The 57671-nt window shown below is 50.7% G+C and carries 53 protein-coding genes and 2 tRNA genes (1 of these 55 running past the window's edge); 31 read left to right on the top strand and 24 right to left on the bottom strand.

The genetic code is table 11. The features are described from left to right. A protein-coding gene (gene purH / locus FCL42_RS13955; protein WP_136864036.1) for a bifunctional phosphoribosylaminoimidazolecarboxamide formyltransferase/IMP cyclohydrolase crosses the window boundary here: on the bottom strand, positions 1–1459 show its 5' portion. It extends 134 nt beyond the left edge of the window; 1459 of the gene's 1593 nt are visible here — the first part of the coding sequence; the start codon lies at positions 1457–1459; its stop codon lies beyond the left edge, outside the window. Positions 1460–1774: 315 nt separating this feature from the next. Between purH and zntR the strand changes: the two genes are divergently transcribed. From zntR to FCL42_RS13940, 3 genes are all read left to right on the top strand, one after another. Then, on the top strand, positions 1775–2176 hold the full coding sequence (zntR, locus tag FCL42_RS13950) for a Zn(2+)-responsive transcriptional regulator (RefSeq protein ID WP_136864035.1): 402 nt from the start codon (positions 1775–1777) through the stop codon (positions 2174–2176). Positions 2177–2179: 3 nt separating this feature from the next. Further along, the gene (locus tag FCL42_RS13945; protein ID WP_136864109.1) at positions 2180–3493 is read left to right on the top strand and encodes an SO_0444 family Cu/Zn efflux transporter; all 1314 of its coding nucleotides are present in this window, start codon (positions 2180–2182) and stop codon (positions 3491–3493) included. A 115-nt stretch (positions 3494–3608) separates the two neighbouring features. Next, positions 3609–3893, top strand: coding sequence for a hypothetical protein (locus FCL42_RS13940; RefSeq protein ID WP_136864034.1), 285 nt, complete (start codon positions 3609–3611; stop codon positions 3891–3893). Between the two features lie 70 nt (positions 3894–3963). Here the strand turns inward: FCL42_RS13940 and FCL42_RS13935 are convergent, their stop codons facing one another. Next, entirely contained in the window at positions 3964–5001 is a 1038-nt protein-coding gene (locus FCL42_RS13935; protein ID WP_169308397.1) for a porin, read from the bottom strand. A 365-nt stretch (positions 5002–5366) separates the two neighbouring features. Here FCL42_RS13935 and tcdA point away from each other — a divergent pair, with 365 nt between their 5' ends. Continuing rightward, positions 5367–6164: a tRNA cyclic N6-threonylcarbamoyladenosine(37) synthase TcdA gene (gene tcdA, locus FCL42_RS13930; RefSeq protein WP_136864032.1), complete on the top strand. Its 798-nt coding sequence runs from the start codon at positions 5367–5369 to the stop codon at positions 6162–6164. 36 nt (positions 6165–6200) lie between these two features. Here tcdA and FCL42_RS13925 read toward each other — a convergent pair whose 3' ends face one another. Continuing rightward, complete coding sequence (locus FCL42_RS13925; protein ID WP_136864031.1) at positions 6201–6650, bottom strand: SufE family protein; 450 nt, start codon at positions 6648–6650, stop codon at positions 6201–6203. Further along, positions 6643–7842 carry an aminotransferase class V-fold PLP-dependent enzyme gene (locus FCL42_RS13920; RefSeq protein WP_229359868.1) on the bottom strand — a complete coding sequence of 400 codons (1200 nt, stop codon included), beginning with the start codon at positions 7840–7842 and terminating at the stop codon, positions 6643–6645. Before FCL42_RS13920 ends, FCL42_RS13925 begins: the two co-directional genes overlap by 8 nt. A 561-nt stretch (positions 7843–8403) precedes the next feature. Between FCL42_RS13920 and FCL42_RS13915 the strand changes: the two genes are divergently transcribed. The 4 genes from FCL42_RS13915 (at position 8404) to FCL42_RS13900 (ending at position 15202) form a co-directional block, all read left to right on the top strand. Beyond that, the gene (locus tag FCL42_RS13915) at positions 8404–9612 is read left to right on the top strand and encodes a cytochrome P450 (protein WP_136864030.1); all 1209 of its coding nucleotides are present in this window, start codon (positions 8404–8406) and stop codon (positions 9610–9612) included. After that, positions 9609–10697 carry a cytochrome P450 gene (locus FCL42_RS13910; RefSeq protein WP_136864029.1) on the top strand — a complete coding sequence of 363 codons (1089 nt, stop codon included), beginning with the start codon at positions 9609–9611 and terminating at the stop codon, positions 10695–10697. Before FCL42_RS13915 ends, FCL42_RS13910 begins: the two co-directional genes overlap by 4 nt. Beyond that, positions 10687–12480, top strand: a complete 1794-nt coding sequence (locus tag FCL42_RS13905) for an ABC transporter ATP-binding protein (protein ID WP_136864028.1) — start codon at positions 10687–10689, stop codon at positions 12478–12480. The genes FCL42_RS13910 and FCL42_RS13905 overlap by 11 nt, the downstream gene beginning before the upstream one ends. Before the next feature lie 148 nt (positions 12481–12628). Then, a complete protein-coding gene (locus FCL42_RS13900) occupies positions 12629–15202 on the top strand; it encodes an acylase (protein WP_407644376.1) in 2574 nt (857 codons plus the stop codon). Between the two features lie 70 nt (positions 15203–15272). Here FCL42_RS13900 and yjjX read toward each other — a convergent pair whose 3' ends face one another. Then, positions 15273–15818 carry an inosine/xanthosine triphosphatase gene (gene yjjX / locus FCL42_RS13895; protein ID WP_136864026.1) on the bottom strand — a complete coding sequence of 182 codons (546 nt, stop codon included), beginning with the start codon at positions 15816–15818 and terminating at the stop codon, positions 15273–15275. 66 nt (positions 15819–15884) lie between these two features. Here yjjX and FCL42_RS13890 point away from each other — a divergent pair, with 66 nt between their 5' ends. From FCL42_RS13890 to FCL42_RS13880, 3 genes are all read left to right on the top strand, one after another. Continuing rightward, the gene (locus FCL42_RS13890; RefSeq protein ID WP_136864025.1) at positions 15885–16673 is read left to right on the top strand and encodes a sulfite exporter TauE/SafE family protein; all 789 of its coding nucleotides are present in this window, start codon (positions 15885–15887) and stop codon (positions 16671–16673) included. A 303-nt stretch (positions 16674–16976) separates the two neighbouring features. Beyond that, the gene (locus tag FCL42_RS13885) at positions 16977–18287 is read left to right on the top strand and encodes an aromatic amino acid transport family protein (protein WP_136864024.1); all 1311 of its coding nucleotides are present in this window, start codon (positions 16977–16979) and stop codon (positions 18285–18287) included. A 71-nt stretch (positions 18288–18358) separates the two neighbouring features. Beyond that, a complete protein-coding gene (locus FCL42_RS13880; RefSeq protein WP_136864023.1) occupies positions 18359–19723 on the top strand; it encodes an L-serine ammonia-lyase in 1365 nt (454 codons plus the stop codon). Between the two features lie 124 nt (positions 19724–19847). Here the strand turns inward: FCL42_RS13880 and FCL42_RS13875 are convergent, their stop codons facing one another. Then, positions 19848–22298, bottom strand: a complete 2451-nt coding sequence (locus tag FCL42_RS13875; RefSeq protein ID WP_136864022.1) for a bifunctional diguanylate cyclase/phosphodiesterase — start codon at positions 22296–22298, stop codon at positions 19848–19850. A 518-nt stretch (positions 22299–22816) separates the two neighbouring features. Here FCL42_RS13875 and FCL42_RS13870 point away from each other — a divergent pair. Next, positions 22817–24094: a dicarboxylate/amino acid:cation symporter gene (locus tag FCL42_RS13870; RefSeq protein WP_136864021.1), complete on the top strand. Its 1278-nt coding sequence runs from the start codon at positions 22817–22819 to the stop codon at positions 24092–24094. Positions 24095–24167: 73 nt separating this feature from the next. Here the strand turns inward: FCL42_RS13870 and accC are convergent, their stop codons facing one another. The 5 genes from accC to FCL42_RS13845 all read right to left on the bottom strand — a co-directional run bounded on the left by accC (position 24168) and on the right by FCL42_RS13845 (position 27574). Beyond that, positions 24168–25508, bottom strand: a complete 1341-nt coding sequence (gene accC / locus FCL42_RS13865; protein WP_136864020.1) for an acetyl-CoA carboxylase biotin carboxylase subunit — start codon at positions 25506–25508, stop codon at positions 24168–24170. A gap of 10 nt (positions 25509–25518) precedes the next feature. After that, a complete protein-coding gene (gene accB / locus FCL42_RS13860) occupies positions 25519–25977 on the bottom strand; it encodes an acetyl-CoA carboxylase biotin carboxyl carrier protein (protein WP_136864019.1) in 459 nt (152 codons plus the stop codon). 30 nt (positions 25978–26007) lie between these two features. Next, positions 26008–26454, bottom strand: a complete 447-nt coding sequence (gene aroQ / locus FCL42_RS13855) for a type II 3-dehydroquinate dehydratase (protein WP_136864018.1) — start codon at positions 26452–26454, stop codon at positions 26008–26010. 195 nt (positions 26455–26649) lie between these two features. Then, the gene (arfB, locus tag FCL42_RS13850; RefSeq protein WP_136864017.1) at positions 26650–27069 is read right to left on the bottom strand and encodes an alternative ribosome rescue aminoacyl-tRNA hydrolase ArfB; all 420 of its coding nucleotides are present in this window, start codon (positions 27067–27069) and stop codon (positions 26650–26652) included. An 82-nt stretch (positions 27070–27151) separates the two neighbouring features. Continuing rightward, complete coding sequence (locus FCL42_RS13845) at positions 27152–27574, bottom strand: DUF2057 family protein (RefSeq protein WP_136864016.1); 423 nt, start codon at positions 27572–27574, stop codon at positions 27152–27154. A 386-nt stretch (positions 27575–27960) separates the two neighbouring features. Between FCL42_RS13845 and FCL42_RS13840 the strand changes: the two genes are divergently transcribed. The 4 genes from FCL42_RS13840 to FCL42_RS13825 all read left to right on the top strand — a co-directional run bounded on the left by FCL42_RS13840 (position 27961) and on the right by FCL42_RS13825 (position 30444). Further along, positions 27961–28998, top strand: coding sequence for an alpha/beta hydrolase (locus FCL42_RS13840; protein WP_136864015.1), 1038 nt, complete (start codon positions 27961–27963; stop codon positions 28996–28998). An 80-nt stretch (positions 28999–29078) separates the two neighbouring features. Next, positions 29079–29270, top strand: a complete 192-nt coding sequence (locus FCL42_RS13835; protein ID WP_136864014.1) for a DUF2061 domain-containing protein — start codon at positions 29079–29081, stop codon at positions 29268–29270. 91 nt (positions 29271–29361) lie between these two features. Then, entirely contained in the window at positions 29362–29946 is a 585-nt protein-coding gene (locus tag FCL42_RS13830; protein WP_136864013.1) for an LON peptidase substrate-binding domain-containing protein, read from the top strand. Positions 29947–30057: 111 nt separating this feature from the next. Beyond that, positions 30058–30444: a hypothetical protein gene (locus FCL42_RS13825; RefSeq protein WP_136864012.1), complete on the top strand. Its 387-nt coding sequence runs from the start codon at positions 30058–30060 to the stop codon at positions 30442–30444. Positions 30445–30616: 172 nt separating this feature from the next. Here the strand turns inward: FCL42_RS13825 and FCL42_RS13820 are convergent, their stop codons facing one another. Further along, positions 30617–32374: a protein-disulfide reductase DsbD gene (locus tag FCL42_RS13820; protein WP_136864107.1), complete on the bottom strand. Its 1758-nt coding sequence runs from the start codon at positions 32372–32374 to the stop codon at positions 30617–30619. A gap of 204 nt (positions 32375–32578) precedes the next feature. Here FCL42_RS13820 and FCL42_RS13815 point away from each other — a divergent pair, with 204 nt between their 5' ends. Continuing rightward, on the top strand, positions 32579–33103 hold the full coding sequence (locus FCL42_RS13815) for an FxsA family protein (RefSeq protein WP_136864011.1): 525 nt from the start codon (positions 32579–32581) through the stop codon (positions 33101–33103). Between the two features lie 120 nt (positions 33104–33223). Here the strand turns inward: FCL42_RS13815 and FCL42_RS13810 are convergent, their stop codons facing one another. Further along, a complete protein-coding gene (locus FCL42_RS13810) occupies positions 33224–34561 on the bottom strand; it encodes an MATE family efflux transporter (protein WP_136864010.1) in 1338 nt (445 codons plus the stop codon). A gap of 263 nt (positions 34562–34824) precedes the next feature. Here FCL42_RS13810 and FCL42_RS13805 point away from each other — a divergent pair, with 263 nt between their 5' ends. From FCL42_RS13805 to FCL42_RS13785, 5 genes are all read left to right on the top strand, one after another. Next, positions 34825–35115, top strand: coding sequence for a co-chaperone GroES (locus FCL42_RS13805; protein WP_136864009.1), 291 nt, complete (start codon positions 34825–34827; stop codon positions 35113–35115). 39 nt (positions 35116–35154) lie between these two features. Beyond that, positions 35155–36798: a chaperonin GroEL gene (gene groL, locus FCL42_RS13800; protein WP_136864008.1), complete on the top strand. Its 1644-nt coding sequence runs from the start codon at positions 35155–35157 to the stop codon at positions 36796–36798. Positions 36799–37006: 208 nt separating this feature from the next. Beyond that, positions 37007–37972, top strand: a complete 966-nt coding sequence (locus tag FCL42_RS13795; RefSeq protein ID WP_136864007.1) for an aldo/keto reductase — start codon at positions 37007–37009, stop codon at positions 37970–37972. Positions 37973–38236: 264 nt separating this feature from the next. After that, positions 38237–38779, top strand: coding sequence for a DUF3016 domain-containing protein (locus FCL42_RS13790; RefSeq protein ID WP_136864006.1), 543 nt, complete (start codon positions 38237–38239; stop codon positions 38777–38779). 139 nt (positions 38780–38918) lie between these two features. Further along, positions 38919–39758, top strand: coding sequence for a VOC family protein (locus FCL42_RS13785; protein WP_169308396.1), 840 nt, complete (start codon positions 38919–38921; stop codon positions 39756–39758). Here FCL42_RS13785 and FCL42_RS13780 read toward each other — a convergent pair. Then, positions 39736–40044 carry a prephenate dehydrogenase gene (locus tag FCL42_RS13780; protein WP_136864004.1) on the bottom strand — a complete coding sequence of 103 codons (309 nt, stop codon included), beginning with the start codon at positions 40042–40044 and terminating at the stop codon, positions 39736–39738. The genes FCL42_RS13785 and FCL42_RS13780 overlap by 23 nt on opposite strands. Before the next feature lie 91 nt (positions 40045–40135). On the opposite strand from FCL42_RS13780, the gene FCL42_RS13775 reads away from it, so the two are divergent. After that, positions 40136–40975 (top strand): TraB/GumN family protein, encoded by an 840-nt coding sequence (locus tag FCL42_RS13775; protein ID WP_136864003.1) that lies wholly within the window; start codon positions 40136–40138, stop codon positions 40973–40975. Here the strand turns inward: FCL42_RS13775 and FCL42_RS13770 are convergent. Both FCL42_RS13770 and epmB read right to left on the bottom strand, forming a co-directional pair. Continuing rightward, the gene (locus FCL42_RS13770) at positions 40959–41507 is read right to left on the bottom strand and encodes a dienelactone hydrolase family protein (RefSeq protein ID WP_136864002.1); all 549 of its coding nucleotides are present in this window, start codon (positions 41505–41507) and stop codon (positions 40959–40961) included. The two genes, FCL42_RS13775 and FCL42_RS13770, sit on opposite strands and share 17 nt — an antisense overlap. A 51-nt stretch (positions 41508–41558) precedes the next feature. Beyond that, positions 41559–42572 (bottom strand): EF-P beta-lysylation protein EpmB, encoded by a 1014-nt coding sequence (gene epmB, locus FCL42_RS13765; RefSeq protein ID WP_136864001.1) that lies wholly within the window; start codon positions 42570–42572, stop codon positions 41559–41561. Positions 42573–42614: 42 nt separating this feature from the next. Between epmB and efp the strand changes: the two genes are divergently transcribed. From efp to FCL42_RS13735, 5 genes are all read left to right on the top strand, one after another. Continuing rightward, complete coding sequence (efp, locus tag FCL42_RS13760) at positions 42615–43184, top strand: elongation factor P (RefSeq protein WP_136864000.1); 570 nt, start codon at positions 42615–42617, stop codon at positions 43182–43184. 98 nt (positions 43185–43282) lie between these two features. Further along, positions 43283–44248, top strand: a complete 966-nt coding sequence (gene epmA / locus FCL42_RS13755; RefSeq protein ID WP_136863999.1) for an elongation factor P--(R)-beta-lysine ligase — start codon at positions 43283–43285, stop codon at positions 44246–44248. A 463-nt stretch (positions 44249–44711) separates the two neighbouring features. Beyond that, positions 44712–45923: a hypothetical protein gene (locus tag FCL42_RS13745; RefSeq protein WP_136863997.1), complete on the top strand. Its 1212-nt coding sequence runs from the start codon at positions 44712–44714 to the stop codon at positions 45921–45923. Then, positions 45907–46809, top strand: a complete 903-nt coding sequence (locus FCL42_RS13740; protein WP_456071351.1) for a metal ABC transporter solute-binding protein, Zn/Mn family — start codon at positions 45907–45909, stop codon at positions 46807–46809. Before FCL42_RS13745 ends, FCL42_RS13740 begins: the two co-directional genes overlap by 17 nt. Next, the gene (locus FCL42_RS13735) at positions 46809–47585 is read left to right on the top strand and encodes a metal ABC transporter permease (RefSeq protein ID WP_136863996.1); all 777 of its coding nucleotides are present in this window, start codon (positions 46809–46811) and stop codon (positions 47583–47585) included. The genes FCL42_RS13740 and FCL42_RS13735 overlap by 1 nt, the downstream gene beginning before the upstream one ends. 75 nt (positions 47586–47660) lie before the next feature. On the opposite strand, the gene bfr is transcribed toward FCL42_RS13735, so the two are convergent. The 8 genes from bfr to rsgA all read right to left on the bottom strand — a co-directional run bounded on the left by bfr (position 47661) and on the right by rsgA (position 56531). Next, positions 47661–48140 carry a bacterioferritin gene (gene bfr, locus FCL42_RS13730; RefSeq protein WP_136863995.1) on the bottom strand — a complete coding sequence of 160 codons (480 nt, stop codon included), beginning with the start codon at positions 48138–48140 and terminating at the stop codon, positions 47661–47663. Positions 48141–48261: 121 nt separating this feature from the next. Next, positions 48262–48453: a (2Fe-2S)-binding protein gene (locus tag FCL42_RS13725; RefSeq protein WP_136863994.1), complete on the bottom strand. Its 192-nt coding sequence runs from the start codon at positions 48451–48453 to the stop codon at positions 48262–48264. A gap of 136 nt (positions 48454–48589) precedes the next feature. Then, a complete protein-coding gene (locus tag FCL42_RS13720) occupies positions 48590–49501 on the bottom strand; it encodes a D-2-hydroxyacid dehydrogenase (protein WP_136863993.1) in 912 nt (303 codons plus the stop codon). Positions 49502–49504: 3 nt separating this feature from the next. Continuing rightward, positions 49505–50227, bottom strand: coding sequence for a glycerophosphodiester phosphodiesterase (locus FCL42_RS13715; protein ID WP_136863992.1), 723 nt, complete (start codon positions 50225–50227; stop codon positions 49505–49507). Between the two features lie 29 nt (positions 50228–50256). Continuing rightward, positions 50257–53406 (bottom strand): mechanosensitive ion channel domain-containing protein, encoded by a 3150-nt coding sequence (locus FCL42_RS13710; protein WP_136863991.1) that lies wholly within the window; start codon positions 53404–53406, stop codon positions 50257–50259. A gap of 158 nt (positions 53407–53564) precedes the next feature. Continuing rightward, positions 53565–54464, bottom strand: coding sequence for a DMT family transporter (locus FCL42_RS13705; RefSeq protein WP_229359869.1), 900 nt, complete (start codon positions 54462–54464; stop codon positions 53565–53567). Between the two features lie 135 nt (positions 54465–54599). Further along, complete coding sequence (gene asd, locus FCL42_RS13700; RefSeq protein WP_136864104.1) at positions 54600–55460, bottom strand: archaetidylserine decarboxylase; 861 nt, start codon at positions 55458–55460, stop codon at positions 54600–54602. Between the two features lie 21 nt (positions 55461–55481). Beyond that, positions 55482–56531, bottom strand: coding sequence for a small ribosomal subunit biogenesis GTPase RsgA (rsgA, locus tag FCL42_RS13695; protein ID WP_136863990.1), 1050 nt, complete (start codon positions 56529–56531; stop codon positions 55482–55484). Positions 56532–56645: 114 nt separating this feature from the next. Here rsgA and orn point away from each other — a divergent pair, with 114 nt between their 5' ends. From orn to FCL42_RS13680, 3 genes are all read left to right on the top strand, one after another. Next, positions 56646–57191 carry an oligoribonuclease gene (orn, locus tag FCL42_RS13690; RefSeq protein WP_136863989.1) on the top strand — a complete coding sequence of 182 codons (546 nt, stop codon included), beginning with the start codon at positions 56646–56648 and terminating at the stop codon, positions 57189–57191. A 183-nt stretch (positions 57192–57374) separates the two neighbouring features. Then, a tRNA-Gly gene (locus FCL42_RS13685) sits at positions 57375–57450 on the top strand. A gap of 123 nt (positions 57451–57573) precedes the next feature. Beyond that, positions 57574–57649: transfer RNA gene (locus tag FCL42_RS13680), tRNA-Gly, on the top strand. The last annotated feature ends 22 nt before the right edge of the window (positions 57650–57671 follow it).

Below are 57671 nucleotides of genomic sequence, written 5' to 3'. Positions count from 1 at the left end.
CAATACCATCGCGGAATGGGAAGAAAGCGTCGGAGGCCATCACTGAGCCCGGTACTTCCAGACCTTCGTCGGCAGCCTTGATGCCGGCGATTTTAGCGGAGTAAACGCGGCTCATCTGGCCAGCACCGACGCCGATGGTCATGCCACCTTTGGCGTACACGATGGCGTTGGATTTAACGAATTTGGCCACCTTCCAGCAGAACAGCGCGTCCTTTAGCTGTTCGGCATTTGGCTGGGCGTTAGACACCACTTTGAGGTCATCCAAGGTCACCATGCCTTGGTCACGATCCTGAACCAAAATGCCGCCGTTAACTCGCTTGAGGTCAAACTCGGTGGTTTGGTTTTGCCACTGGCCGCACTCGAGCAGACGGACATTCTTTTTATCGGCAACGATGGCCTTGGCATCGGCGCTGATGCTTGGGGCGATGATCACCTCGACAAACTGACGATCGACGATCGCCTTGGCGGTATCGCCGTCCAGTTCACGGTTGAAGGCGATGATGCCGCCGAAAGCGGAGGTTGGATCGGTCTTAAAGGCGCGGTCGTAAGCTTCTAGCAGGGTATCGCCCAGAGCCACACCACAAGGGTTGGCGTGCTTAACGATCACGCAGGCGGGCTGATCAAACTCTTTGACGCATTCCAGCGCCGCATCGGTATCGGCGATGTTGTTGTAGGACAGCGCTTTACCCTGCAACTGAACCGCACTGGCAACCGAGGCCTCTTGCAGCTGTTTCTCCACGTAGAAGGCCGCGGCTTGGTGGCTGTTCTCGCCGTAGCGCATGTCCTGCTTCTTCTCAAACTGCATGTTGAAGGTGCGGGGGAATTTGGACTCGGCATCGCCCTCTTTGTTGTCGCCATGGCTTGGAACTAGGGTACCGAAGTGGTTGGCGATCATGCCGTCGTAAGCGGCAGTGTGTTCGAAAGCGGCGATGGCCAAATCAAAGCGGGTGGCGTGAGTCAGGCCACCTTCGTTGGCGTCCAGTTCGGTAATCACGCGATCGTAGTCATGGGCGTTGACCACAATGGTGACGTCTTTGTGGTTTTTGGCTGCTGAGCGAACCATGGTTGGGCCACCGATGTCGATGTTTTCAACGGCGTCTTCTAGGGTGCAATCAGGCTTAGCGACGGTCGCAGCAAAGGGATACAGGTTAACCACCACCATGTCGATGGCGTCGATGCCATGCTCGGCCATGATGGCTTGGTCACGATCGCGGCGACCGAGGATGCCACCGTGAACTTTCGGGTGCAGGGTTTTTACCCGGCCATCCATCATCTCAGGGAAGCCAGTGTAATCAGACACTTCGGTAACGGGCAGGCCAGATTCAGCCAGAAGGCGTGCGGTGCCGCCGGTGGAGAGCAGTGCCACACCACGCTGATGCAGGGCAGAGGCAAATTCAACCACACCGGTCTTATCGGACACGCTCAGTAGGGCGCGACGAATTGGACGTGCAGATTCCATAGGGTCAGATCCTTTTTGTAGGGTTAGCTCGCCAACTCTTGGATGGCGTTATTATGGGAAGATATTTCGCCAACCTCCCGATGGGGATGTTGGCGAAATACCCTCTTAAGGGTCTGATATGGCCTGCTAAGTTGGCGCGCATTGTACGTTAAAACGGAGTAAAAATCAGGCCAAATCCGCAAGTATCGTTCGGTGACAAAGAAAGAGTGTTCTTAGCTTGGGTTGAGATAGGGCAAATAGTTGCAAAAAAAGGTTTGACCTTGGATACAACTCCAAGCTTTATACTGTGGGTATTGTAATTTTGGAGTCGTATCGATGCAGCGAATTGGTGAGTTAGCCGGTGCCTGTGGCATCAAACCCGATACCCTAAGGTTTTATGAGAAGAATGGCCTGTTGAATCCGGTCAATCGCTCCCCGAAAGGGTACCGCCTTTACAGTGAAGAGGATGCTCAGCAATTGAGGTTTATCCTGCGAGCCAAAGCCATGGGTTTTAGCTTGTCGGACATTCGTGAATTGCTCAACATAGAGGCCAGCCGCTCCGATTGGGTATGTGCCGATGTAAAGGGGATGGTGGAAGCCAAGGTGGATGAGTTGCAAACCAAAATCGACGAAATGATTCGCCTGCGTGACTCACTGCAAACTCTGGCCGATGCCTGTTGTGGCGGTGCGGAAAGTGCGATTCACTGCTCCATTCTAGACACTCTGGAGACCAAATAGATGCTGTTGCTAGAGAACTTCCTTGACCTATTTTTGGACTCAGCGCCCTGGCTGCTGCTGGGTCTGTTTTTAGCTGGCATGCTAAAGATGTTCGTTCCCATGGAGTGGATGAACAAGCAGTTGGGTGGCCATGGCTTTAAGACCACCTTAAAAGCCGCCATTTTTGGTGCGCCCCTGCCGCTGTGCTCCTGCGGTGTGATTCCGGCGGCGGTTGGGCTACGTCGTAGCGGCGCGTCTAAAAGTGCCACTACCTCATTTTTGGTGTCGACCCCTGAAACAGGTGTTGATTCGGTGTCGGTGTCTTACGTGCTGCTTGGCCCTTTTATGGCGGTAGTGCGCCCCATTGCTGCCATCACTTCGGCGATAGTGGCGGGGTTGTTGGTCGGCAGAGATGACGACAAGGATCCAAAATCTACGGGGGAAGCGCCCAAGAGCTGTTGTGGCAGCGATAAGGCTGAGACAAAGGCCGAAGCAACTGCATCCAGCTGCTGTAGCTCGAAGCCGGAGCAAAAGACTAAGCCAGCCTCCAACTGCTGCAGTAGCAAAGCCGAGACGCCAAAATTTGCGCCAGTGGCTAAAGAGGCCAGCTTCTCCGCCATCAAGCCTGTATCTAATACCAGCTCTAGTTGCTGCGCTTCCAAGCAGGAACAGGTTGAAGCTAAACCGGCTACAAGCTGTTGCAGTACAGAAGTGAAGCCAAAAACAGAAGCTGGCGGCTGTTGCAGCAGCAAAAAAGCCGAACCTAAGGCTTCGGTGGTGAGCAAGTTATGGCAAGGCTTGGTGTACGCCAGTAACGATCTAGTGAAAGACACCACGGTGTGGTTGCTGATCGGCCTGTTCTTTGCGGCCTTGGTCAACACCTTTGTGCCGTCTCAATATCTGGCTCAGTGGGGCGATGGTATTGTGGCCATGGGCGTGATGGTATTGGTGTCGATTCCAATGTACATCTGTGCCACGGCTTCTACGCCTATTGCGGCGGGGCTGCTGCTGGCGGGGGTCTCTCCTGGTGCGGTGCTGGTGTTTATGATGGCGGGGCCTGCGACCAACATCGCAACTTTAGGTGTGGTACGTAAAGAGCTGGGTGCTCGTGCGCTTTGGGGGTATCTGGGCGGCGTAATTGGCACTGCGGTGGTGTTTGGCTATCTGGTGAACTTCCTAGTGGCCCAATATGGGTTTGAAGTGACGCCTCTGGTGGGAGAGGAGCACCGTATGCTACCCCATTGGTTAGTTTACGGTTCGGGCGCGTTGTTGGCGGTGCTGATGCTTAAGGCGCTAATCAAATCTTTGCAGAATCGCAAGCTTGCTCTAAGCCATTGAACTAAATCAACTAATGATTAGATAACGGGAGCGCTATGGCGCTCCCTTTTTATTATGATGCTATGATGCTGTCGAAAACCAATGGAGATCCTTGGTTCGATCAAAGGAGAGTGCGATGAACGCGTGGTTTGTGTTGGTGACTGCACTGGCCAATCAGCCCGGGCTTGAAGGGGTTGAGCGAGGCAGTGAATACATCTGTACCAATGGCGATAAAGAGCGTCGGGTGCAGGTGATCTATCCACAAGGTGCGCCATTACCTTGTGAGGTGCACTACATCAAAGCAACGGAAAATCAGGTGCTGTGGTCAGCGAACAATGAGGCTGGCTACTGTGAGGCGAAAGCCCAAGCGTTTTCTGAGAAGCTTAAGACCATGTGGTGGTCTTGCACTAAAAACGATTAATCGCTGAAGCGAGGCGTTTGTGGCAGCAAAAAGGCGACCCTAGGGTCGCCTTTGTCGTAATTACTGAGGTTTAGAACTTGTAGTTCAGACCAACAGTGAATACGTCATCGTTGATGTCGCCGCCTTCAACGAAATCACCGGTGTAGTTTGAGTAGTAGCCGTAAACGTAGGCGGCTTTGCTCAGTGGGTAGTCAGCGCCCACAGTCCATACGGTGGTCTCATCGATGGTACCTGGCAGCTTGTTGCCGTCAGCATCTTTGGTCTTTGCGTGCTGAGTAGCGAATTTACCCATGCCGCCGTCATCGTAGCCGAACTGGCCTTTAACGATGAAGTTACCCACTGGGTACTTAGCAGACAGCAGGTAGCCTTTGGCATCTACTTCAGTGTTGGAGGTCTTTTCAGAGTCCTGGTAGATGGCACCCAGAGACAGGTCAGCAATCTTCAACTGACCGATCAAACGGTAAGCAGTCAGATCTTTGATGCCGTCAACGTAACCAACACCTACGTAGTAGTTGGCTTTTTTCAGCTTCTTGTCACCGTAACCGATGGTTGCTGCAAAGTTGTTGCCGTCATCGCTGGTTGCGCCTTCGTTGTCGTCTTCCAGGATGTAGGTAGCAACACCGGTCAGCATGCCCATTTTAGGCAGGCTGTAGGTGATGCCGTCAGCAACGCGGTCAGAACCAGGCATTACGTTGGCGAAGTCTGCGTTGTGGTTACCAAACAGGTCCACGCCGCCTTCAGATTTCTTGAATGCGGTATCGTTACGACCGAAAACCACTTCACCAAAACCGCCCGCTAGACCCATGTAGGTGTTACGAGAAGAGAAGGTGTCAGCATCGTTGTCGGTGCCGTTAACGCCGAATTCAGCTTTATAAACCAGCTTCAGGGCGCTGTTCAGGTCAAAAGTACCTTTCAGGCCGATGTTGGAGTTGTTGTTTTCCAGAACGGTGCCAACGTCGTTGCTGGTGTTCACTACGGTGTAACCAGTATCAGAATCGGTCACAGACAGATCCATAGTACCGTAGATGGTTGGCATTTCAGCCAGAGCACCGAAAGAGGTGGCGGCTAGGATGGAAGCGACTGACAGTGCTAGAGTCCGCTTTTGCATGATCATGTTCTCCTGACGATCAATTTGTGCCTGACAACGAATAATCGAATTGCAACATGAATGTGTTGTGCGCAACATTTAGCTCTGCATTGCAATGATTAGTCAGGCTTTTCTTGTGTGATGCGTAATAGATGATGGCAGGATAAATGTGACATGCAACGGTTAGACGATGCGAAGTTTGATCCATGTCTTATTTTTACAGTAATTAGTTTTTATGATTGCGCAAAATCAATAAATGACCAATTAACGAATTGAGTTACTGTTAGTTTGCGAGTACTGTGATCCGTTTTTTATTGAAGAAAGTTCTGGCTTCGTTTCGGGTTGTCGCTGGTATAATCCACAGGGTCAAATTTCGGAGTTGGTAAATGAATCAAGACTACCTGCAACGCTTTGGTGGAATTGGCCGCCTCTATGGCCAAAATGCCCTAGCATACTTCTGTCAAGCCCATGTGTGTGTTGTTGGCATCGGTGGCGTTGGCACCTGGGTGGCAGAGGCACTGGCGCGCAGTGGCATCGGCCAAATCACTCTTATTGATCTTGATGATATTTGCATTACCAACACCAACCGCCAAAGCCATGCGCTCAAACAGACCATCGGTCAGTCGAAGGTGGCAGTAATGGCACAACGCTTACGGGACATTAATCCAGAGATTCAGGTGAATGAGGTCGAAGACTTCGTTGATAGCGATAACTTGTTTGAGTTGATCGATGACAATCTGGATTATTTGGTGGACTGCATCGATAGCGTCAAAGCCAAAGCTGCCCTGATTGCCCACTGCAAGCGCCGGAAGATTAAGGTAGTGACTGTGGGCGGTGCTGGCGGTCAACTGGATCCATCCCGAGTTCAGGTTGCCGATCTCGCCAAAACCTACCAAGACCCGCTGGCGGCGAAAGTTCGCAGCCTTTTGCGCCGTGAATACCACTTTACCTCGAACCCTAAGCGCCGTTTTCAGGTGGAGTGTGTGTTCTCTGATGAACAGCTGAAATACCCAGGAAGCGATGGGGAAGTGTGTTTGGCCAAAGCCGGTGCTGAGGGTCCAAAAGCCATGGACTGTGCCAGTGGCTTCGGTGCCTTTACCGGCGTTACCGGTACCTTTGGATTTGTGGCTGTAAGCCGGGTTTTACTTAAGCTATCAGAGAAGGCCAAACGCGACGCAAGTTAGTGCTTACTAATTGTGGTGTTGCCAATTGGCCTAGCCTCAGCCTTCGCTGAGGCTTTTTATTGTCTGAATGAGCGCGGCTACGCCGTTGGCTCTCGAAGGGCTTAAATGGGCGCTCAAACCCAGCTCTGTAAACCAGCTTTCTAGGTCAAGTTCAGCTAGGGCGCTGCTGTGTTTGTGGTTGCAGGCACTAAGAATCAGTACCAGCAATCCTTTAATGATGCGTGACTCACTGTCGGCTAAAAAGTGGTGTTTGCCGTCGTCGCTTTGATGATGGTAAAGCCACGCTTTGCTTTCACATCCTGAGACCTCTGCATGAGGTTGCTGCCATTCAGTATCTAGAGCCGGCATACGGCTGCCAAGCTTCATGATGATCCGATAACGGCCTTGCCATTGGGTGTGTGCCATCAGTTCGTGGTGTAGGTCCTCTTGGGTCAATTCGCTGCCGATGGTGGACGCCAAGAATTGATGGATTGCAGGTTTAGTCATCGAGAAACTCCACAATGTCAGCTAAGGCAGATACAAAGGCATCGACCTCCTCTTCGGTGTTATATAAAGCAAAGGAGACTCGGCAGCTGCCTTTGAGTCCTAAAGATTGCATCAGAGGTTGGCAACAGTGGTGACCACAGCGAACCGCAATTCCCTCCTGGTCGAGTAGAATGCCAATGTCTTGATGATGTTCCCCTGTCACGTTAAATGATAGTGCGCCGTGATTGCTTCCTTTGGCGGCCAACAGCGTCAGCTTACCTATTTTTGCGAGCTCGTTTTTGGCTTTGGCCATCAACGCTGCTTCGTGGGCGGCGATACGGTCGATCCCTAGCTCTTGAATGAACTCTAAGGCTCGTCCCAAACCGATGGCTTCGGCAATGGCTGGGGTACCGGCTTCAAACTTGTAGGGCAGGGTATTAAATTGGGTGCCCTCGAAGCTGACGGTGTCGATCATCTCGCCCCCGTATTGATAGGGAGGCATCTGCTCTAGCAGCGCCCGCTTGCCCCAAAGCACGCCGATGCCGGTGGGGCCGTAGCATTTATGCCCGGAAAAAGCGTAGAAATCGCAGCCCAGCGCCTGTACGTCGACCGCTTCATGAGCCACCGCTTGTGCCCCATCAATCACCACGTAAGCACCCTGAGCCTTTGCCTTAGGAATCATGCGCTCGATTGGAGCCCGTTTACCTAAGGCATTACTGATGTGAGTCAGGCTGACCACTTTGGTTTTCTCTGAAAGTAGAGATTGATACGCGCTTTGATCCAGCTCTCCATCGTTCAGCAATGGAATCGGTACTAGCTTGGCACCGGTTTTGGCGGCGATCTGTTGCCAAGGCACGATGCAGGCGTGATGGGCCCAGGTATCGATGAGAATTTCGTCCCCTGGCTGCAATAGATGTTGTCCTAGGCTTTGAGCCAGTAAGTTCATCGATTCCGTGGTGCCTCGGGTAAACAGAACCTCTTCTCTTGCTGGGGCATTGATGAAGGCTTGCACCTTATCCCTAGCGCCTTCGAAGGCGCGAGTTGCCAGATCCGATAAGCGATGAGCACCACGGTGCACATTGGCATTACTGGTTTTGTAGAAGTCATCCATCGCCTTAAGTACCACGTCTGGCTTTTGAGTGGTGGCGGCGTTGTCTAGGTATATGAGTTCGTTCTCATGTAAACCGGGAAATTGATCTCTTACTTGGTGCAAAGCGGCTTCCGAAGGTATAGCTGAAGAGGGTGAGCGCAAGGATGGCTAAAGATGATAGGCCATGCAAGGAGTTTACCCAGATGAACTATGGTGTAGGTCATTAGCTTGCGCACTCTTCAGAGATGTCTGTATTGGTTGGTGGATTATAGCTATTGATAAAATAAAGTTGAAATAAATGATGATAAAAATTCAAACATAAATGTAGGTTTTCTTTGAATAGTTCTTCTCTATCGGGGGAAGCCAGTGAAGCTATTGTCTATTAATGGTGTTGTTTTTTATTTTTTTTACCTTTATGTGTCTGCTCGAAAGCAGAGTGTATCGTTTGCATGGCCTATTGATTAAGGCTAGTTCTTTTAATAGTTTCGTACGGGAAGGGATTTCCTTCTGACAAACATATAAGGATATATTATGAAAAATTTGAAAGATGCATTTAAGCGCGCAATTGGCATGAAAGAAGTTAGCAAAGATCCGCTATGGACTTGGGTTATGTACAACAACCTATAAGTGTGATCGAAAAGGGAAAGGGTAACCTTTCCCTTATTATTTTAATTCGGGGGGATTATGAGATTAGAGCCTGAAGCTATGACTTCATTAAAAAAAAGGTCTCGACAAGGTGAAGAGGTTTTTGAAGTCGCTCCAGGGCGTTTTTTCTTCGCAACTCCTGAGAGCGCGGCGTTAGCCAATCGAATAAATAGTAAAGAGCTGAGTTTACCCGATACCCTAGTTGATACGTTCTTGAAGAAGAGAAGTTGCCCTTTCTCGTGGAAAACACTACGTAAAGATTGGATTCAAGATTTGAGAGAAGATACTTATGCAATAAATATATTCAACTCTATGGATAAAACTCTTATTCGTAACGTAGATTCTCTTAGTGATATGAAAAGGTTAACTCATGAGCTTATCATGGCACCATTAATTGAAGTTATTTTTGGTGATCTTGATGAAACTACTAAGCTAAAAATACTAAACTTTCAAAAAAGTAACATCGAAACTTTATCTGATAAAAAAACAAGTACGAATAGTCTCAAATTTAAAGTTTCTAGTTTCTTAAAAAATTTTCGCATGACAATGGTGCTACGAAAAGAGATTAAGCGCCGCTCCCGACGTATTTCTGTGCCCCATCATGGACTGATTGATGTTGTGTGCCGTTACCTACCGTCATTGAAGATGGAGCGAGCCGTTGACGCCGTTAGCACTCTGCTAACGGCGACGGCAGGGCCACCTGGGGCTGCAGCAACTGGGTTACTGTATGAACTAGTTCGACATCCTGATCTCTGCCAGCGTGTTGAGAGAGAGATGGCTCAAGTCGACCCGCGGTCACTTATCGACGGTAATTATGATGATGTACCCTTTGCCCACGCATTTTTGAAAGAATCACTAAGGCTGTGGACGGTTCCTTTTGTGTTTAGAAATGTTCGCTCTGACATGGCAGTTTGTGGACAATCCTTGAATGAAAAGGAGTCCTTTGCGGCAAGCCCCTATTTTATCCATACCGATCCTAAATATTGGTCTGATCCAGAGGTTTTTGATCCGAACCGTTGGATGAATGGCAACTCGATAAACAAGGATGCTTATGTGCCATATGGTTGGGCGCCAAGATTATGTGTTGGTGCTGCTTTAGGAGAGCGACAATTGCTGTTGATGCTGTGGTTGTTTACAAATCGATACTCGTTGGAAGATGTTAGGACATCAGAAGAAATTGAATTTAGTGCTTTTCAACAGCCAGTAAGCTTTACTGCGATAATTAAGAAGCGAGACCAAACAGAGTGAAAGATTTTAACCTAAATCCTTTTCAATATATTGACTCATACCTTGAAAAGGGGATTAGTAATTTTAGAGTTCCTTCCGGTGCTTTATATCTATCTCAGTCAAAATTAGTATCTGATATGTTTAATGATACGAGTTTGTTTCAAGAGTCATCGGATTTTTATACGGTTGATGTTAGGAAGGGAATGCTTCATGAAGAAACGCAAAAGTTTCTAAATAAAACCGTGATGAACCATTTGAAAAGATCTTTAGGAGAATGCAAATCAAAAGCGATAGTGGAAATTGGCCTAATTTCTAGCAAAGAGCTAGTTTGGCCAGCTTCTGGAGTTAGACTGATGAGTGAAATTTATCGGGAAGCAATAATAGGTCGAAATCCATCAGATAATCTCTCTAAACTATATTTTCGTATTGTTGAAACGTCCATAATAAATAAAGATAGGAAAAGAAAGTTTTTATCTCATACACTGTACTCTTGGAATGTAAATCGAGTAATAAAAAGAGAGCTACATAAGTCAGATTCTAATGAAAAATCGATATTGTCAATAGTTGCATCCGCGCCGAAGATTACAATAGATGAGAAAGTGTCATTATTTATATCATTTCTTTTTTCAATCGTTGCAACTCAAGCTTTCACTTTAAGTTGGGTTTTTTATCTAATGGAGCAGAATGATAGCTATCAAGCATCGGCATCATCTCTGTTAATGGAATCGATGAGGGTTTGGCCTGTGGCCTGGAACTCGGGTAGGGTTGCCAAAAAAGAGATTGAACTGGAAGAAACAAAAATTAAAGAAGGTGAACAGGTGGTTGCCTGCACTTATGCTTTGCATCGAAACAAAGAGCTCTGGTCTTGCCCACATCAATTCTTACCGGATAGGTGGGAGGCTAAGCCTAAACCTTCTACCTATGCACCTTTTGGTATGGGAAAACACAAGTGCGTTGCTGAGCATTATTCTATTGATTGGCTAACCTTCTTGATCGATAGCATAAAAGATAAAGTAGATGTCATTGTTCAAGATATCAATACACCAATACCATCACCGATGCTTGCGCCACCTGAATTTAAGATGAAATTTAGAAATGAAAGTTAATATTAAAAAATACTTGACCACTTTTTATTTGTCTATTCATTTAGTTTGGCAAAGTAGTGCATATATTGCCATCGCTCTTACTTTTATTTCAATTGCTTCAGGTGTATTGCCTCTAGCAATGGTATATGTAGGTAAAGAAATTATTGATGTGGTCACTTATGGTGAAGTGATTCAGGCACAAAAAGAAAGCCTCTACATCTTAGTTTTAATTGAAGGGGTATTGGCAATTCTAACTGCGGGACTTATTCGAGTAGACACTTATGTTAAGTCTATACTGAAAGCACTGTTGTCACGAGATGTAAATGTTAGAATTTTGAATAAGTCAATTAGTTTGTCATTACTTCAAATCGAAGACTCTGAAGTAAAAAATAGTATGAATAGGGCCCGAAGTGAAGCCTCTTTGAGACCTATTGGACTAGTTGAGAAATCCTTTGAGACGATAAAGGTATTCATTACTATCTTAGGTTCTTTAATTTTGTTTTTGCCTTACTCTTTATGGATCCCAGGCTTTATTATTCTATCAACAATACCAAGTTTTATTATTGACTCAAAATTTTCGAGTGAAGGTTTTCGAATTTTTAACTGGCGCAGTGAAGAGAATCGTCTGCAGATGTATCTTGAGTCACTGTTGTCCACGGAGCAAAGTGTTAAAGAGGTTAAGGCGACAGGCGTAGGAAAGTCACTAATTCAGAAGTATGTGGATGTTTTTAATAGCCTATTTGTAGAAGATAAAAAACTGCTTGAGCGACAAGTTCGTTGGGGCTTAGCAATGACCCTACTCTCTTCAGTATGTCTTTATGGTGCTTACATCATAATTTGTCTAGATGGTGTTGAACAGGCTATCACGGTGGGCAGTTTGATGATGTACCTAGTGTTAATAAAGCAACTGGTTGGAGCTATGTCTCAGTTCTTGAGTCATCTAGGTGGTTTATATGAGGATACGTTATATCTTTCTAATTTATTTGACTTTTTGTCTATAAAGAGCGCAATGGATGGTGGCAAGGTTAAAGAGGGGGCAGTAGCTGGAGAGGGGGTGAGGTTCGAGAATGTTACTTTTCAGTATCCTAATGCAAAGACGCCTGCTGTTGAAAATGTTTCATTTCAATTAGAGCCTGGTAAAAGCTTAGCAATTATTGGCGATAATGGAGCAGGAAAATCAACTTTGATAAAGTTAGCGCTAGGACTATATAAACCAACATCTGGTACTATTTATTTTGACGGGACCAACCTTAATGACTGGGATTTTGATGCTCTTATATTAAAGTTCGGGGTCGTCTTTCAAGATTTTATTCGTTACCAGCTCACAGTCGGTGAAAACATCAGTTTTGGAGACATAAATCAGAAATCAAATAAAAAGCACTGGGAAAATTCTGCGTTAGTAACCAAGGCTAATCAATTCATCGATAATTTGCCAGATCGTTATGATACTCGACTAGGGAAGTTATTCTCTGATGGTGTTGATATATCTGGAGGTGAGTGGCAGAAGATTGCACTGAGCCGAGCACTGGTGAATCAAGATAAATCTATTTATATTTTGGATGAGCCCACAGCATCATTGGACGCGTATTCTGAATATGAAATGTTTACGACACTAAAGCACACTTTGGCCGATAAGATGATTATTATTATTTCTCACCGAATGTCGACAGCCAGATCCGCTGATTCCATATTAGTAATGTCCTCAGGAAAGGTAATTGAGTGTGGTAGCCATTCAGAGTTAATGAAAAATAGAGGGCGTTATCGTGACCTATTTGAGCTGCAAGCCAATAGCTACGCTAGTTAACATAGATGGAGCAATGAAACGCATTCGGCAGTGGAACAGAGTCTTGGTTAAGTTACCGTTAAACTTGTTGCAACTATGGATCATTGTGGTCAGTCCTGTTTAAATGACCTACGGGCTCACTGGGGAGGTGAGCAGGATTACAAGGATGATAACAATGAAAAAAACCGCTTTATGGACCGCCATGTCCTGCGCAGTATTGCTGGTGGGTTGTGGTAATGATGATAATCGTGACGCAGTGGTTGAGCCTGAACCAACCCCTGAAGTAACGTTGTTTGCCGAAAATGGCATGCCAACAGCCCGCCTGCGCCGAACCACCTTTGGGGTACCTCATATTGAGGCCGACAGTGTCGAGGGGCTGGCATTTGGTTCGGGTTATGCTCAAGCACAGGATCATCTGTGTTTGTTGGCTGATGGCTTCATTAAGGCCAACAGTGAGCGTTCCAAGTATTTTGGCCCTCATAAATCCATCGATTTCAGCACCGGCATGCCCGTGGTGGAAGACAATCAAAACTTGATCAGTGATTTTGGTTACAAAGCCCTAGGCGTGCGTAGCTCAGCGGCCTCGTTACTCGGGGAGATGCCGGATCGGTCAAAGGCGATGATTTCAGGTTTCACTAAGGGATATAACCTCTACCTGTCGCAATTGGCTGATGGCAGCGTGACAACGCCGAACCTTCCTTGCGCGGGCCAGCCTTGGGTTAAACCGATTACCGATGTTGATGTGTTGACCTATCTATTCTCCATCGCACTGTTGCCAGGCGCCGCGAATTTCCTCGATCTTATCTTCTTTGCCAATCCAGGTGACGGGGACGAGTATCTGCCTCGGATGGCGGCAACCTCCAGCGTGACTGAACAAGCCAATGAGATGTACGCCGACATTCGAACCAAAGCGCGACATCAAAAATCGTCATTGACCACCCCAGAGATGAATCCGCTTGATATGGGCTCTAACGGTTGGGGCTTGGGCAGCGAAGTGACCGAGAACGGCAAGGGCATTGTCTTGGGTAACCCGCATTTCCCTCATACTGGCCAACTGCGCTTCTGGCAGTCCCATTTGACCATTCCAGGTCATCTGGATGTGATGGGCGGATCTTTAGTGGGGATGCCAGGTGCGGTGAACATTGGCTTTAACAAAAATTTGGCTTGGACCCACACCTTCTCCACTGCCGAGCACTTCATCTTATATAACTTGGCCCTGAAAGAGGGCGATCGCATGACCTATCTGTTTGATGGGGAGGAGATGCCGATCACCAAGCAAACGGTCACCATCGACGTTAACATCGGCGGTGGTACCACCATTCCGTTCGACAAGGACATCTATCTGACGGCGAAAGGGCCAATGGTGGAAGCGCCGCCAACGGCCGCGTCATTCCCATGGGATGACGCTCAGGCGTTTTATGTTCAAGATGTAAACATGAACAACGTGGATGTGTTGGAGCACTGGTCGGCGATGAACTTTGCCACCAACTTGGAGGAGTTCCAGCAGGCGTTTAAGGACTACGACGGCGTTATTTTCAATAACACCATGTACGCCGATGACCAAGGTAATGCTTTCTATATTGATGATTCGACCGTGCCTCACATCAGTGAAGACGCGCAAAATGCGTTACGAATCAGCCCTGAACTGATGGCTGCCCGAGAAGCGGCCGGTTTCACCATTTTGCCTGGTAACGAAACCCGATTTGCTTTCGATGGTGCGGTTCCATACGAGCAAGCGCCTAAGTTACTGCGTCAGGATTTCGTGCAAAACTCCAACAACTCCTATTGGGTGACCAACCCGGCGGCGCCGATTGAGAACGTCTCTCCATTGTATGGGGATCGCCGTGTTGAGCAGAGTCTGCGTACCCGTATGGCACTGACCTTGATGATGGACGCCCGTGGCGATGATGGTAAGTTCAGCCCAGCGGAGGTTGAAACCGCACTGGTCTCCAACCGCGCCTATCTGCCTGAATTGGTGATGGACGAACTGCTGGCTCAGTGTGAGGCTCAAGGGGATACCCCAGTGGTGGTGAGTGACAGTCTGAGTGTGGATATCACCCCTGCCTGTGCGGCTCTGGCGAAGTGGAATGGTGCTCAAAATAAAGATGCCATTGCCGGTGCACTAGTGCGGGAGTTTGGTTATCGCTTCGACACCGAGGCTCACCTAACCACGCCTTTTGTCTATACCGATCCGGTGAATACGCCAAGCAGCTTGATTGATGATGGTTCGGCTTTGGTGGCGCTGGCAGCGGCAGCGGCAACCTTGACACAAAACGGCTTCGATCTTGAAGCCACACTGGGCGAGATGCAATTTGTGGAGAAGTCGCTACCTGATGGCACGGCTTCCGGCGCTCGTTTCCCATGGGGCGGTGCCAACAACTTCGAAGGTGGCTTTAACGTATTTGCTTACTCTAACGAAGCGAATGACGACACCATGCTGCCTCAGCATGCCTACCCAGCGGCCATCGATGCGGTGACTGAGCAGGCGACTCGCTCTGAACTTACCACTGAGGGTTACCATATCCGTTACGGCTCCAGCTGGATGATGGTGGTTGGTTTTGGTGACAATGGTCCAGAAGGTCGCGGCCTACTTACCTACTCTGAGTCCAATAATTTCCAGTCTCCTCACTGGAATGATCAGACCAAGTACTACAGCGACAACAACAGCTTGCGTCCACTTCTGTTTACTGAAGAGGCGATCGCGGCTGAAACCTTAACTGACGTGACCTTAAGTCTGCAGTAATAGGCCTTAAAAAACGCAACGGCCCCGTCGCAACTTCGGCGGGGCCGTTTTTATTGCAGTTAACGCCGAATTAGCGAGACTCGCCAAAGATCTCTGGGTGCAGCCATGGTGCCAGTAATAGGCATAAGGTATCGGCATAGATACTGGTGCGAGAGACCAGATCATTGGTGAAGATGCCAATGGCTCCGCCTTTTTGCTTGATGTTATGGTCGTTAAACACCCTATCCATGACCGGCCCTAGCTCGCCGCCGGCTTCCAGTTGCTGGCAAACCGATTCTGGTAAGGGCAGGGTACCGCTGCGGCCAACTTGGGTGCGAACACCATCGCTTACCGCAACATAAGCAAAGGTAAATCCTTGGCCATGAAAGCGATCGTAGCCCCCTTCGAATGCAACGTAAAAATCTGCAGACTGTTGGCGAATGGCTTCGACTCGATTCACAGCGCCAAGGCGAGTTTCAGCGTCAGTCATTGGCTGCTCGGCGACGCCGCTGGGAGCTTTTACGCCCTGTACTTGCCATTCAATGTTAGGAAATGCCGCGCACAGAGCCTGTTTGGCAGCATTAACTTTGACGGGGTTGGTTGAGGCTACCAGTAGGGTTTTTATTGTCTTGGTCATGATCGTGTGGAAAGCGGTGGAATGTGAGACAATGTTCGTTAATTCATCGAACGACTTCAAGACCCTATGATCTATTTGCTCTATCTGTTGTTGGGCGCATTTGCGGGTGTCCTTTCCGGGCTTTTCGGGATTGGCGGTGGCCTAGTCATCGTGCCAGTGCTGCTGACGACCTTTAAAGTGTTAAATTTTCCTGCGGAACTGAGCATCCACATGGCGCTGGGTACCTCTTTGGCGACCATCATCTTCACTTCGATGAATTCAGTGTGGGCCCATCACAAGCATAAAGGGGTGCCTTGGTCTGTGGTACGTACCATGGTGCCAGCAGTCGTGATTGGCAGCTACTTAGGCGGCTTTGTGGCCCACAGTTTGGATGCAACCCTGCTCTCCTACCTGTTCTCTGGGTTTATATTCTTGGTGGCGCTAAAGATGTGGTTTGGGGTAAAAGTCAGCAGCCAGCAGCCATTACCCGGCACGTTAGGGCTAAGTTTTGCAGGCAGTGGTATCGGTTTTATCTCCGCCATTTTTGGCATTGGTGGTGGCGTTATCAGCGTGCCGCTGCTATCTCGATTTGGCCTGCCGATGCGTAACGCCGTCGGTGCCTCTGCGGCGCTGGGTATGCCGATTGCGTTCACTGGCGCGCTGAGTTACGTCATCAGTGGCTGGGACGTTGCCGATCTGCCCGAGATGAGCTTGGGCTACGTATATCTGCCAGCGTTTTTAGGGATTGTCTTGGCAAGCTCTCTGTTTTCCAGGGTCGGCGCCAATTTGAGTCAGAAGCTTGAGCACCGAAAGTTGCAGCGCTGTTTTGCCATCCTGCTGATTGTTGTCTGCCTTAAGACCTTGTTAACCGCTTGATCATTTGTTGTAAAATTACAACAAAAACATAATTCACCTTTCTGAAATAGTTACCGATATTTGTTCCGAAAATTCGCAACAAAAGCTCATAAATGATTGAGATCGAATCTTTTAACCTCCTGAGAGCCCCGTCACAGCAGCGTTTAGCCAGTCGCATTAACTAAATTTATCTGAGCATATAAAAGATCAATGTTGTGACTGCTATCACATCACAAAATCATGTTTGTGATCGTCATCGCGTTTTGTCTGTAATAAATCTATATATTTGCCCTCGCTAACTCGAACATTCATAGGTGAATTCAAATGCAGAATCAAACTACTGCAACTGCTGCTGTTGAAAACAGCAAAGCCACCGGCTTCTCTAAGCAAGACTTGGTGTGGTCTCTTTCCATGTTCGGTACCGCTGTGGGTGCCGGCGTACTATTCCTGCCAATTCGTGCTGGCCTGGAAGGCTTCTGGCCACTCATTCTGATCGCGGTTCTGGTTGGTCCTATGACCTACCTGTCTCACCGTGCATTGGCCCGTTTTGTGTTGTCTTCGGATAACCCTAAAGCGGATTTGGCTGACGTGGTTGTAGAGCACTTTGGTAAGAGCGCTGGTGTTATCATCTCTTTCCTATACTTCTTCGCTATCTACCCAATCGTACTGATTTACGGTAACGCCATCACCAACACCATCGATTCTTTCGTGGCTAACCAGTTGGGCATGGCCATCCTAAATGCCGACGGTGACGTGGTATCAAGCATCTTCCCTCGCTGGATTCTGTCTGGTGTGCTGGTTGCGATGATGATGTCCGTTATGATCTTGGGTCAAAAGCTGATGCTGAAAGCGACTGAGTTGCTGGTTTACCCTCTGGTTGCGATTCTGCTGGGTATGTCTGTATACCTGATTCCTGAGTGGTCCATGGAAGCGATGGCGTTCGATAAGATGCCTGCTTTTGATGACATGATGCTGGTGGTTTACTTGACCATCCCTATGCTGATCTTCTCGTTCAACCACAGCCCTGCAGTATCTTCTATGGCTCAAGCGCAGCGTGACACCTACGGTAAAGGTGCTGCTGACAAGTCTGATGCCATTCTGAAGCGTGCTTCTTTCATGCTGCTTGGCTTCGTAATGTTCTTCGTATTCTCTTGTGTACTGGCTCTGTCTCCGGCGCAATTGGCTGAAGCCAAAGCACAGAACCTGCCTGTACTGAGCTACTTGGCGAACGAATTTGAATCTCCAGTAATCTCTCTGTTGGGTCCACTGGTTGCGTTCCTAGCCATCTTCTCCTCTTTCTTCGGCCACTACTTGGGCGCCAAAGAGGGTCTGGCTGGTATCGTTCGCAAAGGTGCTCCGAAGATTGTTGAGAGCATGGGCGAGAAGAACTTCGATAAAGCGCTGGTTGCCTTCTTCTTCTTCACCACTTGGGGTGTTGCAGTACTCAACCCATCAGTACTGGGCATGATTGAATCTCTGGGTGCTCCGTTCATCGCGGCCATCCTGTTCCTGATGCCGATGTACGCCATCAAGAAAGTACCTGCAATGAAGAAGTACGACGGCAAGCTGTCCAACATCTTCGTAACTGTTATGGGTATTGTGGCTATCTCCGCAATCGTTAAAGACCTTATCTAATCGGTCTTCCCTGACTCTGTAAGCCGGAGTCATCGACTCCGGCTTGTTATTTTCTACTGAGGTTTCTCTTCATGTTCAGTGTATTCGATATCTTCAAGATTGGTGTCGGTCCATCCAGCTCTCACACTGTTGGCCCAATGAAAGCAGCCAAGCAGTTCATCGATGACCTGCGTGCGATGGGCAAGCTGCGTGACATTACACGCATCAGCGTCGACATCTACGGTTCGTTGTCGTTGACCGGTAAGGGTCACCATACGGATATCGCCATCATCATGGGTCTGGGTGGCAACAGCCCAGAAACGGTAGACATCGACGGCATCCCTGAATTTATGCAGCGTGTTGAGCAAACTGGGCGTCTGCCTGTGGGCATGCACTGTCACGTTGTGGATTTTCCAAATGATGCGGTCAAGTTCCACAACCATGCATTGGATCTGCACGAAAACGGCATGAGCATTCATGCGTTTATCGGCGAAGAGACGGCCTTATCTAAAACCTATTACTCCATCGGCGGCGGCTTTGTTGTCGACGAAGAGAGCTTTGGTAAGCCTGCTTCTAACTTAAAGCCTGTGCCTTACTCCTTCACTGACGCCGAAGAGTTGTTGGCGAAGTGTCGTGAGACCGGCATGAGTATCTCCGCATTGATGATGGAGAACGAGAAGGCTTACCACAGTGAGTCTGAAATCCGTGAAGGATTTGGACGAGTATGGAACGTGATGCGCGAAGGCATCGAACGCGGCTGTGCCACCGAAGGCTTGCTGGCTGGCCCACTGAAGGTGCCTCGTCGTGCGGCGGCGCTGCATCGTCAATTGATCGCTAACGAGCGCAACAGCAACGATCCAATGAGCATCATCGATTGGGTAAACATGTTTGCTTTGGCGGCGTCTGAAGAGAACGCTGCGGGCGGACGAGTTGTGACAGCACCGACCAATGGTGCAGCGGGCATCATCCCTGCGGTACTGGCTTACTACGATAAGTTTATTGAGCGTGTTGATGCTCAGCAGTACACCAAATTCTATCTGGCTGCAGGTGCCATCGGTGCCTTGTATCAGATGAACGCATCGATCTCCGGCGCCGAAGTTGGTTGTCAGGGTGAGGTGGGCGTAGCCTGTTCTATGGCGGCAGCGGGCCTAGCTGAACTGATGGGGGCGAGCCCATCTCAGGTGTGTGTTGCTGCGGAAATCGGCATGGAGCACAACCTCGGTTTGACCTGTGACCCGGTTGCTGGTCAGGTTCAGGTGCCTTGCATCGAGCGTAATGCCATCGCTGCGGTTAAAGCGGTGAACGCCACTCGCATGGCCATGCGCCGTAACTCCGAACCTTGTGTGTCTCTGGATAAGGTGATCGCCACCATGTACGAGACCGGTAAGGACATGCACCCGAAATACCGCGAAACCTCCCAAGGTGGTTTGGCAATCAAAGTTTTGAACGTTTGCTAGTGCAATCGCCTCTCTCTTGAGAGGCAAGCTTTTACGTTCTTCGGCCGGCATCTTGCCGGCCTTTTTGCGTTTTGTGGGAGGAAAAAGCGGTTATTTGACGGCGTAGCGCACGTAGACGCGAGTACTAAACGGCGTCGGCAGCGGCGGTCTTACCGGAGACAAATTGAGGTACGCGTTCACTTGGCATCGGCTTGCCAAGTTGGAAGCCTTGGCCGAAATCACACCCCATCTCACGTAGAATCTCAATTTGTTGGATGTTATCGATGCCTTCGGCGTTGACCTTCATATTCAAAGCAGAAGCTAGGTGCACAATGGCTTGAACCACATCTTTGGCGCGCTGTTCTACGTGGATTTGGCTGGTGAAGCTGCGATCGATCTTGACGATGTCCAGTGGCAGGCGGTGTAGGTAGTTTAGCGACGAGTAGCCGGTGCCAAAATCGTCCATAGCCAGTCGAACGCCGAGGCGACGAATCTGATGCAAGATGATGGTGGCTTGTTCATGTTGACCCAGCAGCGAGCGTTCGGTGATCTCCAGTCGCAGAGATTTGGCAGGCAGACCAGATTGCTTCAGCGTGGTGTTGATGATGTCTAAGCTGTTCTGGCGGGAGAACCACTCAGAGCTTAAGTTCACGCTGATGCTGATCTCAGACATTCTGGGGTATTTCTTTTGCCAGTGGGCAAATTGCCGACACGCGTGCTGCATCACCCAACGATCCAGCTCCAAGATCTGCTTGGTCTCCTCCATCACTTCGATGAATTGCACCGGCATCAGCAGGCCCCGCTCGGGGTGATTCCAGCGAACCAAGGCTTCGAAACCCACCAACTGCTTGCTGTCTAAACGCCAAACGGGCTGGTAGTGCACCACAAACTGCTGCTGTTCGATGGCTCGGGTGAGTTCGGTTTCCAGTCGCAGACGTCGCTGCGCCTCTTTACGCATGGCGGCACTGAACACAATCGGCTGGCCACCTCGGGCTTTAGATTGATACATGGCCACGTCGGCATCGCGAAGAATAGCCTGAGGACTTTCATAGTTTTCGTCGCAGTAGGCAATGCCGATACTGGCGCCGCTGTAGATCTCTTCTTTATTGATAAGAAACGGCTGCGACAACATCTTATGGATGCGATTGGCGGTGGTTTTGGCATCGTCGTTGGTGTGGACGTTATCCAAAATGATGGCGAACTCATCTCCACCTAAGCGGGCTACGGTGTCGGTGCCACGCAGGCAGCGTTTTAGCCGTGCCGAGACCTGAGTAAGCAGGTTGTCACCGGTGAGGTGACCCAGACTGTCGTTGACCATCTTGAAACGGTCGAGATCCAGATACAGCAGCGCGTATTGATAGCTGGGATCGCGCTTCTGTCGTGCAAATAGTTGTTCCAGTCGCTGCAGCAGCAGCGCTCGGTTTGGCAGACCAGTGAGATGATCGTGCAGGTTATCGTGGCGCAGCTGGCTCTCGATGCGACGACGTTCGGCAATCTCATGTTGCAGTGCTAAGGTGCGCTCGTTAACCGCTCCTTCTAGCGCTTGCTGGTTGTCCGACAGGGCTTTGTGAGCTTGGCGGATGATCAAGACATTGGCAATGTGGTGAGCCAAGTAGGAGAGCATCTTGAGATCTTGTTCTGAATAGCGCTGCTCTTGCTGGTAATCCTGAATCACTACCGCCCCGATGACGTTGTCGTCACTGAACAGCGGTGCTCCCATCCACGATTTGGCTGGGTGACCCATTTGAGTGGCTTCGCCGTTGTCTACCAACGCCTGACGTTGTTGCTGGTTTAGCAGCAGAGGCTTTTGGGTTCGCAGCAGGTATTCGGTAATGCCATCTCCCAGTTGCCGCCGCTTAGTCAGCAGAGGCTGGTACTGATCGATGATGTAGGGAAACTCGATCCACTTATCGTCCTGACTCAGCAGAGCCACATAGAAGTTGTGACAAGGCAGCAGTGCTTTAAATTGCTCGTGGAATTGACGACACAACTCATTGAGAGGCAGTGGGTTGCCGCTCAATAGGGCAATTTGGTGCTGAACGCTGAGCAGGTTTTGCTGCTGTTGAAGCTGCTGATTTACCTGTTGCTGCTGCTGTTTGAGTTTCAGCAGTTCTTGGCGGGCGTGGCGGCTGCTAAAGGCCTGTTCCAATGCGTCGGCAACGGTTTCCATTAGGGAGAACTGCTCCGGTGGGAACTTGGTGGTGCGATCGCTAAATACCATGATGGCACCGCGATCCAGACGCACGCCGCCCCAAGGCAGAGCCAGCCAGGAGTTTGGGGTCGGGTGGTCAAGATCCAGCTGACGATTGACGATGCGTTCCATCATCTGGGCTTGGCCGAAGTTGATTCCGCTTTGGCCTTTACTTAAATAGCGGTGAAGTCCACCAGCGGCAAAAATCTGCGCCTCGGAGTAGATGGAGGCGTTGTAGACCACACGGTCTTGGTCACCATTGGTGATCACCAGCTCGATCTTGCCAAGGGTGTCGGCTAACCACAGATGCAGGTGCCCAAGCGCGGCTTTGAGGTCGCGTTCAGGATCGGTGATCTGTGCTATGACCGCAAAAAGGTCATTGGTGTTAGCGGCAATTGGCGGCATCGAATCGGGGCTAGGTTAAGTATTGTTCTAATTTGTCAGAAATCAGGGCATTTTGTTGACAGTGTCATTAGTTTGTCAAGTCTTGAGATAGTAAGGCAGTGATTTGAACTGCATTTGCATTCAATTTGGATTAAGTCACTATTGCTGGTTGGTTTCGCAGAGAGATATCCAAAAGCGTCAATGGCGAAATTGCATTCAAAATGGGTGATTGATGAGTACAAATACTGTATTGCATTGATCACGTTTACGCCGCTGCGGCGGTGTTTGAACGTGGTTTTGTTGGTAGACTGTCTGGTAGATCACACTCTGCTTATTTTTAAGCAAGGACAACAACAAGCGTCTCACCTACCTAATGTAGCTAGAGGCAAAGGGAATTTTCGCGCCAACTCGCAGCGATGAGCTCTGTCTTCTGTACTGAGGAAGTCGAATCAGACCTTCCTATTTGGTATTGAGCAGTGGCGTCTGCGGTTAGGTAGGCAGAGTGGGACCATCCCTTTGTACATCTAGACAGGTAAACTATGTCCTCTGCTTCCAACCCTATCTCCGCAGCGTGGCGTCGATGGAACGCCGTGCCGTTGTGGCTACAAATTCTCACCGGAATGCTGATCGGTATTTTGACCGGCATCGGCATGGGTGAATCCGCGGTTTTCTTCAAGCCTCTGGGTTCACTGTTCGTCAACACCATCAAGATGTTGATTGTACCTCTGGTGTTTTGCTCCCTGATTGTTGGTATTACTTCGATGCAAGATACCTCCAAAATGGGGCGCATCGGACTGAAATCTTTTGTGTTTTACCTTGGTACAACGTCCATTGCCATCACCATTGGCTTGGCTCTGGGTTACCTGTTCCAGCCGGGTGCTGGAGTGGACATGGGCGATGCCATGAATGTCAGCGCCACGGTGGCAAAAGACACGCCGACCATCGCTCAGACCATCGTTAACATGATTCCGACCAACCCGATTGCGGCGTTGGCTCAGGGCAAAATTTTGCAAGTGATCGTGTTCGCCGTTGCCCTTGGGGTGGCACTGGTGCTTATTGGTGAGCGTGGTACGCCAGCGGTTAAGGTGTTTGAATCCTTAGCAGAAGCGATGTACAAGCTGACCGACATGGTCATGAAACTGGCTCCTTACGGGGTGTTCGCCCTGATGGCTTGGGTCGCCGGTAAGTTCGGTCTGGATGTATTGCTGCCACTGCTTAAAGTCATTATGGCGGTGTATATCGGTTGTGCTTTGCACATCTTCGGCTTCTATAGTCTGTTGCTGGTTGGCATCGCTCGCATGAACCCGCTGCATTTCTTCCGCCATATCTCGGAAGCGATGGCAGTGGCTTACACCATGTCTAGTTCTGCCGGTACGCTGCCTGCGTCGATGAAGTGCGCCAAACGACTGGGAGTCAATAAGAGCATTTCCAGCTTCGTATTGCCTTTGGGAACCACCATCAACATGGATGGTACTGCTCTTTACCAAGGTGTATGTGCACTGTTTGTGGCGCAGCTGTTTGGCATCGATTTAACTTGGGTTCAGTACCTGACCATTATTGCCACCGCGACATTGGCCTCCATTGGTACCGCGGGTGTTCCTGGCGCGGGTCTAGTGATGTTGACGCTGGTATTGACCACCGTTGGCCTGCCTCTGGAAGGGGTTGCTCTGGTTGCGGGGATTGATCGAGTGCTCGATATGGCTCGCACCGTGGTTAACGTATCCGGCGACCTAGTGGCCACCACCATCGTGGCTCACACCGAAGATGAGATTGATACCGAGGTGCAAACTCAGGTGCAAACCGAGACCACCGTTTGATCATTTTTCACCGTTAGCGAAGCAATAAAAAACCGGAGCCTAGGCTCCGGTTTTTTGTATTGTGAAACCCGTCTTACAGACCCAGCTTCTTCTCCAGATAGTGGATGTTGGTACCACCGTGCTGGAAGTTTTCATCGGCCATGATCTTCTGCTGCAGCGGCACGTTGGTTTTGATGCCCTCTACAACAAGCTCGCGCAATGCGTTTTTCATGCGAGCGATGGCGATGTCGCGATTCTCACCGTAAGTAATCAGCTTACCGATCATGGAATCGTAGTGAGCCGGTACGCGGTAGCCAGAATAGATGTGGGAATCCCAGCGGATGCCCATGCCACCTGGTGGGTGGAAGCGATCAATCAGACCTGGTGATGGCAGGAAGGTTTCCGCGTCCTCGGCGTTGATTCGGCACTCGATGGCGTGGCCACGAACCGTTACCTGCTCCTGAGAGATAGACAGTGGCTGACCGGCAGCGATGCGAAGCTGCTCTTTGATCAGGTCCACACCGGTTACCATCTCGGTCACTGGGTGCTCTACCTGAATACGGGTGTTCATCTCGATAAAGTAGAACTCACCGTTTTCATATAGGAATTCAAAGGTACCGGCACCGCGATAGCCAATGTCGATACAGGCTTTGGCACAGCGATCACCAATGAACTTACGCATATCTTCGGTGATGCCCGGGGCTGGCGCTTCTTCTACAACCTTTTGGTGGCGTCGCTGCATGGAGCAGTCACGCTCGGCTAGGTGGATGGCACCGCCTTGGCCGTCAGCCAGAACTTGAACTTCGATGTGGCGCGGGTTTTCTAGGAATTTCTCCATGTAAACCATGCTGTTGCCAAAGAAATTGCCCGCTTCGGTTTGAGTAATGGCGATGGCTTCCAGCAGCTCGCTCTCTTGGCGAACCACGCGCATACCACGACCACCGCCGCCGCCGGCAGCCTTGATGATCACTGGGTAACCGATGCGCTTGGCGATCTGAAGGTTGGTCTTTTCATCGTCGCCCAGAGGGCCGTCAGAGCCAGGTACACAAGGTACACCAGCCTGCTTCATAGCGGTAATGGCCGACACTTTGTCACCCATCATGCGGATAGTGTCAGGCTTTGGACCAATGAAGATGTAGCCGCTTTTCTCTACCTGCTCAGCAAAATCTGCGTTTTCCGCTAGGAAGCCATACCCAGGGTGGATGGCGATGGCGTCAGTCACCTCTGCCGCAGAGATGATCGCAGGAATATTCAGGTAGCTCTCGGTTGCTGGGGCCTTACCAATACAGATGGTTTCGTCGGCCAGCAATACGTGCTTTAAATCGCGATCGGCGGTGGAGTGAACTGCCACTGTCTTAATACCGAGTTCTCGGCAAGCGCGTAGGATGCGAAGGGCGATCTCGCCTCGGTTCGCAATAACCACTTTGTCCAACATAGGTGCTTCCTTACTCGATGATGAACAGTGGCTCGTCAAACTCTACGGAGTCGCCGTTGTCGACCAGAATCTCTTTAACCACGCCAGACTTATCAGCTTCGATCTGATTCATCATCTTCATCGCTTCGATGATGCACAGGGTGTCGCCAGCGCTGACGGTATCGCCCACTTCAACAAATGGCTTAGCCGCAGGGCTTGGAGAGCGATAGAAAGTGCCTACCATTGGTGATTTAACCTGATGACCGGAAGCCACAGGTGCGGCAGCTGGAGCCGCGGCTTGGGTTGCAGGTGCTGGTGCGGCAGCTGGGGCGACCATTGGGGCTGCATCGGCAACGGCATAGGTGGTCGCAACTGGAGCTGTGCCAGTACGGCTGATGCGTACGGACTCTTCGCCCTCAGAGATCTCCAGTTCAGCAATACCGGACTCTTGGACTAGCTCAATCAGTTTCTTAATTTTACGAATATCCATAATGGCTCTCTTATTCTGTGTTTTGCCGTACTAGCTGGCACGATTCAAATAGTTAACCGCACTTTGCAGTGCAAATTGGTATCCATCCGCGCCCAAACCGCAGATAACGCCTACTGCTACATCGGAGAAGTAGGAGTGATGTCGAAACGGCTCACGGGCGTGGACGTTAGAAAGATGAACTTCGATAAATGGGGTCGCTACCGACAAAATGGCATCACGCAGTGCCACACTGGTGTGGGTAAAGGCTGCGGGATTGATAATGATGAAATCGACGCTGGTTTGATGAATTGCTTCGATCAGCTCCGCTTCGGCATTACTTTGGATATGAGTCAATTCAATATCAAGAAGTTCCGCCGCGTGGGTCAATTCTGAGACAATTTGCGGCAGCGTGCGCTGACCGTAATGACCCGGCTCCCGTTTTCCTAGCATATTTAGGTTGGGGCCATTGACTAGCAAGATGCGGTTTTTTTTCGCCATTTTGTCTCCATCCTCTGAGATATGGCGGTCATCTTCGACTAAATGCTCAGTTTGCGATTTTAGCCGGCCATTTCACGCCCAATATCGTGGTTGGCAGTCATTATAACGACATCAACGAAAATGGCAGCATTTTACTGGTCTAATCACGTGAGTTTGCCCCAGTCTTGTCAAAAAATGACCAAGGGGTGCAGTGGGTCAGTCTTTGGGAGGAGTTCGGCGAAGTTGTTTGGTTTTGCTGTGCTTAGACTTGGTGTCTAGGCGCTTTCGCACACTGCTGCGGGTGGGTTTGGTGGCATGGCGAGTTTTGGGGCGCACATTGGCTTGAAGCAACAAGCTTTGCAGACGATTTAGGGCATCTTGACGATTCATCTCTTGGCTGCGGTGTTGCTGGGCCTTGATAATGATCTTACCTCCCGCAGTGATATTGGCGTTGGCCATTTTGTCCAGCCCCTGCTTGTAGCTGTCGGGCAAGGTTGGAGAGCGGCGATAATCGAAGATTAGGGTGATGGCGGTCGAGGTTTTGTTGACGTGTTGGCCACCGGGGCCTGAGGCTCGAATGGCCTGAAATTCCAATTCATTACTGGGAATGGTGAGGCGATTGGAGATGACAAGCATGACGAACCCTAATAGATGAAGAGGTTTGCCAGTATACCAAGAAAAAACGGCACCGAAGTGCCGTTGTATTTACCAAGTTCAGTTATTCAGCGAGCAGCGCCTCAATGGCGTTATCGCCGATGTAAGCTTGGTAGGCGATCTGCTGACCGTCTTGTTCTAGGGTGAATTGAGGCTGCTTGGCGTAGGCTTTGGCCTCGGGAATGTTAGTAGGAATGTCTGCTTTTAAGGAAAAATTGGATTGACCGTTGCCATCGAAAACCAAGTAAATGGGTTGGGATACCACTACCTGGTAAAACTCCTGAGGGCCAACTATGTGAGGATTGGCATATCTTAAGGTTACAACTTGTTTGCCTTGATTTAGGGTCAGGTTGTCAGCAAATACCGACACCGATTCTCCATTTACGTTAGTGGCGTAGTAGCCTTTTGGCAGTTGTAGACTGGTGGCGCTGGCGGTTGCTGAAATTAGCAGTGTGGATGCCGCTAGGGCGGATGCGAGCTTGTGCATATCGATACTCCTTCCTTCAATACGTCTGTTGGGGTTGCTCCTAGGCTGGAGTAACCGAAAGCTTCGCCATGTTTTTTGTCCATTTTTGGCGAGAAGTCTTAAAACAGACCTCTGAAGCTAACGCCTTAAGTTTTACCACCGTGTTGCAAAAAAGTGAACTCTTGCGTGACTTTGTTTCATTTTTATGGCGGCAAACCGTGATAACTATCTGGTTAGGCCGCTGTTACTAATGATAAATGTCATATTTGATTGCCTGTTTGGAAGGGGATTGAGTGTTGAGTGTCAAAAAAGTGATAATGTTCCAAATTTTAACATTCGTTGATATTTTGTTCGTTAAATAAACATAAGTTTGGCGCAAGCTGCCGACTAACGATATTGGGGATAGCGTGAAGGCTCTACGGATTATTGCCGGCCATGAAGCTCGGCAGCAGTTGCAACAAAGTGGATGGAAACCGGAGCTGTTTCAAAAGTTTATTGCTGCCTCTGGTGGGCCTAAGTGGCTGCCGATGGCGGCGCTGGATAGAGCCATATTGGTCGACTGGATTCCCAAGGAGCAGCCAATACAATTGCTGGGCACCTCATCAGGTGCGTGGCGCTGCGCAGCCTTATCCCATCCAGACCCAAAAGCGGCCCACATGCGTCTGTTAACTGCTTATATAGAACAGCGATATGAAACCAAGCCTAGTCCTAGTGAAGTTCAGGCTCAATGTCAGGGAATTTTGGAATCGATGTTGGGGGATGCTCAGTGGGATCAGTTGGCACAGGCGCCTAATCGGAGCTTGAATGTCATTGCTTGTCGCTGGCGAGGCGTAATGTTGGGTCAGAAAGGCAAGCAGATGTTGAGTTTGGCGGCCACTGCGGCGGTGAATCTGGCTTCAAGAACCAACCTAAATCTCCTTTGGGAGCGTTGGGTATTTGGCGGGCAGGGATTTCTGCCTCTGGATGATCTGGATACACATCATGCTCAGTTAACCGCAGATAACCTGCTCAAAGTGCTGTTGGCTAGCGGTAGCATTCCTCTGTTGTCACCTGGAGAGGTGAATATCTCTGGTGCCAAAAGCGGCCTGTATATGGATGGCGGCTTGACCGACTACCACTTAGATCTCCCTTCTCTTCGTCAAGGAGGGCTGACGCTCTACCCTCATTTTCATTCCTATGTGGTGCCAGGTTGGTTTGATAAACCACTGAGCAGCCGTCGTGGCGGAGCCAATCTGAATAAAGTGGTGATGTTGGCGCCCACTGAAGCATTCATCCGTTCGCTGCCAGGAGCAAAGCTGCCCACTCGAGATGACTTTAGCAAACTGAGTAGTGACCAGCGCATTGAGCGTTGGCATCAGATTCAGCAGATGGGGCAACAATTGGCAATGGAGTTTTCGGCACTGGTTCGAGGTGATTCGGTTATTGAAATCGAGAAATTAGATTAAAAAAAAGCCGGTTTTTAACTTGATTTGCAAATGATAACTATTATCATTAAATCCATATTCACAGTTAACGGAGACATCCCATGTTGAAAACCATCACTTTCGGAATCATGCACTTTTCCATCGCTTTCGGTTTGGTGTATATGCTGACCGGTAGCATCGCTTTGGGCGGTGCCGTGGCGGTTATCGAACCTCTAGTTAACACCGTTGCGTTCTATTTTCATGATCGTATCTGGAAACGCATTGAAGCGAAAAATGCTGTAATTACCGCTTAGTTGAAATACAAGCTGCTGTTTAACGGTCTACACTGGTGGAATGCCTTAGTGGGATGGGGCATGACTAAAACCCTGTGGCTGGGAGTGTGGTATGCACCGAATGACAGTAGCCTTGTTGCCAATAGACAGTCCGGTATTACCTGAGGGGCGCAAAGAGCTTCGCATGGTAACGCCGGGTCAAAGCCGTGTGGTGGCAGAACATTTTCGTGAACGTTTACCTCTGGCCGTCTGCGTTCAGCGAGACGACCAACAAGATCTCCCCTGTTATCCCTTCGGCAGTCTGATTAATATTCTTGATTTCCATCAGTTAGATGATGGCTGTTTAAGCCTAGTCATCGAAGGTGTCCATCGATTTAAGGTGTCAAAAGCATGGGCGGCAGCCGATGGCGTATGGATGGGAGAGGGGATCATTAAGAGTAATTGGCCAGCGTTGCCTATGCCTGGGCAATTCGAACTGCTCAGTGAGGCGCTGGTGAAGTTGTTTGAGGTGCGTCCTGAGCTGGGTGAACTCTATGCCAACCCTCACCTTGATGACGCCTGTTGGGTGGGGCAGCGCTGGTTGGAAATCCTGCCTTTGCTTGAACAGGATGCCCAAGAGCTGATTAGTGCACCGGATTGCCGCCGTACTCTCAATTATGTGATGTCTTTGATACTGGAACCTGAGGTTTCAAGCTAAGGCATTTCACCAAGATCTTTTCATCTTTTCTTAGATTTACATTGTGATACTGCACTTTCTCCGTCTTGATGAGTCTTAAATGTTAACCATCAAGGAAGGAGGAAGCGTCAGATGAGAACTGCCCTAGCACTGTCTCTTGTGTGTTTATCTGGTTGTCAGAGTGCGCCAAAGGAACCACCTCAAGAGTATTTCTCTTATCAGAAGAGCGAGCAAGGCGTGGTGCAGTTTGCCTATGTAATCGAATCTGGCGCAAAAGTATCGAAGCGAGGGCGAGGAGAGCGAAAAGAGAAAGGTCGTTCTCGTTCACCTCAACCGGCCCATGAGTCTCCCAAAGAAGACCAATCCGATGATCGCAGTGATGAGCAAAGTACCATCGATCCATTATTGACTCGCCTGGAACGTCAACTTGAGCTGCGCCAACTGTGCCTTGATGGTTATTTTGTTACTCAAACTCAGCGTCAACAGGGAAGCATTCAGATTACGGGGGAGTGCCGATGACAGCAAAGCGCACCAAGGTATGGATTGGGGTACTGCTCGTGGGCAGCTTTATGGTGGTTAAGCTGTTGGTGTGGACATTAGGCGGCGTGTAGTGTTTTCGAGTATTACAGTCAAAAAAACGCCGCAGCTTGTGTAAGCTGCGGCGTTTTCAGTTGATTAGATCGGCTGTCGACTAATCCAGGATGGTATCCAGATGACGAGCGAACTTGTCGGCATTCATAAAGCCGGTGACACGCTGGCCACTGAGCTCATTGCCTTGGGCATCGAAGAAGAGAATGGTCGGTAGACCCAATACTTCATAATGCTCTTGAACGGCAATGTCGATGTCGTCATTGGGGGTCATGTCTGCTTGCAGAACCACCATCTTGTTGAGACGTTGCATCACTTCATCTTTTGGAAAGGTTTTCACTTCAAACTCTTTGCAGGCGATACACCAATCGGCATAGAGATCCAGCATCACAGGCTTACCTTGAGCCTGAGCTTTCGCTACTTGCGCGTTGATGTCATCCAAGCTTTTGACTCGAATGAACTCTGGGCCAGCATGAACTTGCTCTTGCTTGATGAAGCTTTGGGCGCCATAACCCACAGCGCCCAGTAAACCTACGGCCAGAAGTGCATAGCGTACAGACTGCATGGCGCTGAACGTGGTTTTGCGATTCTCATGGAACAGATAGGCGATGAAGGCGATGCCCCAAACAGCCCATAACAGATCTGCGACGACGCCTGTCCAGATGCGAGTTAGCATCATGATGGCGACGGCAATCAGCAGGAAGCCGAATACGTGCTTGATCACTTCCATCCACATGCCCGCTCGAGGCAGCAGTTTTCCACCAGAGGTGCCCAGCAGCAGCAGTGGTAGACCCATGCCCATAGACAGGGCATACAGTGCTAGGCCGCCCAGAACTAAATCGCCACTTTGAGCCACGTAGATCAGGGCGCCAGACAGCGGAGCAGTGGTACACGGGGAAGCCACTAAACCTGACAGTAGACCCATCACCAGCACGCCACCGAAAGAGCCACCTTTCTGATTGTTGGAAGCTTGGTTGAGTTTGTTCTGCCATTTCTCTGGCAGCTGCAGGTTATAGACCCCAAACATCGACAGGGACAGCACCACAAACAGCACCGAAAGGCCGATTAAAATGGCAGGGTGTTGTAGCGCCGCCTGATATTTCAAGCCGGCAGAGGCAACGACTAGGCCCAATGCTGAGTAGGTGATGGCCATACCTTGGACGTAGACCATCGACAGTGTGAAAGCACGACCGGTAGACAACTTGTCTCCTTGGCCAGCGATGATGCCCGTTAGAATTGGGTACATTGGGAACACGCATGGGGTGAATGCCAGCAGAATGCCCAGACCAAAGAAGGTCAACAGCACTAGGGCAAGGTGACCTTCGCCAAGCAGGGCGGCTAGGGAGTCTTGTTCTGTTGCTGGAGCGGCCGCTTTAGCTGGCGTGTCGAGTTCTAAAATGCCGTCATTGGCAGCGACCGCGCTTAGCAGAACTTTCTGCTTAGTTGGCGGGTAGCACAGTACCTTGTCCAAGCAGCCCTGATAGGTGATGGTCAACTCGGTGTTATTGGCGGCTTGCTTGATTGGGAGCGTTAGCGATACCTGATCAAAATAGACTTGCTGCTCGCCAAAGAAGTCATCAAAGTGAGGTGTGCCTTCTGGGTAGAGCAGTTCACCTAGCTCAGCGTCGCCTTCGATCTTGACGCTAAAACGATCTTGATAAAGGTAGTATCCGGCTTCTGGCATCTGCCAGTTTAGGGACAGGGCATTGCCTTTCTGGTCAAAGTTAAACAGGTAGGCCTGATCCACAGGAAGAACCTGAGGCTCCTGTTTTAAAAAGGAAAACTCAGCCCAAACACTGCTGCTTATCAGCACTAGCATTAGGGTGGTTATTAATCGTTTTAGCATGGTGATGTTTTTCATCCAATCAAGTAACAAAACCCGAGGCTCAAAGCCTGTGGCATGGGGCTTAGCTATTGAGTACTGTTGTTCATAAATGAAGCCATACTCTAAAGCATTGGGGGCTGACGTGTTGCGATAAATGTAACAGTGCATGAACCCGACTTGAAAAAAGACCGGAGAACCCCCAGAACAGTTTCCAACAATATAGAAATTTGTGAGGCCAATGTGGTTTTTTATCTGTTTTTGCTGTTTGCCGTTATGCCCATCATCGAGATTTCGGTGCTGGTACAGGTTGGAACCGCCTTGGGCACCCTGCCTACCATAGGCCTAGTGTTGCTGACCGCAGCTCTTGGTGCGTCATTGGTTCGTAGCCAAGGCTTAAGCACCCTAATTCAGGTGCAATCCAAACTGGCACAGGGGCAGGTTCCTGGCACTCAGATTGTGGAAGCCATGATGTTGGCGGTAGCGGGGGTGTTACTGGTTACTCCGGGCTTTGTCACCGACCTATTTGGCTTGATTATCTTAACCCCGGCAACTCGCAAGCCCATAGCCACTTGGTTATTGGGTAAGTTTCAGATTCGTGCCATGCATTCACAGGGCGGATTTGGCCAATTCCATGGTGAATTTCACTCTCAGCAAAACCCATTTGAGCAACGCTCTCCATTCGAAAACAAGCAAGATGGTGAGACTCTTGAGGGGGAGTTTGAGCGTAAAGAGGACATTAAAGGCAATCTGAAAGACGATCGTTAGCTTGTTTGAACGCTCAAGCTGTGTTCAACTGAAAGAGTCACCTAGGTTCGAGTTAGCGTTTGAACAGATGTGATGGAAAAGCCAGCTTTATGCTGGCTTTTCTACTTCTAGGCAGAAATATTATGGATGATCGTGGGACGGTTCACAGATGTGCTGGGTCAATCGATAGCAGCACAGCCCCATGACCATATTGGCGCAAGCGATGCCCATAAACGCCCCTTGGATACCCCACAACCACAACCCGCCAAATACCATGGGAATCAGCAGTACAAACAACCGGGTCACGTTAAGCTGCAGTGCCGTTACTGGACGGTGATAGGCGTTTAGGGACAGCACAAACAAGATGGTGGACCCCAGTGCACCGTATGCCAGCGGCACGATTTGCAGATACCACACCAGATACTGCTGAACGAGCGCATCATCACTGAATATCTCCGCGATGGACTGGGCAAAGGGAAGGACAACCAGATAGATGACAAATTGGCAGATAAACACGAACTGGATGGAACGCTTCAACGCCAGTTTGGCTCGCTGATACTGACTGGCGCCCAGATTTTGGGCGATAAAAGGCATTAGGGCCCCAGTTAGGGCGGTAATGGCGATCAGCATCAAGGCTTCGATTCGAGTGCCAGCCCCAAAGGCGGCGACCGCTTTGGTGTCTACTCGAGCCAGCATGGCGATAATGATGCCATTGGCCACGGGATTGAGCAGGTTTGATACGGCCGCAGGGCGGGCGATGTGCAGCAATTTTTGCCAGTGCTCGGTCATCTTCTGGCAGGGGCGAGCTATCAACTGATAGCGAAAGCCCAACATCCAGATTGCCACCACAAAGGTGATCATCCACGACAGTACCGTGGCGACGGCTGCGCCCTGCATCTCCATTCTTGGGAAGGGGCCGATGCCAAAGATAAGTAGCGGGTCTAAGATGGCATTCACGATGGCTGCCACGGCGGTCACGATGGCAGGGGTGTGGGTGTTGCCAGTGGCGCGCAGTGCCTGATTGCCCACCATGGGGATCACCAGCAGGCCGATGCCCAGATACCAGATCAGCATGTAGTCTTCCACTAAACCCAGCAAATTGGGCTCTGCGCCAAGTAGGGTAAACAGCGGATGAATGGTAAGGGCTCCAAGGGCCGCGATGACCACCACCAGTAGGGTGGCCAGCAACAAACCATGGCTCAAAAAGCTTTTGGCTTCATTCAGATCCCCTTGGCCCAGCAGACGACCCATGTTGGTACTCATCCCCGAGCCCATGCCTAAGGCTATGGAGGAGATCACCATAGTGACAGGAAAGGTCAGGCTGATGGCGGCCAGAGGTTCGGTGCCCAACTGGCTGATAAAATAGGTATCGGTGAGATGGTAGAACAGCAGGCTTAGCACCCCAAGCAGGTTCGGCAAACTCATGCGCAGCAGCACTTTGCCTATGGGGGCGGTTAATAAGCCGTGTTTATCTAGCATCTAGGAGGTCACATCTTTGGTCGCTGAGAGGGGCGTTGCGGCGGTCATACTAGCAGTTGCCCTAGGGCGAGGGCAAAGTATGTTGATCACAATTCAAACTTTGCTTTGTCCAAGCTGTTGAAAACCCAAACGGCAAAAAATTTTTTGGTTTGCCCCTTGTGTTTTGTTGCCTCTCTCCCCATATAGATTTGCATAACGCAGAGTTACTGCAAACAATTGTTAACCACTGATTTTTAGATGGAACCTTTTAGGAGAGATCACAGATGAAGATTCGTCCATTACACGACCGCGTAATCATTAAGCGTACCGAGGTTGAGTCCAAGTCTGCTGGCGGTATCGTGCTGACTGGCAGCGCTGCTGAAAAATCCACCCGCGGCGAAATCGTTGCCGTAGGTAACGGTCGTATCTTGGAGAACGGTCAAGTTCAGCCACTGGACGTAAAAGTTGGCGACATCGTTATCTTTAATGAAGGCTACGGCGTAAAGACTGAGAAAGTGGACGGCGAAGAGGTCCTGATCATGTCTGAAGGCGACATCCTCGCCATCGTTGAATAATTTCACTCTGTAAATCTAGATTTAAAGGGAAACCAAATAATGGCAGCTAAAGACGTTAAATTCGGTAATGACGCTCGCGTAAAAATGCTGGCGGGTGTGAACATCCTAGCCGACGCTGTAAAAGTTACTCTGGGTCCTAAGGGACGTAACGTTGTTCTGGACAAGTCCTTCGGCGCTCCAACCATCACTAAAGATGGTGTGTCCGTAGCCAAAGAGATTGAGCTGGAAGACAAGTTTGAAAACATGGGCGCGCAGATGGTGAAAGAGGTTGCCTCTAAAGCCAATGACGTCGCCGGTGACGGTACCACCACTGCTACCGTACTGGCTCAAGCCATCGTAAACGAAGGCCTGAAGTCTGTTGCCGCGGGCATGAACCCAATGGATCTGAAGCGCGGTATCGACAAAGCTGTTGTTGCTGCCGTTGAAGAGCTGAAAACCCTAGCCGTTGAGTGTAAGGACTCTAAGTCTATCGCTCAGGTAGGTACCATCTCCGCCAACTCTGACACCGCCATCGGTGAGATCATCGCGACTGCGATGGAGAAAGTAGGCCAAGAAGGCGTTATCACCGTTGAAGAAGGTCAGGCTCTGGAAAACGAGCTGGACGTTGTAGAAGGCATGCAGTTCGATCGCGGCTACCTGTCTCCTTACTTCATCAACAACGCTGAAGCGGGCAATGTTGAGCTGGACTCTCCTTTCATCCTGCTGGTTGATAAGAAGATCTCCAACATCCGTGAACTGTTGCCAATCCTAGAAGGGTTGACCAAAGCCGGTAAGCCACTGCTGATCATCGCCGAAGATGTTGAAGGCGAAGCGCTGGCGACTCTGGTTGTGAACAACATGCGTGGCATCGTTAAGGTTGCTGCGGTTAAAGCACCGGGTTTCGGAGACCGTCGTAAAGCCATGCTGCAAGATATCGCTATCCTGACTGGCGGTACCGTTATCTCTGAAGAGATCGGTCTGGAGCTGGAAAAAGCCACTCTGGAAGATCTGGGCAGTGCTAAGCGCGTGGTTATCACCAAAGACAACACCACCATCATCGACGGTGTTGGCGAAGAGGAGCAGATCCAAGGCCGCGTGGGTCAGATCAAAGCTCAAATCGAAGAATCTACCTCTGATTACGACAAAGAGAAGCTGCAAGAGCGCATGGCGAAACTGGCCGGCGGTGTTGCAGTAATCAAGGTTGGCGCCGCCACCGAAGTTGAAATGAAAGAGAAGAAAGCTCGCGTAGAAGATGCGCTGCACGCCACTCGCGCTGCGGTAGAAGAGGGCGTGGTTGCTGGCGGTGGTACCGCTCTGATCCGCGTTGCTTCTAAGCTGACTGAGCTGACTGGCGACAACGAAGAGCAGAACGTGGGCATTAAGCTGGCTCTGCGTGCGATGGAAGCGCCTCTACGCCAGATCGCTTACAACGCCGGTGAAGAAGCCTCTGTGGTTGCGAACAACGTTAAAGGTGGCGAAGCCAACTTCGGCTACAACGCTGGCAACGACACCTACGGTGACATGGTTGAGATGGGCATCTTGGATCCAACTAAGGTAACCCGTAGCGCACTGCAGTTCGCTGCATCCGTAGCTGGCCTGATGATCACCACCGAAGCCATGGTAACTGAACTTCCTAAGGAAGAAGCGCCTGCGCCTGACATGGGCGGTATGGGTGGCATGGGCGGTATGGGCGGCATGATGTAAGCCGACTGCCTAAGCGATAGCTTATGATGAAAAGGCCACCTTCACGGTGGCCTTTGTCGTTTCTCTGCTCCAATGTTATTCCAAGCAATTTCCTACCAAGCCCGAAGCAACAATCTTCAATCTTGCCCTGCTGGGTGCTGCTAATCTCAGCATCAAGTTAAGGCTCGCCGCTGAGTGCGCCGTTCAATCATTAACGTGGAGAATAACGATGTCTATCAGCAACTTTGCCAGCATTAAGCAGATTGGGTACGGCGCCATGGGGTTGGAGGGCTATTACGGTGACAGTGATGACGCCGCCGCAGTAGCAACGCTAGTGCACGCCATTGAGCAGGGCATGATGATCGATACCGCCGATGCCTATGGCGCAGGCCATAATGAAGACTTAATCAAGCAGGCGATGGCGAAAACCAAAGTGAAGCCTTACATTGCCACTAAGTTTGGCATCGTGTTTGAAGAGGGTCAAAGTGGCAGTCAGTTAGATACTGGCTGGGGTTTCCCACTGACCATTAACGGCACCAAGGAGTACGTTGCCCGAGCTATCGATAACAGCCTCGAACGTCTTGGGGTAGAGCAGATTGATCTGCTGTACGCCCACTATCTCGATCCGAATACTCCACTCGAGGAAACCGTCGGAGCGATGGCGGATGCCGTGAGAGCTGGGAAGGTTAAAGCCATCGGTCTGTCTAACGTTACTGCTGAGCAGGTGTTAAAGGCCAATGAGATCCATCCTATTGCCGCAGTGCAGTATGAGTACTCGCTGTTCCGCAGAGAAGCTGAGCTGGAGATTCTGCCGGCAGTAAACCAGATTGGCGCTGCCGTAGTGTGTTGGTCACCCTTGGGGGCAGGGTTCCTGACAGGCAAGGTGGAGAAGTTGGATGAAAATGACTTTAGAAACAACAACCCTAAGATGCAGGGGGAAAACTTCACCAATAACCTAGCTCGACTGGAAGCGATCAAAGCCATTGCGGCCGAGTACTGCATTACCCCTGCGCAGCTTGCTTTGGCGTGGTTGGTTGCCCAAGGCGACAGCATCATCCCAATCCCGGGCAGTCGCAAAACAACGCGTATCGATGAAAATCTAGGCTCATTGAGTGTAGAGCTCAGTGCACAAACGCTGGCCAAGCTGGATGTGCTTGCTCCTATCGGCGCGTTTGCGGGCGCCACTTTGGTTTAGTAATGCCAAGCAAGGTACCTTGCGAATTTTGACCGTCTCCGATTCAAGCCGAGTGCCTCCGTTCGCTCGGCTTTTTTGCGACTCACAGGATAGGTGAGCTTTGGAAATTTTATCGCCACACGCAATTAAGCTATTCTAAAGGTGTTGTTTAGTATTGCTTTTCTGTCAAGGTGCAAATAATTGAGTGTTTTGATTGAATTTTTTTTGCGCAAGTTGCTCTAATAGGGTGAAACCATTTATTTGAGTCCGAACAAGGGGAGCACTATGAAGAAAATTGTGTGGTCGATATTGTTGCTATTGAGCCCTTGGGCGATGGCGGAGACGGCCGAGCAGCAGTGGCCAACACAGGATGGCCCGGTCACCGTAGTATGGCAAAATCCGGATGAGTTCCGCGATGTCGAGGCCAGCTCTGGAATTCAGGAGCGTTATGAAAATCATGTGTTTGCCACCTTGGGGAAGCAGTTCCAAAAACGTCTGAGCGGTCTGCTTAAAGACGGAGAACAGCTCACCATCACCGTGACTAATCTGGATCTGGCTGGGGATGTTCGCCCTTCCTTTGGCGCCTCGGCAAGCGATATTCGAATCGTGAAGAGCGTATATCCACCAATGATTGAGTTTCAGTGGGCGCTTCTGGACCAGAATAAACAGCTGCTTGATAGCGGTGAAGTGAAGATTAAGGACTTGAACTTTGAAAATGCCAGCTCAAGTCTGCGATATCAGAACGACGCGCTGCATTATGAGCTGTCTATGATTGAGCGCTGGAGCAAACGAGATCTTCCTGACGTGTTGGCGTCACGAACTGAATAAATAGCAAGCCTGAGTCGTTGAGACGGCCACCGACAAGCGGCCGTTTTTTATGTGCTAGTCATAGTCACTCTCTGAGCAATTTGTGAGATATTACCTACAATTGGATAGGTTGGACGAATAGTCACATAGGACATGTATTGTGATTGATGCCATTCGGTTAAGGGTCACAAATTTGCCACGGAGCGTGGATTTTTACCAAACTCATCTTGGTATGAGCAGGGTAACTCTGTTCCCTGAGTCAGGAACAGCCTTTCTAAAATACCCAAATTCTCCGCTATGTACCGGAATTTTGCTGGAGCAGCGGCGAAACAACGAGCCCGCTCTTAGTGTCGCCAGCCCCCAAGATGTGACCCAGGGATACAGCCATCTCGCTATTGCTGTGCCTGAGATAGAGTTTGCTTATTATCGACTCAATCAATTAGGTCACGAACTGCTTCCCTGCATCGAGCCGTCGCAGCGCAACCTGCTGGATCCCGATGGTCACTGCATCCGCCTAATGGAATATGACGCCATGTTTACAACAGGGAAGAGCGAACCTTGGGAGCACGCATCGGTGCAGCGGGTATCTTTGCGGGTTCGAGACCCACAACAGAGTTTGCAGTTCTATCGCCGTACTTTGGGGTTTAATCTGTTGTTAGAACAGTCATCATTTCAGCATGGAGCCACCCACTATTTGGTGGGTTACCCTGAGTCTCGACAGGGGGTGAGGTCGCCCACAGAGGTGACATTAACCTCGACGGTGCTTGAGCTTCAGTATATTTGGAAGGGGGAGGATGAACCCAATTTTGAATATCGGGTGGATGCCAGTTGTGGCTTTGTCGGGCTGAGGGTGTATGAAAGCTTCTTGGCGCCGCTGAAGGCTCGCCTACACAGCGAAGGCATGGGGATTATCGATACCGCTTCAGGCATCGTTTTTCACGATCCTGAAGGGTACCCTTGGCAGGTGGAGGCGCACTCTATTGCTTCAACGAGCCCTTAAACTGTGCCAGAGTGGCCAGCAGTTGCTCGAGTTTGGCCACTAAGGCTGGCAGCTTCTCATCGGAAGGTGAGGCCTCAAAGTTATCAAAATCTCCAACCACCTCTTCAAGGTAGGGCATAAAGCGGTTAGCTTTGGTGGTAAAGCCTTGGTCTTGATTAAAAATAGTATCAAATTTACCGTGTCCCTCTTTCTGGAGTTGGTCTAGCTGGGCATCGGCATCAACGACTTGGCGATAGGCTTGCTGAAAGGCAGCTTTGAATTGCTCGATCACTTTCGAGTAGGGCATGGTTAGCCTCTTGTGTATGAGTTGACTGACTAAAATGAAATTATCCTTATTGTGGCGCGCTTTGCCAAGATTTGAATGGAGTCATTAATTGATGAAACAGTTTTTGTGGTTATTGGTGCTAGTAACTTGGCAAACCTGTGCAGCGACGACCGATAGACCACCGTTCTTTTATGTTGAAGGCCCTGAGGGGCATGCTTGGCTACTCGGTTCTGTTCATGTGGGTAAGGCGGATTTTTACCCCTTCCCGAAGATGATTGAGGATGCATACCTTCAGGCCGATGCATTGGCATTAGAAGCCGATACTGAATCGCCTCAGGTTGCGAGCCTGATGCAGGCCTACTTGCTTGCTGATGAACCTTTGCCGCAGCAGGTAGAGGCAGAACTGAATCAGTATTGCCAACAGAAGGGACTGCAGTGCCATACGCAATTGGCGCCATGGATATTAAGCTCGCAGCTGGCGATGGCCATCATGGCCGAGTCAGGCTATGACGCTCAAAGCGGTGTTGAGAGCTACTTTCGCAGTAAAGCTGAGGTTAAGCCGATTCGTGAGCTGGAGGGCATGAAGTTCCAGTTAGATATGTTCGATTCACTGCCTCGACAAACTCAGTTGGAGATGTTGCAAGCGGCGATGGAGCCCATCGATGTGGAGGAGTTAATCAACTCGTGGCGCAGTGGTGATCATCAGGGGCTCGCCAAGCTAACCGAGGAGGAGATGGCCAGCGATCCCCATGCGTGGCAGGTGTTGATGCTGGATCGTAATCAGAGTATGTCTGCAACCCTTAAAGGTTGGCTTGCAGAGCCGGCTAACCTCTTTGTGATCATCGGTGCTGGCCATTTAGTTGGCCAGCACAGCATTCCAAAGGCGTTAACTGCAATGGGCGTGAAAGTGACGGATTGCTGGCAGCAGCGCTGCCCTACGCCAACGCCTTAATCGTTTCGGCTACCCAACTCCAGGCGCTCGCCGCCCCTGCTTGATCGAAGTTGGGGCATCTTGGGTTCATAAAGCCATGGCCCAAACTGGAGTGTTGCAACTGTGCTGGCCATTGAGGCTGCCACTCGTTAACCCCTGAATCTTGATTGCAAAGTAGCAGGTGGCTTGGCTGCGTTAGGGGTGATTGAAGTTCAGGCAGTCGGTTACCGTAGATCAAAATGGTGCCGACGACCTGAGGAAACGGGTGGTTGGTGAGCGTGCTGGCGATGGCATTGGCACCGGCGCTAAACCCAAGCAGGATCACTGGCTCATTGTGTTTTTCGAGCCATTTTCGCAGCAGTTCGGCATAACCTGGCGCGCTGCAACGACATTGAAAGTAGTCGTACGCTTGCTGCTCGTCATCGAAAACGAAGGGCTGCCCAGCGTAAGGGTCGAGCCGCTCGCACTGCTCAACTTGAGATTTCAGCTGTTCAAATTCGGCGTTCTGGCTACTGTGAACGCCCCAAATGTCCGTTACCCACAGGACTTTCATCGGCGAAGCTCCCTAAAAAGTTTCGCCGATGGTACTAAAAATTGCTTTGGGTTACGACAGCTGCAGATCGATGAGGGTTTTGCTGGCTTTGCCCCCTTGCTCACGAACCAGTCGTGGAACGAGGAAACCGGGCAGTCGAGCCAGCATGCCCGCCATCAGTTCTCGAGCGTTATCGTCACTGGTATCAAAGTGGGCCGCTCCTTGCACTTTGTCCAGTAGGTGCAAGTAGTAGGGGAGAATGCCATTGGCAAACAGCTTCTCATTGAGGGCCACCATCGTGTCTACATCGTCATTGACCCCTTTTAGCAGCACCGACTGATTCAGTATGGTGACGCCGGCTTGCTTGAGACGATTGATGCCCAAGCTTAAGCCTGAGGTGATCTCATTGGGGTGATTGCAGTGCAATACCAAAATGATCTGCAGAGGGCTTTGGGCTAGGCGATCCGCTAAGGCTTGGGTTAGCCGTGAGGGCAGCACCACAGGCAGTCGGCTGTGGATACGCAGGCGGATGATGTTGGGCATCGTCTCTAGGCGCTCGATCAGCTTGAATAGCTGATTGTCCTTGGCCATCAATGGATCGCCGCCGGAGAGGATCACCTCATTGAGCTCTGGCTGAGCCTCAAGATATTCCAAAGCTTGGTTTAACGCCTCTCGAGTTAACTGGTTTTCCTCATAGGGAAAGTGGCGGCGGAAGCAGTAGCGACAATTGACGGCGCAGCCGCCTTTGAACATCAATAGAGCACGGCTGCGATATTTGTGCAGCACTCCGGGCTGTTGATTATCCTGCTCCTCCAGCGGATCGGCACTGTATCCAGGGGTAGCAATAAACTCTTCGGCGGCTGGTAACACCTGCGCCAATAACGGATCGTTGGCATCTCCTGGAGTCATCGCCGCCACGAAGGGGCGAGGGACTCGCATGGGGAACAACTTGCGTGCTTCGAGGGCATTACCGAAGTCAGAAGGATCTAAATTGAGATCTTCGAGCAATTTTTTGGGATCTGTGTAGGCTTGCGCCAACTCCTGTTGCCAGCAGTCGTGTAAATTCTGGGGGATTCGGGTTATCATTTACCGTTAGACGTCAAATTGACCTGTTGGAAGAGAAAATAAATGGCTTCTTACTCAACGAACGACTTTCGCTCCGGCCTTAAGATAATGCTGGATGGCGAGCCGTGCAACATTATCGAAAACGAAGTATTCAAACCTGGCAAAGGCCAGGCGATCAACCGCGTTAAAATCCGTAAGCTTATCAGTGGTAAGTCTTTGGAAAAGAACTTCAAGTCTGGTGAGACTGTTGAAGCGGCTGACGTGATGGATCATGAACTGTCCTACCTGTACAGCGATGGCGAGTTCTGGCACTTCATGAACAACGACACCTTTGAGCAGATTGCTGCTGACGCCAAGGCGATTGGTGATTCTGAGAAGTGGTTGGTGGAGCAGGACGTGTGCACCATCACCGTGTGGAACGAAAACCCAATCGTGGTAACTCCACCAAACTTCGTACAGCTGGAAGTGACCGAGACCGACCCTGGTCTGAAGGGTGACACTCAAGGTACTGGCGGTAAGCCAGCGACTCTGTCTACCGGCGCTGTCGTGCGTGTACCTCTGTTCATCCAGATTGGTGAAGTGGTAAAAGTAGATACTCGCACCGGTGAGTACGTAGAACGCGTTCGTAAGTAATCTCGACTTACTTGAGCGAAGAAGTGGGCTTAGGCCCACTTTTTTTGGTTTCATGCCGTTGTATTGGAGATCCAAGCTCGGCAAATGAGGTTTAAATCATGTCTTGGCAGCCCAGTGCGTCGATTTCCCAGTTGCGCCAGCGCAGCGAAATCATTGCAAAAATTCGCCAGTTCTTTGCCCAGCGTCAGGTGATGGAGGTGGACACGCCTGCCATGTCCTCGGCGGCGGTCACCGATCCTTATCTTTGCAGCTTTGCGACAACCTTTGTGGGGCCTGGGGCGTCTCAAGGTATGCCTTTGCATTTAGTCACTTCACCAGAGTTTCATATGAAGCGCTTGTTGTGCGCTGGCTCCGGCTGCATCTACCAGATAGGTAAGAGCTTCCGTAATGAAGAGAACAGTCGTTACCACAACCCGGAATTCACCATGTTGGAGTGGTATCGGGTGGGGTTTGATGACCGAGACTTGATGAATGAGGTGGCAGAGCTGCTGATGTTGGTGCTTGGCTGCCAACCGCCGCAGCGATTAAGTTACCAACAGGCGTTTTTGCAGGTCACCGGTCTTGACCCATTAACCGCCTCGGTGGCTGAGCTGCAAGCGCTGGCTGTAGAACATGGCCTAGGTGACGTGGCGATGCAGGAGAGTACCCATGCTCCGCTGCAGCAGATGATCTTCAGCATGGTTGTCGAGTCAAAAATCGGCATTGAGCGTCCCTGCATGGTGTGTGATTTCCCTGCCAATCAGGCAGCCTTGGCTCGAATTTGCCCTGATGATGCTCGTGTTGCTCGTCGGTTTGAGGTTTATTACCAAGGCATTGAGCTGGCCAATGGCTTTTTCGAGCTGGACGATGCTGACGAGCAGCTGGCCCGTTTTGAAGCCGACAACCGAGCGAGAAAGGCGATGGGCGTTGCGGAAAGCCCCATTGATTATCGATTGATTGAGGCCTTGAAACAGGGGTTACCTAAGTGCGCTGGGGTGGCCCTTGGCATCGACCGTCTGGTGATGCTGGCTCTTGGGGTCGACCACATTGATCAGGTGGTTGGCTTCACCGTTGACCGAGCCTGACATAAACAGAAAAATTTTTTGTTAGCTAAGTCGTTGAATTAGATCCACGTAAACGCCTATCATCGTCACGATCTAATAACAATCTCTGGATCTCATGGACCGTAGAGCGATTTTCATTAAATTAATGATAGGGTGGCTACTGGCGTTAACGCTAGTGGGCCCAGCTCATGCTGTCCAGCATTTCGAGAAGCACCAAACGGTGACTGGTTGTGGTCTCTGTTTTCACGGGGATCATCAGCAACATGCGCTGAAGCCTTCTCTACCAACCATCGCCGCACCAGCCCCATTGCTGGAGGTACTCAATGTGCCTCAGCCTACTCCCCCTGAGGTTTATCAAGCGGCGCCGACCATCCGCGGCCCCCCTCTATCCTAAATATCACTTAGATACCGATCATTACTTTAAACAACTTAACTTTTTGATTTATCGCCTCGTTGCGAGGCTCTGTGTTATTTAGGAAAAATTATGAAATCACGTTTTGTTGCAGCTGGAGTGCTGCTGTCTTCCGCTTCCGTTCCTGCTCTAGCGGTAGAGATGCCTAACGTCAGTGTAATTCTTGATGGTTATTATCAGAACAATGACCGTGCTCTTGGGCGTCGTGAAGATGGCTTTGGGCTGGGCGAAACCGAGTTGGCCATCAGCGGCGCTATCGATGATCAGTTCTACGGTAAGATGACCGCAGTGCTGGAAAGCCACGATGGCGAAACGGAAACTGAGCTTGAAGAAGCCTTTATCCAAACCATGGGTTTGCCTGCTGGCTTTAGCATTCGTGCCGGTCGATTCATGGCGGATCTTGGCTATCTGAACAACCAGCACCTGCACACTGATTCATTCGTTGAGCGTCCTGCGATCTATCGTGCCTTCTTGGGCAACCACTATTTCGATGATGGTTTGCGCGTTAACTGGGTTGCGCCAACGGATCTGTACTGGACCGTGGGTGTTGAAGGCTTTGATGGTGGTAAATTGGCGGCTTCTGGTCTGGAAGAGACCGAATCTGTGGGCATCTATCACCTGTACACCAAGCTGGGTGGTGACTTGAGCGCCTCTTCAAGCTGGCAGGTTGGCCTGTCTTGGATGCGCAATGAAAATGGCGTTGGTCACCTTGATCATGATGAGCACGAGCATGATGAACATGAAGGTGAAGAGCATGAGGAACACGAAGGTGAAGAGCATGCTGAAGAGGGCCACGATCACGCAGGTCATAGCCACAACGCCTCGTTCACCGGTGAAAACCTGTATGCCTTTGATGCGGTCTACAAGTGGGCACCAAACGGTAACTTTAAAAATCAACACTTCACCCTGTCTGCTGAGTACATGTACCTAGACAAACCTTTCGAAGAGGAAGGTGGTGAAGAGAACATCCCTGATAGCTATGACGGTTGGTATGTGTCCGGTGTTTACCAGATGAGTCCTCGTTGGTCTATGGGTCTTCGCTACGGTGAGTTAAGTGCAGCCATGGCTCATGAAGAAGCTCACGGCGATCACTTCCACACCCACTACGAAGATGCCAAGCTGAAAGAGACTGAAGCGATGATTGCATGGCACAACAGCCACTTCTCCACCGTTCGCCTTCAGTACACCAATCAGAAAGACGACCTGTTTGAAAGCAAAGACGATCACATCATCTCTTTGCAGTTCAACATGGCAATAGGAGCTCACGGTGCGCACCAGTTCTAAGCTTCTGTTGTGCTTGATGGCAGCGACAATGTCGCTGCCCTCGCAGGCACTGAATATTTTCACCTGTGAACCGGAATATGCGGCACTGGCAACTGAGCTGGCGCCAGAGGCTTCCATCTACAGCGCCACCTCGGCACTTCAGGATCCTCACCATGTTCAGGCCCGTCCCAGTTTGATCGCAAAACTTCGCCGCGCGGATCTGATGATTTGTGCCGGTTCGGAGTTGGAGATCGGCTGGTTACCTATGTTGCAGATGAAGTCCAACAACCCCAAAGTTCGCGATGGTCAGCCAGGCGTGCTTTATGCTGCTGACGTAGTGGATGCATTGGGTAAGCTGGACAAGGTCGATCGCAGTATGGGCGACGTTCATGCTGGCGGTAATCCGCATTTCCACTTTTCACCCACTCGTATTGAGCAGATTGCTGAGGCGATTACCGCCAAATTGATCCTGCTTGATCCCAGCTCTAAGGCAGTTTACCAACAGAAACTTGCGGATTTCCGTGAGCGTTGGCAGCAGGCTGAATCGAAGTGGGCTCAGCAGGCGCAGCCACTGAAAGGGCAGAAAGTGGTGGCTTATCACAGCAGCTATCTGTACCTATTCGATTGGCTAGGCATGGAGCAGATCGGCGATCTGGAGCCCAAGCCGGGCTTACCACCAACTACCTCGCACCTAGCGAGCTTGCTTGAGCTAACTGAAACCAACAAGCCGATGGCAATCATCTACACCGGTTATCAGGATTCTCGGGGTGCCAACTGGTTGAGTAAGCGTGCCGGTGTACCTGCATTGCAGCTGCCATTTGGCCCTGGTGTGGATGGTATCGATACCCTGTTTGAGCTCTACGACAAGGTCATTGCTGACCTGTTAGCGGCTGCGGCGGAGAAGTAATGATGAGTTTGAGCATGGTTTCCATCATCTTGCCGGCATTGATGGCGGGGTTGTTGGTGTTGTCTACCCATGTGGTGCTCGGACGACAGGTACTTAAGCGTGGCATTATCTTTATCGATCTGGCATTGGCTCAGATTGCGGCCCTAGGTGCCGTTGTCGCTGGAACCAACCACCACCTCGCTGAGATGCCCGGCAGTCAGGTATGGATGCCTGCTCTATTTGCTCTGATTGGATCCGGGGTGATTGCTGGACTTGAGCGTCGATTTAGGAGCGAATTGGAAGCGCTTATTGGCTGCCTATACGTACTGTCAGCCGTGGTGGCGATGATGGTGCTGTCTAACGATCCTCATGGGGGCGAGCAGCTGAAACAGATTTTGTCTGGTCAGATTCTTTGGACGGATTGGCCAGATCTGCAGTTGCCGCTGCTGATCACTTTAGTGATGCTGGCATTGTGGCTGTGGCGTCCAGGGCTACTGTCTGGCAAGGCGTTCTACCCAATGTTTGCGGTTTTGATCACCTTCTCGGTGCAGCTGGTCGGCGTGTATCTGGTGTTCTCTAGCTTGATTCTGCCAGCCCTTGCTGCGAATCGTCACTCTGGCTCTAAGGCACTTATGTTGGCCTTTGGCTGTGGCATTGTGGGTTACGGTGTTGGCCTGATGGCATCGGCGTTGTGGGATCTGCCATCTGGCGCCACCATCGTCTGTGCTTTAGCTGGGGCAACGGTTTTGACTCGGTTGATAACTGGTTCCGCAGCAAAGGTGCAGGCGGCGGAGTGATTCGCTTCTAATCCGACAGATCGATAAGGGCAGCCACTGGCTGCCCTTTTGTTTTGGGTGTCGAGCTACGCCCGATTAAGCTTCCTCTTCGATCATCTGTGCCTGATTGTAATTTTCGATACCCACTTTTTCGATAAGATCCAGCTGGGTTTCCAGCCAATCCACGTGATCCTCTTCATCGTTGAGGATCTCCTGACACAGATCTCGACTGACAAAATCTCGGCTCTCTTCGAAGTAGGCGATGGCGACCCTAAGATCTGGGATGGCATCCATCTCTAGCGCCAGATCGCACTCGATCATCTCTTTGGTGTGTTCACCAATGCGAAGCTTGCCTAGGCTCTGCAGATTGGGGAGTCCCTCTAAAAATAGGATGCGTTCAATTAGCTTGTCGGCGTGCTTCATCTCATCGATGGACTCGTGATATTCCTTTTCGGCGATTCGCATCAGGCCCCAATCTTTATACATGCGGGCATGAAGAAAGTACTGATTGATGGCGATCAGTTCGTTATAGAGAATCTTATTCAGGTGGGTGATGGTTTTAGGATCGACTTTCATGACAGTGCCTCTACGCTTGGGTTGGATTAAGCATAGAAAGCCCTCGCACTCTGTCAAAAAATGCGAGCAAAAAATCGCCGAACACCGATGTCGTGGTCGACAGATTGGGTGAGGTATCGCCTTACGCTACTTCGTAGTAGTTTGGCTCGATCTCCAGTTGGGATTGAATGACTTCCAAGGTGGTTTGAATGCAGCGGCCGCACTCACTGCCTACGCCTAACTTGCGCTTCAAGGTTTTTACGTCAGTTGCGCCTTCAGAGACGGCTTGACGAACTTGAGCTTCAGTGACGGCATGGCAGATACAAACGTACATAACAAACAACCTCAATAACAATTGAGGCTAACTCTAAATGATAATAATTATCACGTCCAATCTTGTTTGGTGAAATGTGCGGGGTTTCTTAGTTTATGTGGTTATATAAAACGAATTAATTGGAACATAAAGTCATTTAGTAGCCTTTGCGCCAGTCGAACAAGTTATCAAGATTCTGATTTTTAATGAACTTTTCATAGTTGTGAGCAAACTGGCGAACAATGATGCCAGGTTGACTCACTGCGGCAACGTGAGGGGTGATGGTGATGTTGGGGTGCGACCAGAATGGGTGCGCACTGGGCAGTGGCTCTTCGTTGAACACATCAAGGATGGCATGAGCCAATTGATGGTGATCTAACGCGTCGATCAGAGCCGCCTCGTCAACCACGTTGCCGCGGCCCACATTGATGAGCACCGAATTGGCGGGCAGTAGGGAAAGCGTCTGGTGATTGAGTAGGTTATTGGTTGCCTCTGTGTTTGGCAAAATTGAAACCAGCACATCGGCCCTAGGCAGTGCGTGCAGAAGCTGATCGGCACTCAATACTTGGTCGAACTGATTGTTGGCCCGGCCGCTTTGGCTGACGCCAAGGGTGTTCATGCCAAAAGCGCGCGCCAGTTTGGCCAGTATCTGGCCAATGTCTCCAGTTCCTAAGATCACCATGGTTTGACCTTCGAGACTCTGATAACCGTGGGCTTGCCATAGGCGCTGCTGTTGCTGAAGGTGATAATCTTGAAGGCGGCGGCGGTAACTCAACAGGGTGCCAAAGAGGTACTCAGCCATCGGCTGCCCGAATACGCCCTTGATGTGCGTGAGTTGATAGCCTTGAGGTAACTTGGCATTGAGCAGGGCGTTGACGCCCGCGTAGGTGCAGGCCAACCACTTTGGTGGTGGCAGTTGTTGCAGCTGTTCGGCAGCGAGGTTGGGATCCGCGAGCCAGATGTCAGCGTGCTGAGGGGCATCAATAAGCTCGAGCTGCGGCAGTGCTAGCGAGGTTAATCGCTCACGATAGCTTTGGTTATCTTGGGTTAGAAGCGCCAGTGTTGTCATGGTTTAGACCCAAACCCTACCGGGCTGGCATCGAGTGACGCCTAGGGTTTCGCGGGCACGATCTGGCCAGTTACTGAATACGCCATCAACCTCAAGGCGCTGCATCTCCAGTAGATCCTCAGGTTCATCAACGGTATAGACGTACACGTTAAGGCCACGGGATTTGGCATCGGCGATAAGCTCTGGTTCGGCAAAGTTTACATCAAGGTGGATGGAGAAGGCTCCGAGCTCCTCGGCAAATTGAGCGTAGTGTAATGGGCAGCAGGCGATCAGGGCACCAATACGCAGATCCGGCCGTTGCTGCTTCACTTTGGCTAGGGTGCGGTGGTTGAAAGAGGAGATCAAAAACTGCTGAGGCTGATAGCCCAGCTCGGACTCAGCCCGAGACAACAGGGGGATGAGGGCATCCGAGGTGTTGCGGCCTTTGAGCTCGATATTGAGATCGCAACGTCCGGCGACCTGTTCGAGAACTTGCCACAGTGTTGGCACTCGTTGACCCTGACCGGCGTCCAGCTTGGCCAACTGCTCCAACGTGCTTTGATGTACCAGTCCATGGCCATCGGTGTGTTTTTGCAGCCAGCGGTCGTGGATAACTACCAGCTCTCCCTCCACGCAGTGAACGTCGAGTTCGATAGCGCAGGCACCAAGTTCAATGGCTTTACTCATGGCTGCCAGGGTGTTTTCTGGAGCCAGTCCACTGGCTCCTCGGTGGGCGATTACCAACATCGTATTCCGTCCTTAGACTTACTGTTCGATTATCGAATCAGACTGCCGGTGGCATCCACCATTTCAGCCTTGCTCTTAATGGCGATCTCCATCTGAGGGTAAGCCAGCTCAACCTTAGCCTCTTTAAACTTCTTGGTGATCTGTTGATGCAGTTCATGACGCAGTGGCCAGCGCTTGCCCATCTCGTCGGTGTAGACGCGAATCTCGTATTCTTGGGTATGGGGCCCAAAGCCAGAGAAGTAGATCTCCGGCTCCGGGTTGCTCAGCGAGAATGGGTTCTCTTTTACCGCTTGATGCAAAAGTGCTTCCACTAATTTTGGATCGCTGTCTCGAGCCACCCCGACCGTGGTGGTGACTCGAGTGATGGCGTCAGACAGAGACCAGTTGACCAACTGCTCAGTAATAAAGGCTTTGTTGGGCACAATGATCTCTTTGCGATCCCAGTCGACGATGGTGGTGGCACGGGTTTGAATTTTAGAGACGCTGCCGGTCAGATCGCGGATGGTCACGGTATCGCCGATGCGAATGGGTTTCTCAAATAGGATGATCAGGCCGGAGATGAAGTTGGCAAAGATCTCCTGTAGACCAAAGCCCAGGCCAACGGACAGTGCGGCGACCAGCCATTGTAGCTTGCTCCAAGCCACTCCCAGTGTAGAGAAGGCGATGATAGAGCCAAGCATCAATACCAGATAGCGACTGATGGTGGTGATGGCAAAGCCGGTGCCTGGTGTGAGCTCGAGGCGCTGCAGTAGCACCAGCTCCAACATGCCTGGTAGGTTACGGGCAGTCACAAAGGTAAAGGCCAGAATAATGCCTCCAGCCAAGACCGACAGCAGGGTAATGGGCACCACTTGCTCAATGCCGCCGATCACCTCGGAGCTGGTCCACAGCACAATGCCATCCAGTGAGCTAAACACCGCTGGGTGGGTTTGATTCCATACAGCGAGCAGCGTCAAGATAAAGCCTAGGCTCATCAGTGAGCGCACCAAACCAAGGGATTGCGTTGAGATGGTGTCCAGATCGATCTGAGGATCCTCCACCGGTTCCAGCGGTTCATTGCCTTCGCCGCGCTCTCGCTGAGCCAGCAATTCTGCTCGTTTGGCCTTGGCGCGGTCAAAGGCCAGCTTACGTCGCTGAATCAGCATCCAACGTTTCACCATCAGGTGCACCAGCATAAAGCCTATGGCCAATAGCACCGTCAGCTGTACCTGAGTCAGCAGCGTGAATGCCGTGAAATAGTAGCCCATTGCGGAAAGCAGCAGCGATCCTAGGGGCACGATCACCAACAGAGCCCAGATCAATCTTTCTAACAGATGCTGGTTTGGACGGGATTGCGTGTGGTGGCGGTGGTATTCATCGACAATGCGAATGATGCGCCAATAGGCCCGAGCCAACAGCACGCAGAAAATCAAAAACGCGGCTCGCCCTAAACTGTTGTGCAGCAGTGGCACCTCACTCTCCTGACACAAGCGAACCAGCATCAACAGAGGTGCGGCCGTGAACAGCAGCTTACGTAGGAATTTGGTGTTTTCCTCCACCAGTGGAGGGTGGCGACGGAAATGGGCAATAAACAGGCCATCGGGACGGCTGAGTTGGTGAACCAGCCAATAGATGGAGTAGAGGAATACTCCCGCTAACAATCCCGCTCCGATGGCGTGAGCAAAGGGGAACTGCAGTTGGTTGTACAGTTGCCAACTGGCGGCAAATAGAGGCGCTGGCACAATTAAGCTGTAGGCGCAGGCGGCAACCAGCGCTTTCAAAGAGTCTGAAAAGCGGTCGTGGGTTACGTTACCCACGTATTTGGCTTGATGGGCTCGTAGCAAACGGTATGGCTTGCGCATCAGATCTTGGAAGACCAAGGCGAATACCATCAACACTAACCACAGCTGCCACCACAGTTTATTGGCATCAATGGCATGGCCAAGCTCCTGCCAGCGTTCGGTGGTGAACAGCCATTTGATGCTTCCAAAAACCTGAGTGACCCATTGAGGATCGATAGCTCGGGCGTTGGGGAGCCAAAAAAGCCGCTCAGAGATCAGCTGTTTCAGCGTGGATTCTTGTTCGGCCGCTTCGAATCGTGCTTGGTTGAGTCGAGACAACTCCAGCATCTGTTGATCCAAAGCGCTAAGTACTTGATTCAGCAGTTGGTCCTGCTGCTGCCATAGGGGCATTCTTGGATCATCTGGATTTTGGTTGATCAGATATTGGATATCCGACTGCTGCTGCTCGATATCGAACTTCTGCAGCCTCGATTGAGTTAGGTCGTCATCAATGGCTGGCAGTTGCTGCTGCCCTTCCAGCTGACGCAGGCGTTTGAGCAAGCTGCCACCAAAGGTCGCGTCACGTCCCATCCATTCGAACTGATCTTTAATCTTGGTGAGTTGTTGTTGCTGCAGTTGGAAATACTGTTCGACCTTTTGCTGCAAAATCACCAGACGCTCGGTGTCTTGATTGATCAAAGCCAGCTGTTGGGCCAATTTGGTGTTGTCTTTAAGCAGAGGGTCGTGCTCATCAAATTGAGCGGGTCCATCCTGCTGCTTACTGGCATCAATGGCTTGCTGGCTTTGCTGGCGACGCTGCTGGTTGGCTTTGTCGTTTAGGGCTTCAATCAGTTGCTCTTGAGCCGCCAATTGCGCTTGAACCAGCTTTTGTCTCAATTGGGTCAGTTTCAGCTCCAGCGGACGGCTCTCCTTCTCCAGTGACAAGGTGGTTCGCCATTGGGTGAGAAAGGTTAAACGTTCGGGAATGACGTTGGCGTCTTTACCCGCTAGCTTTTGCTGGGACTCCACCATCTCCAGCTCACCTGGAATGGCGTCGATACGGCTTCTGAGCTCCTGAACTTTGCTGGACAGGCTGGTGATGCTGCTCTTGAGTTCGGCCAGCAGGTTGTGTGCCAGCGACAGCTGTTGGCTTACCGATTGGGTGGCGTCGAGAGGAAGCCGTTGAGGCTGCTGCAGTTGATTGAGAATCTGCTGTTGCTGGACGGCAAATTCATCCAGCTGGGTTTTGTATTGGTGGGCTTTTTGTTGTTCAAGCGCCGTGGCTTGTTGCCACTGCTCTACGGTGAGAGGGCCTTGTGGGGTACCGCCACCCGTAATGGTGGATTTAAGGGAGAGCGGATTGGCTTCGACACTGGTGATCGAAATTAGGGCAAAGCAAAAAACAAAAAAACGCCACATGATGGATATCGAACTGCAGGGCTAGAGAAACAGTAAAGGTGTAAGAGTAGTGTAGCTAACTCGAACTAGAGAAAATACCTCTTCTAAGCGCAACTTACACCAATATTTTGCTTTCTAGGACTGGTAATACCAGAGCGGCCTTTTTCGGGGCGCCCAGCTTAATGGGTTTTGCGGCTTTGTTGAGTTTCAATCAATGCTGCAGCCACTACCAAAGTGCCGCCGATTAAGGTTTGTAAATTGGGCAGTTGCCCAAGAATCACTGCCGCCAAACTGACGCCATACAATGGCTGAAGGCACCCAACTAGGCTGACGGTTTTGGCACTGAGCTGCCGCAATGACTGTGCCATCATGGCATGGGGAAGGGCGGTGAAGACCAAGGCTAATAGCAACAGTAGCCCCAGATGGTAATTGCTGAGTTCGGTCGGGGAGTGAGTTACGAATGGCAACAGTAACAAAGCGGCCAATCCAGTTTGATAGCTCATGGTTGTGGCGCCATCGTAGCCGGAGAAGTAGCGTTTTTGCACGAGATTTCTGGCGGTAAACAGCGCTGCGGACAATACCCCCAGTGCGACGCCAACTGTGGTGTCATTGCTCAGTGAAGGGACTGGCATCAGCAATGCAATGCCGATGAGAACCATCAATCCATTGGCTAAGTCTTTGAGTGGGATGGCGCGGCGGTTGAGCAGTGGTTCGGCGACCACCGTCATTACCGGATAGGTGAAAAAGGCGATCATGCCGATGGCGACGTTGGCAAACTGCATGGCGGCAAAGTAGGTCACCCAGTGGCTGCTAACCAGAATGCTCAATATAAGGATGACACCGTAGTCCCACATTCGTTGCAGCTTGAGGTGACCCCGACGTTTTAGGGTAAACAGCGACAGCGCAATGCAGGCGATGGCTGCTCGAAAAGTGGTGATGTCGGTGGCAGGCAGAGGCAGCAGGTTGGAAAACAGAGCGGTGCCTCCAAATAGCAGCACTGCTAGGTGCAATTGCAACAGGGGAGACAATAGGGAGCTGGCAGCTTCAGAGGCAGATTTGAGGCGATTGGCAGAGGACAATTTGCGCACTCCTTGCAACCTTGTTGTTGAGATAAAACGGCGCCAAGGAGCAGAGCTCCTTGGCGTACTTTAGGTTCGAGATGGCGATCAGCTTGATTGTTGACTAGTCTAGTTTCGCCATAGGCTTGGCTTTTTTTAGTCTAGCTTCGCCATGGGCTTGCCTAGGCGCGTGGTCGCTCCAGGGGTGAAGTCGTCGTCAAACTTCTCCAACATGTCTTTACCAAACAGGGCGATGATGGTGCTGCCAAGCTTGAAGTGGCCCAGTTCGGCGCCTTTTTCAAGGTGGATGGCGTTGTCACCTTCAGCGGGGTATTCCCAGCTGTGCACCTGTGGACCGGTTGGTGGAGTGACGGTGCCTGCCCAGACGGTACCGATGCTGGCGACGATGGTGGCACCCACCAACACCATGGCCATTGGGCCCTGTTCAGTATCGAAGATAGTGACAACGCGTTCGTTGCGGGCAAATAGGCCAGGAACGTTGGCGGTGGTCAGTGGATTTACCGAAAACAGATCGCCAGGCACGTAGATCATTTTACGTAGGGTGCCAGCCATCGGCATATGCACCCGATGATAGTCGGTCGGCGACAGGTACACGGTGGTGAAATCACCATCCATGAACTTGGCTTCATCTTCATGGGTTCCGGCTAGCAGCGCTTGCAGGCTGTAGTCATGGCCTTTGGCTTGGAACAGACGACCATTTTCGATGGCGCCAGCTTGGCTTACGCAGCCGTCCACCGGTTGGATAACAATGTCTTTGTCTTCGGCGATTGGGCGCAGGCCAGGTTTCAGCGGCCGAGTAAAGAACTCATTGAAAGTGCGATAGGCTTCAGGGGAAGGCTCTTGCGCCTCTTCCATGTTGATGTTGTAGCGTTTGATGAACCACTTAATGAATGCGGTGGTTAATGCGCCGGATTCTGACGCCGCAAAGCTGCCCACTAAACGAGACAGGGCGTGCTTTGGCATAATGTACTGCAAGTTAACTTTTAGCTTGTCCAGTGACACGAGAATTCCTTTAAATTACTTTCGAGCTAGGGGATCGCTACTCTGACGAGTGGGGCGATCGCTGGCCATCGTCTCAAGGATTCGATGGTAGTTGTTAAAGCGTTGTTGGCTAATTTTTCCTTGTTCTACCGCTTGTTGCAAGGCACAACCAGGATCATCTTGATGTTTACAGTCGCGGAATTTGCACTGTCCCATCCATTCTCGGAACTCTTTAAAGCCCCATGTCACCCGTTCGTTCTCCAGATGCCAGAGTGCAAACTCGCGAACTCCGGGGGAGTCGATGAGTTCGCCACCTTGAGGAAAGTGCATCAACTTGGAGGTCGTCGTGGTGTGCTGGCCTAGACCCGACACTTCAGAGATGGCCCCAACATCCAGATCTTGCTCTGGCATTAAGGCGTTAATAAGCGAGGATTTGCCAACGCCGGATTGGCCCACAAAAATGTTGGTTTTGTCGGTCAGGTAGGAGGTTAGTGCGTCAACGCCCTCGCCGGTATGGCTGCTGACGAGAAACATCGGGTAGCCGATGGCCTGATAGGGGGCCAAAATCTCATCGACTTCTTGGCGACTCTCTTCATCAAGAAGGTCAATTTTGTTCAGTACCAGAACCGGAGGGATGCCGGTGTCTTCGGCTGCCACCAGATAGCGGTCGATAATCTGGCTGGATAGATCAGGCTTTACTGACGACACAATAAAGATCTGATCGATGTTCGCGGCCACCACTTTAACGCCATCGTAGTAGTCTGGGCGACTGAGCTCGCTGCGACGTGGGTGCACGGCTTCGACGACACCACTGATGCCATGAAGGTGCTCTTTTCCTTGACGCCACTCAACCTCATCGCCGGTGACGATGCTGCCGATGGCGCGGCGCAGGTTACAGCGATGGATGGTGCCGTCGCTGGCTTCGATGTCGGCGTGCTGACCATAGCGACTGATCACCTTACCTGCTTGTTGTGGGCCAAGCTGATCGTTGTCCCATTCGGGCTCTTGCCGCTTTAGGCGCTTTTGTTGATTCGCGCGCACTCGGCGAATCTGGCCTTTCGTTAGTTTCTTTTTGCCTTTGCTCACGCGTTGTTTAAACCTTGCTCAGGCCATCACCGGGGCACCGGCGTGGCAGAGAGAACCAAAACAGTTATGATACACCCAATACATTAAAAATACTGGATTTGAGGTAAATCACCGATGTCGGCGAATGAAAACAATCTGATCTGGATCGATCTTGAGATGACTGGGCTGGACCCTGAGCAGCACTGCATCATTGAGATTGCCACCATAGTGACGGATGCACAGCTTAACGTGCTGGCGGAGGGACCGGTGATTGCGGTTCATCAAAGTGATGACGAACTGGCGAAGATGGACGAGTGGTGCACGACAACTCATGGTAATAGTGGGTTGACAGAGCGAGTGAAGCAAAGCTCGGTATCTCTAGCAGAAGCTGAAGCTCAAACCATTGAATTTCTCAAGCAGTGGGTGCCTGCTGGCGTGTCGCCAATTTGCGGTAATAGTGTTGGCCAAGATCGTCGCTTCCTTTATAAGCAGATGCCGCAGCTGGAAAATTACTTCCATTATCGCTATCTGGATGTGAGTACCATTAAAGAGTTGACGCGCCGCTGGCAACCTGAGACTTTAAAGGGCTTTAGTAAGCAGGGCACCCACTTAGCCTTGGATGACATTCGAGAGTCCATTGCTGAGTTGGCTTATTATCGCCGCGAAGTTTTCAAAATTTGAGCACTTGCGCCAAATTTCTTTTTGAGGGGTTGCAGAGTAGGGAATTTCCCTTATAATGCGCCCTCGCTTCCGGTGAGAAGTGAACAAAAGAATTTGATAAGTGCGACACTAGCTCAGTGTGGTGTAGAAAGTAGCGCAACCTTCTTTCGACACAGACTGAACTGAAAACGCACTCAAAGAGAGGCGACACTAGCTCAGCTGGTAGAGCGCAACCTTGCCAAGGTTGAGGTCACGAGTTCGAACCTCGTGTGTCGCTCCAAATTCCCTGCGAAATAAGCAGGTTAAAAAGTTATTGTGAGGCGACACTAGCTCAGTGTTGGTGTAGAAAGTAGCGCAACCTTCTTTCAACACAAACTGAACTGAAAAACGCATACAAAGTGAGGCGACACTAGCTCAGCTGGTAGAGCGCAACCTTGCCAAGGTTGAGGTCACGAGTTCGAACCTCGTGTGTCGCTCCAAATTTTCTGCGAAACAAGCAGG

This window comes from Ferrimonas aestuarii, assembly GCF_005116665.1.
GTDB classification, from domain to species: domain Bacteria; phylum Pseudomonadota; class Gammaproteobacteria; order Enterobacterales; family Shewanellaceae; genus Ferrimonas; species Ferrimonas aestuarii.
This window is presented reverse-complemented; position numbering and strand designations above follow the sequence as displayed.

Coding starts and splice junctions, on each gene's coding strand:
- zntR (WP_136864035.1), top strand. CDS start 1,775: ATGCAGCGAATTGGTGAGTTAGCCGGTGCCTGTGGCATCAAACCCGAT.
- FCL42_RS13940 (WP_136864034.1), top strand. CDS start 3,609: ATGAACGCGTGGTTTGTGTTGGTGACTGCACTGGCCAATCAGCCCGGG.
- FCL42_RS13935 (WP_169308397.1), bottom strand. CDS start 5,001: ATGCAAAAGCGGACTCTAGCACTGTCAGTCGCTTCCATCCTAGCCGCC.
- tcdA (WP_136864032.1), top strand. CDS start 5,367: ATGAATCAAGACTACCTGCAACGCTTTGGTGGAATTGGCCGCCTCTAT.
- FCL42_RS13925 (WP_136864031.1), bottom strand. CDS start 6,650: ATGACTAAACCTGCAATCCATCAATTCTTGGCGTCCACCATCGGCAGC.
- FCL42_RS13915 (WP_136864030.1), top strand. CDS start 8,404: ATGAGATTAGAGCCTGAAGCTATGACTTCATTAAAAAAAAGGTCTCGA.
- FCL42_RS13905 (WP_136864028.1), top strand. CDS start 10,687: ATGAAAGTTAATATTAAAAAATACTTGACCACTTTTTATTTGTCTATT.
- yjjX (WP_136864026.1), bottom strand. CDS start 15,818: ATGACCAAGACAATAAAAACCCTACTGGTAGCCTCAACCAACCCCGTC.
- FCL42_RS13890 (WP_136864025.1), top strand. CDS start 15,885: ATGATCTATTTGCTCTATCTGTTGTTGGGCGCATTTGCGGGTGTCCTT.
- FCL42_RS13885 (WP_136864024.1), top strand. CDS start 16,977: ATGCAGAATCAAACTACTGCAACTGCTGCTGTTGAAAACAGCAAAGCC.
- FCL42_RS13880 (WP_136864023.1), top strand. CDS start 18,359: ATGTTCAGTGTATTCGATATCTTCAAGATTGGTGTCGGTCCATCCAGC.
- FCL42_RS13875 (WP_136864022.1), bottom strand. CDS start 22,298: ATGCCGCCAATTGCCGCTAACACCAATGACCTTTTTGCGGTCATAGCA.
- FCL42_RS13870 (WP_136864021.1), top strand. CDS start 22,817: ATGTCCTCTGCTTCCAACCCTATCTCCGCAGCGTGGCGTCGATGGAAC.
- accC (WP_136864020.1), bottom strand. CDS start 25,508: ATGTTGGACAAAGTGGTTATTGCGAACCGAGGCGAGATCGCCCTTCGC.
- accB (WP_136864019.1), bottom strand. CDS start 25,977: ATGGATATTCGTAAAATTAAGAAACTGATTGAGCTAGTCCAAGAGTCC.
- aroQ (WP_136864018.1), bottom strand. CDS start 26,454: ATGGCGAAAAAAAACCGCATCTTGCTAGTCAATGGCCCCAACCTAAAT.
- arfB (WP_136864017.1), bottom strand. CDS start 27,069: ATGCTTGTCATCTCCAATCGCCTCACCATTCCCAGTAATGAATTGGAA.
- FCL42_RS13845 (WP_136864016.1), bottom strand. CDS start 27,574: ATGCACAAGCTCGCATCCGCCCTAGCGGCATCCACACTGCTAATTTCA.
- FCL42_RS13835 (WP_136864014.1), top strand. CDS start 29,079: ATGTTGAAAACCATCACTTTCGGAATCATGCACTTTTCCATCGCTTTC.
- FCL42_RS13830 (WP_136864013.1), top strand. CDS start 29,362: ATGCACCGAATGACAGTAGCCTTGTTGCCAATAGACAGTCCGGTATTA.
- FCL42_RS13825 (WP_136864012.1), top strand. CDS start 30,058: ATGAGAACTGCCCTAGCACTGTCTCTTGTGTGTTTATCTGGTTGTCAG.
- FCL42_RS13820 (WP_136864107.1), bottom strand. CDS start 32,374: ATGAAAAACATCACCATGCTAAAACGATTAATAACCACCCTAATGCTA.
- FCL42_RS13810 (WP_136864010.1), bottom strand. CDS start 34,561: ATGCTAGATAAACACGGCTTATTAACCGCCCCCATAGGCAAAGTGCTG.
- FCL42_RS13805 (WP_136864009.1), top strand. CDS start 34,825: ATGAAGATTCGTCCATTACACGACCGCGTAATCATTAAGCGTACCGAG.
- groL (WP_136864008.1), top strand. CDS start 35,155: ATGGCAGCTAAAGACGTTAAATTCGGTAATGACGCTCGCGTAAAAATG.
- FCL42_RS13795 (WP_136864007.1), top strand. CDS start 37,007: ATGTCTATCAGCAACTTTGCCAGCATTAAGCAGATTGGGTACGGCGCC.
- FCL42_RS13790 (WP_136864006.1), top strand. CDS start 38,237: ATGAAGAAAATTGTGTGGTCGATATTGTTGCTATTGAGCCCTTGGGCG.
- FCL42_RS13780 (WP_136864004.1), bottom strand. CDS start 40,044: ATGCCCTACTCGAAAGTGATCGAGCAATTCAAAGCTGCCTTTCAGCAA.
- FCL42_RS13775 (WP_136864003.1), top strand. CDS start 40,136: ATGAAACAGTTTTTGTGGTTATTGGTGCTAGTAACTTGGCAAACCTGT.
- FCL42_RS13770 (WP_136864002.1), bottom strand. CDS start 41,507: ATGAAAGTCCTGTGGGTAACGGACATTTGGGGCGTTCACAGTAGCCAG.
- epmB (WP_136864001.1), bottom strand. CDS start 42,572: ATGATAACCCGAATCCCCCAGAATTTACACGACTGCTGGCAACAGGAG.
- efp (WP_136864000.1), top strand. CDS start 42,615: ATGGCTTCTTACTCAACGAACGACTTTCGCTCCGGCCTTAAGATAATG.
- epmA (WP_136863999.1), top strand. CDS start 43,283: ATGTCTTGGCAGCCCAGTGCGTCGATTTCCCAGTTGCGCCAGCGCAGC.
- FCL42_RS13745 (WP_136863997.1), top strand. CDS start 44,712: ATGAAATCACGTTTTGTTGCAGCTGGAGTGCTGCTGTCTTCCGCTTCC.
- FCL42_RS13735 (WP_136863996.1), top strand. CDS start 46,809: ATGATGAGTTTGAGCATGGTTTCCATCATCTTGCCGGCATTGATGGCG.
- bfr (WP_136863995.1), bottom strand. CDS start 48,140: ATGAAAGTCGATCCTAAAACCATCACCCACCTGAATAAGATTCTCTAT.
- FCL42_RS13725 (WP_136863994.1), bottom strand. CDS start 48,453: ATGTACGTTTGTATCTGCCATGCCGTCACTGAAGCTCAAGTTCGTCAA.
- FCL42_RS13720 (WP_136863993.1), bottom strand. CDS start 49,501: ATGACAACACTGGCGCTTCTAACCCAAGATAACCAAAGCTATCGTGAG.
- FCL42_RS13715 (WP_136863992.1), bottom strand. CDS start 50,227: ATGTTGGTAATCGCCCACCGAGGAGCCAGTGGACTGGCTCCAGAAAAC.
- FCL42_RS13710 (WP_136863991.1), bottom strand. CDS start 53,406: ATGTGGCGTTTTTTTGTTTTTTGCTTTGCCCTAATTTCGATCACCAGT.
- orn (WP_136863989.1), top strand. CDS start 56,646: ATGTCGGCGAATGAAAACAATCTGATCTGGATCGATCTTGAGATGACT.